This window comes from Bacteroidota bacterium, from assembly GCA_016720935.1.
GTDB lineage: Bacteria > Bacteroidota > Bacteroidia > AKYH767-A > 2013-40CM-41-45 > JADKJP01.
On record JADKJP010000004.1, the window covers coordinates 576,715 to 634,385 of the forward strand.

The 57,671-nt window shown below is 42.4% G+C and carries 43 protein-coding genes (1 of these 43 running past the window's edge); 25 read left to right on the top strand and 18 right to left on the bottom strand.

Annotation, left to right across the window (positions count from 1 at the left end):
* The 3 genes from IPP86_06380 to IPP86_06390 all read right to left on the bottom strand — a co-directional run.
* Positions 1–419, bottom strand: the beginning of a protein-coding gene (locus IPP86_06380; GenBank protein MBL0138144.1) for an MMPL family transporter. It extends 1,972 nt beyond the left edge of the window; the window shows 419 of its 2,391 coding nt (coding positions 1–419); it begins with the start codon at positions 417–419; its stop codon lies off the left edge, out of view.
* 177 nt (positions 420–596) lie between these two features.
* Complete coding sequence (locus IPP86_06385; GenBank protein MBL0138145.1) at positions 597–1,553, bottom strand: YitT family protein; 957 nt, start codon at positions 1,551–1,553, stop codon at positions 597–599.
* A gap of 602 nt (positions 1,554–2,155) precedes the next feature.
* Positions 2,156–2,512 carry a hypothetical protein gene (locus tag IPP86_06390; GenBank protein ID MBL0138146.1) on the bottom strand — a complete coding sequence of 119 codons (357 nt, stop codon included), beginning with the start codon at positions 2,510–2,512 and terminating at the stop codon, positions 2,156–2,158.
* A 309-nt stretch (positions 2,513–2,821) separates the two neighbouring features.
* Here IPP86_06390 and arsB point away from each other — a divergent pair, with 309 nt between their 5' ends.
* Entirely contained in the window at positions 2,822–3,886 is a 1,065-nt protein-coding gene (gene arsB / locus IPP86_06395) for an ACR3 family arsenite efflux transporter (GenBank protein ID MBL0138147.1), read from the top strand.
* A 105-nt stretch (positions 3,887–3,991) separates the two neighbouring features.
* On the opposite strand, the gene IPP86_06400 is transcribed toward arsB, so the two are convergent.
* Positions 3,992–4,429 (bottom strand): arsenate reductase ArsC, encoded by a 438-nt coding sequence (locus IPP86_06400; protein ID MBL0138148.1) that lies wholly within the window; start codon positions 4,427–4,429, stop codon positions 3,992–3,994.
* A gap of 190 nt (positions 4,430–4,619) precedes the next feature.
* On the opposite strand from IPP86_06400, the gene IPP86_06405 reads away from it, so the two are divergent.
* The 3 genes from IPP86_06405 to IPP86_06415 all read left to right on the top strand — a co-directional run bounded on the left by IPP86_06405 (position 4,620) and on the right by IPP86_06415 (position 8,901).
* Complete coding sequence (locus IPP86_06405; GenBank protein MBL0138149.1) at positions 4,620–5,153, top strand: inorganic diphosphatase; 534 nt, start codon at positions 4,620–4,622, stop codon at positions 5,151–5,153.
* A 63-nt stretch (positions 5,154–5,216) separates the two neighbouring features.
* Positions 5,217–7,439 (top strand): tetratricopeptide repeat protein, encoded by a 2,223-nt coding sequence (locus IPP86_06410; protein MBL0138150.1) that lies wholly within the window; start codon positions 5,217–5,219, stop codon positions 7,437–7,439.
* A gap of 148 nt (positions 7,440–7,587) precedes the next feature.
* A complete protein-coding gene (locus IPP86_06415) occupies positions 7,588–8,901 on the top strand; it encodes a cyclic nucleotide-binding domain-containing protein (protein ID MBL0138151.1) in 1,314 nt (437 codons plus the stop codon).
* A 68-nt stretch (positions 8,902–8,969) separates the two neighbouring features.
* Here IPP86_06415 and IPP86_06420 read toward each other — a convergent pair whose 3' ends face one another.
* Complete coding sequence (locus tag IPP86_06420; GenBank protein MBL0138152.1) at positions 8,970–9,350, bottom strand: SWIB/MDM2 domain-containing protein; 381 nt, start codon at positions 9,348–9,350, stop codon at positions 8,970–8,972.
* Between the two features lie 557 nt (positions 9,351–9,907).
* Between IPP86_06420 and IPP86_06425 the strand changes: the two genes are divergently transcribed.
* From IPP86_06425 to IPP86_06475, 11 genes are all read left to right on the top strand, one after another.
* Positions 9,908–11,041 carry a hypothetical protein gene (locus tag IPP86_06425; GenBank protein ID MBL0138153.1) on the top strand — a complete coding sequence of 378 codons (1,134 nt, stop codon included), beginning with the start codon at positions 9,908–9,910 and terminating at the stop codon, positions 11,039–11,041.
* Positions 11,042–11,120: 79 nt separating this feature from the next.
* Positions 11,121–11,357 (top strand): hypothetical protein, encoded by a 237-nt coding sequence (locus IPP86_06430; GenBank protein ID MBL0138154.1) that lies wholly within the window; start codon positions 11,121–11,123, stop codon positions 11,355–11,357.
* A 28-nt stretch (positions 11,358–11,385) separates the two neighbouring features.
* Entirely contained in the window at positions 11,386–12,549 is a 1,164-nt protein-coding gene (locus IPP86_06435; protein MBL0138155.1) for a hypothetical protein, read from the top strand.
* Positions 12,525–14,732 carry a hypothetical protein gene (locus tag IPP86_06440; protein MBL0138156.1) on the top strand — a complete coding sequence of 736 codons (2,208 nt, stop codon included), beginning with the start codon at positions 12,525–12,527 and terminating at the stop codon, positions 14,730–14,732. Before IPP86_06435 ends, IPP86_06440 begins: the two co-directional genes overlap by 25 nt.
* A 15-nt stretch (positions 14,733–14,747) precedes the next feature.
* The gene (locus tag IPP86_06445; protein ID MBL0138157.1) at positions 14,748–15,122 is read left to right on the top strand and encodes a response regulator; all 375 of its coding nucleotides are present in this window, start codon (positions 14,748–14,750) and stop codon (positions 15,120–15,122) included.
* Between the two features lie 34 nt (positions 15,123–15,156).
* Complete coding sequence (locus IPP86_06450; GenBank protein ID MBL0138158.1) at positions 15,157–16,788, top strand: response regulator; 1,632 nt, start codon at positions 15,157–15,159, stop codon at positions 16,786–16,788.
* Positions 16,789–17,066: 278 nt separating this feature from the next.
* Positions 17,067–17,408, top strand: coding sequence for an Hpt domain-containing protein (locus tag IPP86_06455; protein ID MBL0138159.1), 342 nt, complete (start codon positions 17,067–17,069; stop codon positions 17,406–17,408).
* Positions 17,409–17,552: 144 nt separating this feature from the next.
* On the top strand, positions 17,553–18,071 hold the full coding sequence (locus IPP86_06460) for a response regulator (protein MBL0138160.1): 519 nt from the start codon (positions 17,553–17,555) through the stop codon (positions 18,069–18,071).
* A 114-nt stretch (positions 18,072–18,185) separates the two neighbouring features.
* On the top strand, positions 18,186–19,340 hold the full coding sequence (locus IPP86_06465) for a methionine aminotransferase (protein ID MBL0138161.1): 1,155 nt from the start codon (positions 18,186–18,188) through the stop codon (positions 19,338–19,340).
* A gap of 280 nt (positions 19,341–19,620) precedes the next feature.
* On the top strand, positions 19,621–20,421 hold the full coding sequence (locus tag IPP86_06470) for an amidohydrolase (protein MBL0138162.1): 801 nt from the start codon (positions 19,621–19,623) through the stop codon (positions 20,419–20,421).
* 16 nt (positions 20,422–20,437) lie between these two features.
* Positions 20,438–22,171 carry an agmatine deiminase family protein gene (locus IPP86_06475; protein MBL0138163.1) on the top strand — a complete coding sequence of 578 codons (1,734 nt, stop codon included), beginning with the start codon at positions 20,438–20,440 and terminating at the stop codon, positions 22,169–22,171.
* A gap of 116 nt (positions 22,172–22,287) precedes the next feature.
* Here the strand turns inward: IPP86_06475 and IPP86_06480 are convergent, their stop codons facing one another.
* The 5 genes from IPP86_06480 to IPP86_06500 form a co-directional block, all read right to left on the bottom strand.
* Positions 22,288–22,749, bottom strand: coding sequence for a hemerythrin domain-containing protein (locus tag IPP86_06480; GenBank protein ID MBL0138164.1), 462 nt, complete (start codon positions 22,747–22,749; stop codon positions 22,288–22,290).
* 121 nt (positions 22,750–22,870) lie between these two features.
* Positions 22,871–24,022 carry a serine hydrolase gene (locus IPP86_06485; protein ID MBL0138165.1) on the bottom strand — a complete coding sequence of 384 codons (1,152 nt, stop codon included), beginning with the start codon at positions 24,020–24,022 and terminating at the stop codon, positions 22,871–22,873.
* Positions 24,023–24,139: 117 nt separating this feature from the next.
* The gene (locus IPP86_06490) at positions 24,140–25,753 is read right to left on the bottom strand and encodes an Ig-like domain-containing protein (GenBank protein MBL0138166.1); all 1,614 of its coding nucleotides are present in this window, start codon (positions 25,751–25,753) and stop codon (positions 24,140–24,142) included.
* Positions 25,750–26,244, bottom strand: coding sequence for a GAF domain-containing protein (locus IPP86_06495; protein ID MBL0138167.1), 495 nt, complete (start codon positions 26,242–26,244; stop codon positions 25,750–25,752). The genes IPP86_06490 and IPP86_06495 overlap by 4 nt, the downstream gene beginning before the upstream one ends.
* Before the next feature lie 91 nt (positions 26,245–26,335).
* A complete protein-coding gene (locus IPP86_06500; protein MBL0138168.1) occupies positions 26,336–27,046 on the bottom strand; it encodes a ComF family protein in 711 nt (236 codons plus the stop codon).
* Between the two features lie 158 nt (positions 27,047–27,204).
* On the opposite strand from IPP86_06500, the gene IPP86_06505 reads away from it, so the two are divergent.
* From IPP86_06505 to IPP86_06520, 4 genes are all read left to right on the top strand, one after another.
* Positions 27,205–29,703, top strand: coding sequence for a cation-translocating P-type ATPase (locus IPP86_06505; protein MBL0138169.1), 2,499 nt, complete (start codon positions 27,205–27,207; stop codon positions 29,701–29,703).
* A gap of 856 nt (positions 29,704–30,559) precedes the next feature.
* Positions 30,560–31,573, top strand: a complete 1,014-nt coding sequence (locus tag IPP86_06510; GenBank protein ID MBL0138170.1) for a tetratricopeptide repeat protein — start codon at positions 30,560–30,562, stop codon at positions 31,571–31,573.
* An 849-nt stretch (positions 31,574–32,422) separates the two neighbouring features.
* On the top strand, positions 32,423–33,454 hold the full coding sequence (locus tag IPP86_06515) for an acyltransferase (GenBank protein ID MBL0138171.1): 1,032 nt from the start codon (positions 32,423–32,425) through the stop codon (positions 33,452–33,454).
* 154 nt (positions 33,455–33,608) lie between these two features.
* Positions 33,609–35,636: a T9SS type A sorting domain-containing protein gene (locus IPP86_06520; GenBank protein ID MBL0138172.1), complete on the top strand. Its 2,028-nt coding sequence runs from the start codon at positions 33,609–33,611 to the stop codon at positions 35,634–35,636.
* A gap of 89 nt (positions 35,637–35,725) precedes the next feature.
* Here the strand turns inward: IPP86_06520 and IPP86_06525 are convergent, their stop codons facing one another.
* The 6 genes from IPP86_06525 to IPP86_06550 form a co-directional block, all read right to left on the bottom strand.
* Complete coding sequence (locus IPP86_06525) at positions 35,726–39,286, bottom strand: SBBP repeat-containing protein (protein MBL0138173.1); 3,561 nt, start codon at positions 39,284–39,286, stop codon at positions 35,726–35,728.
* Positions 39,287–39,678: 392 nt separating this feature from the next.
* Positions 39,679–40,248 (bottom strand): methyltransferase domain-containing protein, encoded by a 570-nt coding sequence (locus IPP86_06530; protein MBL0138174.1) that lies wholly within the window; start codon positions 40,246–40,248, stop codon positions 39,679–39,681.
* Positions 40,249–40,282: 34 nt separating this feature from the next.
* Positions 40,283–42,523, bottom strand: a complete 2,241-nt coding sequence (locus IPP86_06535; GenBank protein ID MBL0138175.1) for a T9SS type A sorting domain-containing protein — start codon at positions 42,521–42,523, stop codon at positions 40,283–40,285.
* Positions 42,524–42,635: 112 nt separating this feature from the next.
* Positions 42,636–44,987: a T9SS type A sorting domain-containing protein gene (locus IPP86_06540; protein MBL0138176.1), complete on the bottom strand. Its 2,352-nt coding sequence runs from the start codon at positions 44,985–44,987 to the stop codon at positions 42,636–42,638.
* A 157-nt stretch (positions 44,988–45,144) separates the two neighbouring features.
* Positions 45,145–47,490, bottom strand: a complete 2,346-nt coding sequence (locus IPP86_06545; protein ID MBL0138177.1) for a T9SS type A sorting domain-containing protein — start codon at positions 47,488–47,490, stop codon at positions 45,145–45,147.
* Between the two features lie 262 nt (positions 47,491–47,752).
* Positions 47,753–49,105 carry an NAD-dependent succinate-semialdehyde dehydrogenase gene (locus tag IPP86_06550; protein ID MBL0138178.1) on the bottom strand — a complete coding sequence of 451 codons (1,353 nt, stop codon included), beginning with the start codon at positions 49,103–49,105 and terminating at the stop codon, positions 47,753–47,755.
* 185 nt (positions 49,106–49,290) lie between these two features.
* Between IPP86_06550 and IPP86_06555 the strand changes: the two genes are divergently transcribed.
* The 6 genes from IPP86_06555 (at position 49,291) to IPP86_06580 (ending at position 53,697) form a co-directional block, all read left to right on the top strand.
* On the top strand, positions 49,291–50,586 hold the full coding sequence (locus tag IPP86_06555) for a hypothetical protein (GenBank protein MBL0138179.1): 1,296 nt from the start codon (positions 49,291–49,293) through the stop codon (positions 50,584–50,586).
* 107 nt (positions 50,587–50,693) lie between these two features.
* Entirely contained in the window at positions 50,694–50,927 is a 234-nt protein-coding gene (locus IPP86_06560; GenBank protein ID MBL0138180.1) for a hypothetical protein, read from the top strand.
* The gene (locus tag IPP86_06565) at positions 50,891–51,478 is read left to right on the top strand and encodes a SpoIIE family protein phosphatase (protein MBL0138181.1); all 588 of its coding nucleotides are present in this window, start codon (positions 50,891–50,893) and stop codon (positions 51,476–51,478) included. Before IPP86_06560 ends, IPP86_06565 begins: the two co-directional genes overlap by 37 nt.
* Positions 51,479–51,544: 66 nt before the next feature.
* Positions 51,545–52,198, top strand: a complete 654-nt coding sequence (locus IPP86_06570; protein ID MBL0138182.1) for a hypothetical protein — start codon at positions 51,545–51,547, stop codon at positions 52,196–52,198.
* Positions 52,107–53,099, top strand: a complete 993-nt coding sequence (locus tag IPP86_06575) for a hypothetical protein (GenBank protein MBL0138183.1) — start codon at positions 52,107–52,109, stop codon at positions 53,097–53,099. The genes IPP86_06570 and IPP86_06575 overlap by 92 nt, the downstream gene beginning before the upstream one ends.
* Positions 53,065–53,697, top strand: a complete 633-nt coding sequence (locus tag IPP86_06580; protein ID MBL0138184.1) for a SpoIIE family protein phosphatase — start codon at positions 53,065–53,067, stop codon at positions 53,695–53,697. Before IPP86_06575 ends, IPP86_06580 begins: the two co-directional genes overlap by 35 nt.
* A 73-nt stretch (positions 53,698–53,770) precedes the next feature.
* Here the strand turns inward: IPP86_06580 and IPP86_06585 are convergent, their stop codons facing one another.
* Both IPP86_06585 and IPP86_06590 read right to left on the bottom strand, forming a co-directional pair.
* Positions 53,771–54,253, bottom strand: coding sequence for a T9SS type A sorting domain-containing protein (locus IPP86_06585; protein ID MBL0138185.1), 483 nt, complete (start codon positions 54,251–54,253; stop codon positions 53,771–53,773).
* Positions 54,250–57,489: a M4 family metallopeptidase gene (locus IPP86_06590; protein MBL0138186.1), complete on the bottom strand. Its 3,240-nt coding sequence runs from the start codon at positions 57,487–57,489 to the stop codon at positions 54,250–54,252. Before IPP86_06590 ends, IPP86_06585 begins: the two co-directional genes overlap by 4 nt.
* Positions 57,490–57,671: the final 182 nt, after the last annotated feature.

Genomic DNA, 57,671 nt, shown 5'->3' on the forward strand with positions numbered 1-57,671 from the left:
CGGAGGCTGTCCACTTCATTTTGTGTTTCCGGACGGGTTTTGATCAGGGGAAGAAAATCGAGTTTGTGCAGACTATCATTTCTCTCCACCTTAAAAGCGCGTGCGATGGAAACAACTTCCTGGATTCCTTCAATCGCTTTGATTTTATTGGTGAGCTCAAACCAACCTGCAAAAGTTTTTTGTTCCCAGATTTTATCGCTTTTAAAACCGATGACCATTACGGTACCATCTTCTCCGAATTTCTCTTTGAATTTCAGGTATTGCGCATAGGTTGAATCTGTAACAGGAAGAATCTTTGCAGACTCATAGCTCAGCTGGACCTTGGTCGCTAAAAATCCCATCACCACCGTGAGGGTCAGCAAGGTGATCAGAGTGATTGTGCGATAACGAAGAATGATTCTTGCAGCTGCTTCGAACATAGGATAGGTCGGGTAAAAGTAGTATTTTCTGAATATTAAGAATGGTGCTTGCCCGATCGTTTATCAATAAGACAATGTTATTGTTCAATCCTTGAAATTTTCAAAATAGAATGTAATCACCTGATACAGGATAGTTTACAAAAGGCATTGAACGATTCACATAATCGCCTGAGGAAATCAGGCTTTGTTTAAGCGGTGCAAAGGATTTTTTCGGATCATACCGCCCTTTGTATCGTTGATGCTGTGCATCACCATAAAGGCCTGCGGATCGATGAGTTCTACGAGTCCTTTCAGCTTGTTGATTTCCAAACGGGTGATGACCGTGTAAATCACATCCATGTCGTGGTTTTTGTCGCCATGACTTCCATAACCTCTTTTCCCTTTTAATAATGTTACACCTCCGCCCATTTGATAAATGATGATGCGACGAATTTCTTCGGAACGATCAGACACAATTGTTACACCGGTATATTCTTCCAGACCGTGGATAACAAAGTCGATGGTTTTGGAAGCTGAGAGATAGGTGAGTGTAGAATACATTGCTCTTTCAAAATCGAGCAGGTAAGCTGCTGCGGAAAAGATGAGGATATTAAACAGCAGGATAATATCACCAACGGACATTCCCGCTTTACGGCTGATGGCAAGCGCGAGGACTTCGGTACCATCGAGTACACCTCCGCCACGGATAGCCAGACCGATTCCGGCTCCGAGGAAAAAACCACCGAAGACAGCGACGAGCAATTTATCATGAGTGATATCCGGGAATTCGATTAACCAAAGCGAGAAACCCAGGCCAAGTACAGCGAGTGTGGTTTTGAGCGCGAAGACAAATCCGATTTGCCGGTAACCGAGGATTACAAACGGGATATTGATCAGGACGATCAACAAAGGCAATGGAATTCCGGACAGAAAACTAATCAACATTGAAATTCCGGTAACTCCACCATCAATGAAATGATTGGGAAGAAGAAATCCTTTCAGGCCCAGACAGGCGGAAAGAATTCCGAGTGAGAGGAGGAACATAGAAGAAAATCTTCCCGGACCTCTGCGTGTTTTAGCATTTCCCTTTTTTTTGGGAAATGCAACATGTTTGAATTCATCAAGAGAATTCTGAATTAGTATGTATAATGACATAGTCAGGGGGTTTTAAATAATGAAACATTACCCTCCAGACATCTTTTAAGAATGCAAAGAGGGAGAAATACCAAATCTAATGTAGGTCTTTCAAAGCCAATTTTCAGTGAATACTAAAAACAGACAAATAAGGAAGGTCGGGTTGCACTCCCTTAACCCTAAACAAACCGGAGCACAACCCAACACATCACAAAATAGATTTGAGTAATACCAACAGAACAATCACTCCGGCTACAAATAGCACCGGGAATAATAGACCATGTTGTTGTTTGCTGTTGGTTTCGTTGTTGTTGGTTTCGTTGTTGTTGGTTTCCATGAGGAGTAAATAGTGAATAGTGAATAGTGAATAGTGAAGGGTGAGGTGTGTAGTGTGTAGTGTGTAGTGTGTAGTGTGTAGTGTGCAGTATGCAGTATGCAGTATGCAGTTTGCAGTTTGCAGTATTTAGAGTGATGTGTGTTGAATTATATAACCAAACACTCTTCACCATTCACTCTTCACTCTTCACTTCATTTTACCAGACCAATGGCAAAATGATCCAATACTAATTCAATGTCTGAACAGACATGAAGTGTATTGATGATAAAAAAATGGGATTAACGGCTCAGATCAGGAGCTGTCGGTGAATCAGAAAGAGTCCTTGTTTTGTTTGAACAGGAGTTCCAATGGAATAAAAAACGGATTCAGTAATAAATGAAACAGCTAAAGCCTGTGAAACGACGTCAAGAAGTCCGGATCGCAGTTTAGACACAGACGGAGAAGAAACGCTTACGCCAATTGATAAAGTTGCAGTTTCAACCGCAGGCTGACCAGCTGAAGCGATTTCCGAAGCCACCGGCATCAGCATCTCCGTACCGGAAACAGCACGCACATCCTTCCCCGACACCTTTCCTGCTGAAAACAGGCAAGTTGCGAGCAGGAAGACCAAAAAGGCTATTCTGCGAATGTTTTGCGATAACATGGGGTAAAGATAGGGCTTTTTTTGGTTCCGGGTTCCGGGTTCCGGGTTCCGGGTTCCGGGTTCCGGGTTTTGATTTATGATTTAAGATTTAAGATTTAAGATTTAAGATTTAAGATTTAAAAAAAAATAAAATTCGAAAAGTCAAAAAATGGCCAAGAAAAGATATGGGATTGGAATGAAAAAAATCAAACCTAATACCTGGTACCTGGTACCTAATACCTGGTATCAGGTATTAAGTACCAAGTACCAGGTTATTAAATGAAATAGAATTGAAAAACTTATCGTAATATTGCGATAAATAAAAATTACATGCTTTCGAACGAATGTGAACCTGTAAAGGAGAGGAAACATCTGGGGTTTCTGGATCGTTATCTGACATTTTGGATTTTTGCGGCGATGGCTTTGGGTGTGGCGATAGGATATTTTATCCCGTCTGCACCCGGATTTATTCAGTCCTTTCAGAGTGGGACAACCAATATTCCGATTGCAGCGGGATTGATATTAATGATGTATCCTCCGCTCGCTAAAGTTCGTTTTGAAGAATTGCATCTGGTATTTCAAAATAAAAAAATTCTCGGTTTATCGCTGCTGATGAATTGGATTGTTGGTCCGGTTTTGATGTTCGTTCTTGCTATTGTGTTTTTGCGTGATCATCCGGCTTACATGACCGGACTGATCATGATCGGACTTGCCCGTTGCATCGCGATGGTGATTGTCTGGAACGAGCTGGCAGAAGGCAACAGGGAATATGCCGCGGGTCTGGTGGCATTCAACAGCATCTTTCAGGTTTTGTTTTACAGTGTCTTTGCCTGGCTCTTTATCACAGTGCTTCCACCCTACTTTGGCATTCGCGGAATGGATGTGGATGTTCACATCTCACAGATTGCAGAGAGTGTATTTATCTATCTCGGCATACCATTTATCGCCGGATTTCTGACAAGGTATTTCCTAAGAAAAGCGAAAGGAGATGAATGGTACACGAAGAAATTTATTCCAAGGATCAGTCCGCTTACGCTCATCGCTCTTTTGTTTACAATTGTCGCGATGTTCAGTCTGAAAGGAGAAATGATTGTACAGATTCCATTGGATGTCGTACGCATCGCAATTCCGCTGGTGATCTATTTCCTGATTATGTTTCTGGTGACTTTTCTTGCCGGTAAATCACTCGGTGCGGATTACTCACAAACCACAGCCCTTTCTTTCACCGCTGCCGGAAACAATTTCGAACTGGCGATCGCAGTGTCGATTGGTGTTTTCGGAATCAACAGCGGACAAGCCTTCGCCGGCGTGATCGGCCCACTCGTAGAAGTCCCTGCTCTGATTGCTTTGGTGAATGTGGCGTTCTGGTTGAAAAGGAAATGGGGAATGAAGTAGGTTTTTGGTTTGAGGTTTTTTTGTGAAAATAAATTTTACCTGGTACTTGGTACCTTATACTTTATACTTAATACCTTATACCAAAAATCCATTAACGAGAAAAATTCAAAAAGTCCCGCCCGGATTAGAGATGAAATTAGAAACCGCCTCCCTTATCTGTTCCCGTATTTCGCGGGTAAAATTTAATTTGTCTTCGGGCGTTCCTTTGAATGCGGATGGATCGGGAAAAGACCAGTGCAGACGTTTTGTAACACCAGGAAAAATCGGACAACTCTCGGCTGCCTTGGGATCACAAACTGTAATGACAAAATTATAGGTCTTGCCTTGCTTCAGCATTTCCGCGGTAGTTTTTGCATAATGTGCCGACATATCAATTCCCTCCTCTTCCATCACCTGTATCGCCACCGGATTCAATTGTCCGGCTTCCAGTCCGGCACTCTCGACCTCATAACGATCTCCGGCAAATTTTCTCAAATACGCCTCCGCCATCTGACTTCGCGCACTATTGTGAATGCAAACAAACAAAACACGACTTTTATTCATGGATATTTATTTAATCGCAATAATACGATATATATTTTGAAAGCAGTTCCTGCGTATGTTAAAAAATTGTTACGTTTGAATTAGAGGGACGGGGGACGAGGGACGAGGGACGAGGGACGAGGGACGAGGGACGAATGACGGCATTTACAAGTAACCAACCACTAAGCACTAACCACTAAGCACTAAAAAAATGAATCCCTGGCACGACGTCTCCCCCGGTAAGGAAATTCCGGAAATTGTAAATGCAATCATTGAGATTCCGAAAGGATCGAGAGCGAAATATGAACTGGATAAAGAAAGCGGTTTGCTGAAACTCGACAGGGTATTGTATTCGGCTTTTTATTATCCGGCGAATTATGGATTCATTCCTCGTTCTTATGGCGATGATCATGATCCTCTCGATATTTTAGTCTTGTCACAAATCGATTTTGTTCCGCTTTGTCTGGTCAAGGCAAAAGTTATCGGTGTCATGCGCATGGTCGACAGCGGTGAGGGTGATGATAAAATCATTGCTGTCGCGGCGAACGATGTGAGTGTGAATTACATTGAGTCCGTTCGGGAACTGCCCGATCATTTTGTTCAGGAGCTTCGGCAATTCTTTGAAGAATATAAAAAGCTTGAAAAAAAGACTGTGGTTGTGGATGAATTTCAGGACAAAGACCTGGCACTTGAGATCATTCGTACCAGTCTGAAACATTATACAGATTCATTCCCTGCAAAATAAATAGCGTAGCAAAGCAGACTCTTTTTGCTCTCTGAGACAATGTTGCGTTCCCTTAAATTGGTTATGTTTGCCGTAACGAAAGATTTCATGTTCTCACGGGTAATTCCTTACTTGTTCCTGCTTGCTTTGTGTTTGCCAGTGCTTTCATCCGGACAGCTGCCAAAACAGAATGCCGGCGAAGATCCCTTCTCGTTTTTTACCGACACTGCCGGTTTGCCTGAAGGAATCTTGCAAAAACAAAAATTTCGTGCACTTCGTTTTCTCTCCTCCGATCGTTCTGATCTGGATTTATTAAAACAGGCTGAACGAAGAAACAACCGTAAGGCTGTCGCGTTTATTTCAGGACGCCTTGGCACACAACTGGCTGAAGCAGGCCAGACAGATTCAGCCATTCATTTTTTTATTCAAAGTCAGGCTACCTTTTCTCAGCTGAATATGCCACGAGGGGAAGCCGCGGCAAGTACCGCACTCGGTTTGCTGTATGAAAAACAAAAAAACTACAAGGAAGCTTCCAACCAGTTCCAAAGAGGGCTCAAAAGTTTTGAGACCAGTGGCAGCACCAAAGGTGTGATTGCTGAATATGGAAATCTTGCACGTATCAGTGAGGCACAGAAAGATCATACTGCAGCATTGGAATATTACAGGAAAGCTTATTCTACCGCTTCCGGGGATAACAACCTTGCAAAGCAGGCAGAACTTAATAATAAAATCGCTGAGGAGCTGTTGCATGCAGGAAAGGATACAGATGCACTTCCATATTTGCGTGATGCGCTTGCCTATTATCAAAAACAAAAAAACAGGAAAGAAGTTGCAGTCATCCTCCGTAACATGGGGATCGTGAGTTATAAAACAGGCAAATTTGATGAAGCGCTGGATTATTTTCAACGCAGCGCGAAGGAAGACAGGAAACTTCCTTCTTTAAGAATGATTCGTGATACATATCTGAAACTTTTCGCGACACACCGGGTTAAATCCGATTCTTCGAGGGCAAATTTTTATTCATCCCAATACAAAATTTTCAGAGACAGCATTGAACACCTCATCAACAGCCGGGTGCTGAGTCCGGATTCTTTTACCAATGAGCTGGAAGAAAAAGCGTATGTAAGGGATCTTGTGAACCGTGATCCGGATTTGTACAACGATCCTTCGAACGCGAAATCTCTGGAGTACAATCAAAAGCTCACGGAAGCCGAACTGGAACGACTGAAAACCGAAGAAGCCCTTGCCCGCATGAACCAGGAAAAGCTGGATGATGAAGTGGCGGATCATGAACGGGAAGATAAAATCCAGCAACTTGAAAAAGAGCAGGCTTTACAAAACGCCGCTTTGCTTCAAAAGGAAGCACGACAAAAGCAGTTGATTTATTTGTTCAGCATCTCTACAGTCCTGGTTTTATTTATTCTTGGCTTTCTATTGTACCGGTACCAGGAAAAGAAAAAATCGCATGAAGCACTGGACAAAGCCTATTCCGAACTCACCGATGCTCACCGAAAACTAAAGAACGCTCAGGATCAGCTGGTACATGCTGAGAAAATGGCCTCACTCGGACAAATGACAGCCGGTATTGCCCATGAAATTCAGAACCCGCTGAACTTCGTCAATAATTTTTCCGAATCCTCTATGGAGTTACTGCAAGAAATGGCGGAAGCCAAGACTACGGAAGAACGTGAAATGATCCTGGGAGATTTACAACTCAATCTGTCAAAAGTTGTCCAGCATGGCAAACGTGCGGATGGCATTGTCAAAAACATGCTGCAACACAGTCGGGCCGCTGCCGGAGAAAAGCAGGCCGGTGACCTCAATAAACTGGCTGAAGAATATCTCAATCTTGCTTTTCACGGGATGCGGGCAAAGGATCCCGGTTTCTCCTGTGCTCTGGAAACAGATCTGGATCAAAACCTGCCTCAGGTTCCGATGGTTTCACAGGATATCAGCCGGGCACTTCTCAATTTGTACAACAATGCATTTTATTCAGTGCACAAGAGGGCTACTGAATCCAAATTAAAAGGAATGGAGTATAAACCCCTGGTAATCCTTTCGACGCTGCATTTATCGAAATATATCAGTCTGACAGTTCGTGATAACGGAGTAGGTATTCCTCTATCGATCAGGGATAAAATCTTCGAACCCTTTTTCACAACAAAACCAACCGGTGAAGGTATCGGGCTGGGTTTATCACTCAGCTATGACCTGGTGAAAGCACACGGAGGAGAAATGAAATTTGAAAGCGAGGAAGGAAACGGCGCGGCTTTTACCATCGTATTGCCTGTAGAAAGACCGTCCTGATCAATACAGAGAATATTTATTCCGAAAACTTCGTCATTCATCTTCACAAAACGAACATTTTTTTAAAATTTCCACTCTCAATATTCCCCAAAAATATTCCGAATTTAAATGTGAATCGTATCTTTATCCATTCTAGGTACAGGAAAATATGAATCAACCGAATATTCCATTGGAAAAATGCTATCGGCTTCTCAAGCAAGTCGACATCTTCCAACATGTTCCTTCCGCTGTATTGGAGGATCTGGCGAAGAAAATGATCCTCGCATCCTATGCGCAGGATTCACTGATTATCCTGAAAGGAGAGCCCGGCAATTCCATGTACCTGGTGATTGAAGGAAAAGTAAAAATCCACGACGAAGAGCACAATGTCGCGGAAATGGGAGAAGGAATGCTTTTCGGAGAAATGAGTATTCTCGACTGGGAGCCTCGTTCGATGTCTGTCACCACCCTCCTGCCGACAACTGTAGGCATTATTCACCAGACAGATTTTTACCAGGTTGTCAAGGATCATCCTGATACCATGAAGGACATAGTGAAAGTCCTTTCCAGCAGATTACGCAATCAAAACGCAACGCTTATTGCCCAACTTCGCTCCCGTCACAAGGAACTGGAAAAACTGGTGGATGAAAAGACCCATGATTTGCAGGTGAAGAACAGGGAACTTACCGATTTATTGCAACAGCTGACCTCCACACAGGAACGACTCGTTACACAGGAAAAACTGGCTTCACTGGGACATCTCACCGCGGGTATCGCTCATGAAATCCAGAACCCTTTAAACTTTGTAAATAATTTCTCAGAACTCTGTCTTGAGCTTATTCGTGAATTGAGTGATGAAAAGAGCGAAGAGGAAAGAAAAGTATTGCTGAGCAACCTTGCCAATACGGTGAACAAGATTCACAAGCATGGTAAACGTGCAGATAGTATTGTCAGAAACATGATGCTTCACAGTCGTTCCGGCTCCTCGGAGAAAACGATCGCCGACCTCAATAAGCTGTCAGAAGAATATCTGCATCTTGCTTTTCACGGTGTACGCGCGAAAGATCCATTGTTTCAATGCCAGCTTGAATTTTCACCGGATCCTGATCTGCCGCCAACGGCCATTGTGCAACAGGACATCAGCAGGGTGATTCTGAATTTGCTGAGCAACGCTTTTTACGCGGTGAACAAAAGAAAAAAATCAGGAGAGGCGGGGTTTCAATCTGTAGTGAGACTGGCTACGCGTTACCGCAATGGTTCAGCCGAGATTCGTATCGAAGATAACGGTACCGGTATCCCTGCCAGTCTGCTCGAGAAAATATTCCAGCCATTCTTTACAACAAAGCCAACAGGCGAAGGAACAGGTCTGGGTTTATCACTAAGCTTTGATATTATTACCAAGGGACATGGCGGCACATTCCAGGTGGAGAGTGAAGAAGGAAAAGGCACCAGTTTTATTCTTACGCTTCCCGTTACAACCTGATTTCCCCGGGTAGAAGGCAAAAAAAAAGCGGAACCACCGGTCCCGCTTTTTTTATTTTCATCCTGGTATTAAGACAGGTGCTTGTTAACCAATTTGGTCATTTCAAACATTGATACCGTCTTTTTACCACCAAAGACTTTCTTCAGGTTGTCATCGGCGTTGATGTTACGGCGCTCTTTAGCATCCTGGAGTTTGTTCTTTTTAATGTAATCCCAAAGGCGTTTAGTCACTTCAGTACGAGGAAGTGGTTTGCTGCCAACGATTGGCTGCAATACTTCACTGATGTTCATCGGCTTCATGAATGCCGCATTTGGTTTACGCTTTACTTTTGCCTTCGGCTTAGCAGCTGCTTTTGCTTTAGGTTTTGTAGCGGTTTTTGCTTTTGACTTAGACTTTGTTTTTGATTTAGCCTTAGCCGGAGCTTTCTTTTTCGCTTTTTTAGTTGCCATGTTTAAAATGGTTTAGGGTTAATTCTATAGTGCAAATCAACAAAGTAATCTCGACCGAAAACTACTGTGTTCAGAGAAGTTTTCCACAATCGCTGTGAGTTCTCAGAGGGAAAACCGGCCCGAAGGCTTACTGGATGGGCGATTATAGGGCATCTGCAAAGCTTCCGATTCCCGAAAATAAAATTTCGTAACCTCCGGAAACAAGCCACCATGGCTTGTTTCCGACACTCGTCAGTTTTCTTAAGGGGAAAACCACTCACCGGAGCAAAAACATGCTCCTGATACCCGGATCGGTTGAAAAAAATAATTAACAATTTGTCCTGTGAATACCGCCTGATGTCCTCCCTTTTGCACCGCTTATACAATGGATATTCTCCCGGAAAGAATCCGAATCTACCTTTCGCTCAGGCCTGTTTAACTTATTGCCTTTTGCCAATGGACATTTCTGATGATTTCCCTCTGTAAAAAGCCCCTTATTTCTTGTCCGTTGACCAGAAGTTTGATAATATTGTAATCCTTACCTGAAACGGTTTTCCCCTATTATTCCGCCCCATTGCGTGAAACACCATCGTATTCATATATCTCTTGTCATCCTGTTCCTGCTGTTCAGCGGAGGAGCATTTTCACAGATCGACACTTCTCTTCAGAGTAAAGTGAAGGTTGGTTGTATCAATGGAGACTGTCAGAACGGCCAGGGTATTTATCGTACCAGCGCAGGAAACATCTATACAGGACCATTTGTCAATGGAAAATACCAGGGCAAGGGCAAGATGAATTACCGGGATGGTGATGTCTATGAAGGCGATTTTGCGAATGGAAAAATGCATGGCCATGGTGTTTACCAATACCAAAACGGCAACGTCTATGACGGTAATTTTGCCAATGGGAAAATGGAAGGTGAAGGTTCATTTACCTATGAGAGCGGGAACCGTTACCTCGGCGCTTTTATGAATAACCAGAAATTCGGCAATGGCATATTCTGGTTTAGTGACAGCAGCCGCTATGAAGGAGGTTTTGTCGGAGACAGGATGGATGGTATTGGAAAATGGTATTATCCCAATGGAGACCGTTATGAAGGATCCTTCAGCAGGGGAAAACAAAACGGGAAAGGCGCTTATTATTACCGGGATGGAAATAAATATGAAGGTGATTTTGTGAATGGGAATTTTCAGGGAACGGGTGTTCTGTCTCTGAACGACGGCAGTTATTACGAAGGAGAATTTAGTAAAGACAATCCAAATGGATTTGGAGTATTCTATTATGTGAACGGAGATGTGTATACCGGTCAGTTTGAAAATGGCGCCTACAATGGCTGTGGTACTTATTTCTATGCCAATGGAGACCGTTATGACGGAGATTACCAGAACAACCTTTCACATGGTACCGGTACATTTACTGAAGCGGATGGAACTGCATCCCAATATCACTATGACAGAGGCGAAATCATAGGTGAAGGTATTCAGGTAGCAAACGCAGCCTTTCCTGTCGCTCATTCCGGAATTTCAATGCCGGCTTCAGAACCGGCTTCCCAGAGCGGTACTCCTGTGAGCAAACCAACACCGGTGAATAACCCTCCGGTGAATAGCACTCCCGACAAATACAACTCCGGCGAATGCTGTCCCTGCAAACACAGAAAGTGCTCCTGTAACAACTGCATCTGTTCAACCGACACCTGTCGAAAAAGTCATTGATGTAAAACCAATTACGGAACAGGAAACAAAAGACATCTCCAAAGCCGGCAGCGCAACCAAAGACAACAATGCCGTAGCCATGGTGAGCAAACCAACTTCGGTAACGAACAACAGCGGAACGATTTGCCCTGCCTGTCATGGAAAAGGTAAAATCGCGCAGGCTGAAATCCGGAAGAATAAAATGGTTACAAAGGATATCAGCAATGGATTAGGACCGCGGAATTTCGTGACCTACTCAGTGAACGAAGTGGTGCGACCGGCAGGAAATATCAGCTGTGGACGTTGCGGCGGTTCCGGTAAATTGAATGAAGAATAATTCAAAATCCCACTGAGGGAATTGATATATGAAAAGAACTTTTTTATTTCTATTACTCCTCTGTGCTTTCGTGGGAGCGGCATCAGGGGCAAATCTGAGTCCTTCACTTCGTTTCGGAAGAATTTCTGTAGACAAAGGACTTTCTCAATCTACTGTTTTCTGCAGTTATCAGGACAGCCAGGGATTTTTATGGTTTGGAACAGATGATGGATTGAACAAATACGATGGGTATTCATTTGAAATCTACAAATTCGATCCCACCGACATCAAAACACTTTCGAACAACAGTGTGCACGTCATCTTTGAGGATAGCAAAAAAAATCTTTTTATCGGGACAGATAACGGTTTGAATCTGTACAATCCACAGAATGGTTCTTTTCGTCGTTTTCAGAATATTCCAAACGATCCGGCATCCATCAGCAGTAATATTATTTCATCTATTGCCGAAGACAAAGACGGGGTTGTATGGGTAGGAACAAATAATGGTCTGAATGCCTTGAACACAGCGAACTGGAGTTTCTCCGCTTTGTTCAGTAATAAAGCCAATGTGTCGACACTGAGTAGCAGTGTTATCTCATCTTTACTGGTAGACAAATCCGGAACTTTGTGGGTCGGAACCGCTTCGAACGGATTAAATGCATTTGATACAAAAACAAAAAAGAGCACCCGTTATCAAAACAATCCTTCCGACAAGAATTCATTGAGCGAAAATGAAATCACAACGCTGGCTTCCGATCGCAGCGGCAATCTCTGGATAGGAACGGTGAATGGCGGAGTGAATGTTTTCAATCCGGCTAGCGGACAATTTGCACATTACACAACTGACAATGGCTTGTCAAACAACAGCGTGTTCAGTATCCACGAGGATCAGGAAGGTGTTTTCTGGATTGGAACACTGGGCGGCGGTCTGGATGCTCTGGATCGTTCCAGTGGAAAAACCATCAATTACAAATACGATCCGCTCAATCTGGAATCCATCGCCAACAATAAAGTATGGAGTATTTTTGAAGACAATGCCTCCACTCTTTGGTTCACAACTTCCAATGGTATTTGCTTCTTCAACAGAACCATCGGTAAATTCGTTACACACCAGGTAAGTCATGGCAATGGCGGCGAAGACAACAACAGTATTTTGCAGTCGCTGAAGATCACGATGGAAATGTCTGGGTGGGAGTACTTGGCGGAGGTTTAAATGTATACAACAGGAATGAAGAGAGATTTGTGAATGAGCGTTTTCCTTCTCTCAGCAATCCGATTTTGCGTTTCAATAATATTTTCGCGATCCATGAAGATCATACGGGAATGTTATGGATCGGAACATCAGACGGACTTATTAAATATGACCGGAAAAGCGGAGCAGTTGTGCAGTACAAACACAACCCGATGGACAAATCCTCGCTGAGCAATAATTATATCCGCTGTATAAAGGAAGACAAATCCGGTACACTTTGGATAGGCACACACGGAGGAGGTCTGAATACTTTTGATCCCGTGCAACAGAAATTTAAAACCTACCGGAATATTCCGGCTGATCCTGCATCGCTCAGTGCGGATGTTGTGCTGAGTATTTGCGAAGACAATAAGGGTCAGGTGTGGATTGGTACTTATGGCGGAGGTTTAAATCGTTTCGACAAAAGCACAGGAAAATTTACAGCATATCATTATGATCCCAATGATCCAAAGACGATCAGCAGCAATTTTATTCACGCGATCTTTCAGGATGCTTCGGGGAAATTGTGGATCGGGACCTACGGCGGAGGTGTCAATCTGTTCGATCCCTCCTCAGAATCATTTACACATTTTACCGAAAACAATGGATTACCAAATAATGTCGTGAATGGCATTTTGTCTGATGCGCAGGGTAATCTCTGGATCAGTACCAATAATGGTGTATGCAAAATTTTACCCGGAAATGAATCCGGCGCCAATGTAACTTCCACCCGCAGCTACAACCTGCAGGACGGACTTCAAAACAAGTTCAATGAAAACGCTTGTTGTACCGGTAAAGGCGGATGGATGTTTTTCGGCGGCAGCAATGGATTAAACGCTTTTCATCCCGACAGCATCCATGATAATACAGCCATTCCGCCGGTGGTGATCACAAGGTTTTATCTTTTTGAAAAACCCGCGCGAATGGATACTCTTATTTCCAGCGAACATAAGCTGGAGCTGAATTACAAACAGAATTTCTTCTCTTTTGAATTCGCGGCGCTGAATTACATCCTTCCTGACAAAAACAGGTATTATATTAAAATGGAAGGTCTGGATAAAGACTGGATCTACCGCGACAACAAACGCAATGCGACATATACCAATATCGATCCGGGGCATTATACATTCCGTGTGAAAGCCTGCAACAACGATGGAGTATGGAACAATGAAGGAATCGCCATAGAAATTACCATCAAACCGCCATTCTACCGTACATGGTGGTTTACAGGTTTAAGTGCTTTGTTGATCACCCTGATCATTTTTGTTTACATCCGGATTCGTACGAACACACTGGTGAAACAGAATGTTCTGCTGGAAGACAAAGTCAACCAGAGAACTTCCGAATTGCAGGATAAAAATATCGAGCTTACCAAAACGATGGATCACCTCAAGTCGACGCAGACCCAACTGATTCAGTCGGAAAAAATGGCTTCTCTTGGTCAGCTTACTGCCGGGATCGCCCATGAAATTCAGAATCCGCTTAATTTTGTCAATAATTTCTCGGAACTTTCGGTGGAATTGCTGGACGAATTTGAAACCGCGCCAGCAACAGAGCAAAGGGAAATTGTTGGTGACCTTAAACAGAACATGGAAAAAATTGTTTTCCACGGTAAAAGGGCGGATAGTATTGTCAAAGGAATGTTGCAACACAGTCGGGCTTCTTCCGTTGAAAAGCAACCGACCGACATCAACAAGCTCGTGGAAGAGTTCTTCTCACTGGCTTATCACGGGATGCGCGCCAATGATCCGGGATTCAATTGTGGAATGGACAAACAGCTTGACACAAAAATTCCGCAGATCAAAATCATTCCGCAGGATATCAGTCGTGTTATTCTGAATATCTTCAACAACGCCTTTTATGCTGTTGACGAGCGCAAGAAATCCGGGGAAAAGAATTATCAGCCGACCGTGTCTATTAAAACAGAATTGAAAGGAGATAAAATCTTTATTACGATCCGCGATAATGGAAAAGGAATTGCAAAAGAAATTCGTGATAAAATTTTCAATCCGTTCTTTACTACCAAACCAACAGGACAAGGAACCGGTTTGGGCCTATCGATCAGTTATGATATTGTTGTGAAGGGGCACGGAGGTGAGATAAAAGTTGATTCCGTTCCCGGTGAATATTCTGAGTTTACCGTTTTATTACCCGTTAATTCCTGAAAATAAAGCGCCATGATAAAAATGTTAGTCGTCGATGACGAACAGGATGTGGAGATGTTATTCTCCCAGCGTTTCCGAAAAGAAGTAAAAAGCGGTGAAGTGAGGATTCACTTCGCGTTCAGTGGAGAAGACGCTTTGCAATACCTCAGAACCCTCGATCCATTTGATCTGGTGCTGGTATTGAGTGATATCAATATGCCGGGAATGACCGGGTTGGAGTTGTTGCGTATAATCCGGACAGAATTTCCGACATTGCGGGTGATGATGGTGACCGCTTACGGTGACCAGAGCAATTTCGACAATGCCGTCGCTATCGGAGCGAACGACTTTGTGACCAAACCTGTTGATTTTACCTTACTGAAAGAAAAAATTTACAAGCTCGCACCCTGATGCGGCATTTTATAGAATAAAATTTGATTAAGCGATGAATAGTGTGGAAGGCCCTGCAAAAATTCTGGTCGTTGATGATGAACCGGATCTGGAATTGCTGATTCGTCAGCGTTTCCGTCACAAGATCCGTGGCAATGAACTGGCTTTTGAGTTTGCGGGCAATGGTGTAGAAGCCTTGAAAAAACTCGCGGCGAACGCGGATGCTTACGATATGGTCCTCACCGACATCAACATGCCGGAGATGGACGGACTGACGCTGCTTGTAAAAATCAAGGAACAATTCGCGCATCACAAGGCAGTGGTAGTAAGTGCATACGGGGATATGGAAAATATCCGTACGGCCATGAACCGTGGAGCTTTTGATTTCATCACAAAGCCAATTGATTTCACAGATCTGGAAACTACGATCAACAAAACCATTTCAGAAATCCGACTGATCCGCCAGGGACAAGTAGCCCGGGAAAAACTTGCGCAAACAATTCTCGAAAAAGAAATCGCCGAACTGGATCGTCAAAAAGCGGAACAGAGCGAAAAGTTCAAACAACAGTTTCTTGCGAATATGAGTCATGAAATCCGCACACCGATGAACTCGGTGATCGGACTGACCAACCTGCTGGTGAAGACCCAGCTGGATGAGCAGCAAAAGAAATATCTGAATGTGATCAAGAAGTCTTCTGAAAATCTTCTGGTCATTATCAATGATATTCTTGATTTATCAAAGATTGAAGCAGGGAAAATGGTATTTGAAAAAACACCTTTTCTCATTGCCGAATCGTTGGAGACTGTTTACCATACTCTTCTTTTCAAAGCAGACGAAAAGCGCCTTGAATTCCTGCTTCAGATAGATCCGGGTGTTCCAGCTGCTCTCTTGGGTGATCCGGTGAGGTTGAATCAAATTCTTATTAATCTGGCAGGTAACGCGATTAAATTTACCGAAAAAGGTTCCGTGACTATTGCGGTAAAAGAACTGAGCAGAAGCGGATCAGAAAGCATCCTTGAATTCGCGATCCGTGATACCGGAATTGGCATCGCGGAAGAAGGTCTGAATAAAATCTTCGAAAGCTTTTCACAGGCCAGCAATGACACCACCAGAAAATTCGGCGGAACAGGACTTGGTCTTACAATTTCAAAACAGCTGATCGAATTACAAGGAGGAAGCATCTATGTAAGCAGTGAACTTGGAAAAGGAACCACCTTTAGCTTCAAGATACCTTATCACATTGCATCACCGGAAGAAATGGCTGCCGGAAAACAGGATGTCTTCCAGGTAAACCCTGAGGAGCTTCGTGGTATTCGCATCCTGTTGGTTGAAGACAATCCTTTCAACCAGATTGTCGCGGTGGATACACTGAATGACCTCATTCCTGAACCATTCATAGAGGTTGCCGACAATGGCAAGATTGCTCTTGAAAAACTTCAGGCCGCCGATTATGATATTGTATTAATGGACGTTCAGATGCCGGAAATGGATGGCTTTGAGGCCACCAGAAGAATCCGTCAGGACCTTCCCTCCCCAAAACACATGACCAAAATTATGGCCATGACCGCGAATGTTACCAAAGATGAAGTCGACAATTGTTTTTCCAGTGGAATGGATGAATACATTGCGAAGCCGTTCGACCCTCAGGATTTGTTGGGGAAGTTGTGGAGACTGAAGAATGGATGATTGGTTACGGGTTCCGGGTTCCGGGTTCCGGGTTCCGAGTTCCGAGTTCGAAGTGTGAGTGTGGGTGTGGGTGTGGGTGTGGGTGTGGGTGTGAAGTTCGAGGTTGGTTTTGAATTTGTTTATTGTTCGATATCAGTCAAGATTACAAAATACCACCATGCACTAAGCACTAAGCACCAACAACCAACAACCACTAACCACTAACCACTAACCACCAAGCACTAACCACCAAGCACCAAGCACTAACAACTAAAAACTAACAACTAACAACTAAAGATATGGATCGTCAAAGTGACCTTACTTTCCTCCGCACCTTTACGGGAGGGAATCCTGACAAGATCAAGAAATATGTCGGGATGTTTTTGCAATTATGTCCAACCCAGCTGGAAACGATGAGTGGGCAGTTGAGCGAACAGAACTATTCCGGGCTGCGGGGAACGGCTCATGCTTTGAAACCTCAGATTACCTATATGGGAATCAAACGCGGGGAAGATCTGATCAAGAGCATTGAGCACAATGCCGGGAACAATGTGGATGTTGAGAAACTGCCGGATATGCTGAATGAATTCCGCACGATTTGTCAGCAAGCCATGGAAGAATTAAAACAAGACATTGCCTGATTAATTCAGGCTGGATGTGAAAAAATGCCAAAATGCGGGGATCATAATTCCGGCGGTTTTTCACATCTGCCTGTTATCCATACATTTGCATACTAATTTGTTAAAAGAAAAATATTCCTACTTTTGGGCAACCAATCGCCGCCTATGCAGCATATAAAGACCATTTTCATCGTTGATGATGACCCTACCCAGGCGATGATGCTTCAGGACTACCTGAGCAAATATTCGACCTTTTCGGTACATATTTTTAATTCCGGGGAAGAGAGCCTGAAGCACTTTTCGCTGGATCCTCAGATTGTATTCCTTGACTACAATTTCGATAAAGCAGGAAAAGACGCCATGAATGGTGTTGAGATTTTGAAAGAAATCAAAGCCGCTCATCCGAAAGTTGAAGTGGTGATGTTTAGCGGTCAGGATAAAATTGAAGTTGCCGTTAACACCATGAAATATGGAGCTTTCGATTACATCGTGAAAAGCGAAAGCGCCTTCCACCGTTCTGAGAATGTGATTTTTAATCTGATCAAACGGATGAAATTACAAGGCGAAGCAAGCATGTATAAAAAGCTCACGATCGCTTTTGGTATCGCTTTATTGGCCATGGTTATCCTGGTAATCTGGCTTTACAAATCCGGATTGATCAGTAACAATCCCGGCTGGATGTAAACTCCGGTACATTAATTTTAGAAAAAATTAATACTCCAAAACCCGCCACCATGGCGGGTTTTTTATTATCTTACACCTTGTAACGGATTATTTTTTTTCAAGCGATTATCCTGTATGCCTTCATATCCGAATCCCATCAAATCAAAATTACCCAAAGCGGGAACGACAATTTTCACGGTGATGTCGGCACTTGCGAATGAGCAAAAGGCCATCAACCTTTCACAGGGTTTTCCAAATTTTGAAGCTTCGGAAGAACTGATTTCACTCGTGAATCAGTACATGAAAAAAGGCTTCAACCAATATGCTCCGATGCAGGGGATTTTACCGCTGCGTGAACGCATCGCTGAAAAATCGGAAGCATTGTATGGAGCGAAATACAATCCCGATACCGAGATTACCATTACTAGTGGTGGCACACAGGCCATTTACACTGCGATTACAGCCATGATTCGCGAAGGTGATGAAGTGGTTGTACTTGAACCGGCTTATGACAGCTATGTGCCCGCAATTGAACTTGCAGGTGGTGTTCCGGTGTATGTGGCTTTGAAATTCCCTGACTATACGATCGACTGGAATGCCGTAAAAAAAGTGATCAGCCAACGTACGAAAATGATCCTGATCAATACTCCGCACAATCCGGCTGGAACTGTGTGGACACAGAAGGACATGAAAGAACTGGAAAAAATCACTTCTCAATCTGAAATTACGGTAGTGAGCGATGAAGTGTACGAACATATTTTGTTTGACGGACTTCAGCACGAAAGTGTAATGCGTTATCCGAAACTGGCGGAACGGAGTTTTGTGGTGTTTTCTTTCGGTAAGACTTATCATACTACAGGATGGAAAATGGGTTATTGTCTCGCTCCGGAAAAATTAATGATGGAGTTCAGGAGAGTGCATCAGTTTGTGGTATTCAGCAGTAACACTCCGATCCAATACGCGCTGGCGGATTTCATGGAGAATAAAAACTATCTGGAACTGCCAAAATTCTACCAGGAGAAACGTGATTACTTTTTAAAATTGCTCAGTGGTTCAAAATTCAAATTCAAACCTGCCACCGGATCGTATTTTCAATTGCTCGACTACAGCGATATCACACGTGAAAAAGATACCGATTTCGCGGTTCGTCTGACCAAACAATACAAAGTCGCTTCAATTCCGATTTCTTCTTTTTATCACGAACCCATCGACAACAAACTCCTCCGCTTTTGTTTTGCTAAAACCAATGAGACTTTGGAAATGGCCGCGGAGAGGTTGAGGAAGGTTTAAAACTAATATTTCAGTTACCGGAAAACTCCCATTTGTCACAATTGGGAGTAATTTTTTGAAACAGCTTATTTGGAATTGGAGAGAATGATCAACTCAAAAAATTCAAAATATTTCATTCTGAATCTAAATTGTCAAGAATTGATTGTGTACTTTCTACCTGGTTTGATTCTCTGATATAATATTCATGCTCTTTTTAGTACCTTGTGTACAAGTTCCATTTTAACACTCACGATTCCTGATTTTTCTTAATAAAAACACCGGGAATTTTTATTTTTGAAAGATGCCAAATACATTTTCTCCTGTTCTGCGTGTGTCGCTGATTCAGTCAAACTTGCACTGGGAATCAGCGGAGAAAAATATTGAGATGTTCACGCAAAAGATACAGGACATCGAAGAAAACACCGATCTGATCGTGTTGCCGGAAATGTTCAGTACGGGTTTCACGATGAATGCAGCGGCTAACGCGGAAGCGATGGATGGTGTGACTGTTCAGTGGATGCGCAAAATGGCTTTTCAGAAACAGGCTGTGATTGTAGGGAGCATTATCGTTGAAGAAGACAAAAAATATTACAACCGCCTCATCTGGATGCGACCGGATGGTTCTTTCAATCATTACGACAAACGACATTTATTCCGTCTCGCAGGAGAAGAAAATACTTACACACAAGGAAAACACCAGTGGATAATGGTCTGGAAAGGGTGGAAAATTTATCCGCTAATCTGCTACGATCTCCGGTTTCCTGTTTGGTCACGCAGAAAAAAAGATTTTGATTACGATCTCCTCCTCTACGTCGCCAACTGGCCGGAACGCAGAGTACAAGCCTGGAAAACACTTCTCCCCGCCCGCGCGATCGAAAATCAAAGCTATGTTGTCGGGCTCAATCGTGTCGGTGCGGATGGAAACGAAATGTTGCATTCCGGAGATTCCATGGCCATCGATTTCAAAGGAAATGTGATGAGCAATTTTGAACCCGGAAAAGAAAAAACAGAAACCATCAGCCTTGATATTCAGCCATTGATTGATTTCCGCCAACAATTCGCATTCGCTGAAGACGCGGATGATTTTGAAATAAAACCTTAAGCGCTTACATCAGAAAATGAAAAAAATATTCGCCATCCTCTTGTTGGGAATTCTTCCCGCCTTTGTATTTCCTCAATCGTCTGCTCACAAAATCAGCGATTCCGAAAAAATACAAATGCCGGATTATCTCCGTCAGATTTCTCAATACAGAACAGATGGCATCACCACTGCTCCCACCGGACCGGTACGCGCTTCCGCCGAATGGGAAGAAATTGACGCCTTGATCATCGCCTGGGTTTCTTATCCTGTGATCCTGAAAGAAATTGTACGCTATGCTGTGGATGAAACGGAAGTGTATATCGTTTGTACCGATTCGGCGACGGTGAAAAATAATCTGACACTAAACGGCATTCCGCTGACACATGTGCATTATGTCCTTGCTCCTTTCAATACCATCTGGTGCAGGGATTATGGTCCATGGAATATTTATTCGAACGATGTGGACTCGCTGGCGCTGATCGACTGGATCTACAATCGTCCAAGACCAAAAGACGATACCGTTCCTTCCGCTATTGAACGCTATACAGGACTTCCGATGTATCAGACCACTGTCGCGCCGACAGATCTGATTCATACGGGTGGAAATTTCATGGCGGACGGTTTAGGAACAGGATTTTCTTCCAACCTGATTGTCGATGAAAATCCCGGACATACGATCCCGGAGATTGATACGATCATGAAACAATTCATGGGCATCAACAGGTATATAAAAATGAATACCCTTCCTTATGACGATATTCATCACATCGATATGCACATGAAGTTGCTCGATGAGGAAACATTGCTTGTCGGCGAATATCCTACAGGCATCGCTGACGGACCAATGATTGAATCCAATCTGCAAACTGTTTTGAACACTTACAATTCTCCCTTTGGCACACCGTACAAAGTCATCCGTATTCCCATGCCTCCTGACGCGAATGGATTGTATCCTAACCAGGCCGGCGATTACAGAACTTACGCCAATGCTGTCTTTGTAAACAAAACTGTCATCCTTCCGATTTATGATGAGCAATACGATACTACTGCTCTCAGAATCTGGAGAGAAGCCATGCCGGGTTATCGCGTGGTGGGAATCGATTGCAATGCTATCATTCCAAGTCTTGGCGCGATCCATTGCATTACGAAAGAAGTTGCCGCTGCGGATCCTTTGCTCATCGTCCATCAGTCGCTCAGAGATACCTACTCGACTATATCTTCATACACAGTAAACGCGAGGATACAACATCGTTCCGGAATCGCGAACGCGAATATTTATTACCGTACAGATACACTTCAGCCTTATCAAAGCACCGCGATGACGTTAACCAGCGCTGCCGACAATACCTGGAGCGGTTCCATTCCAGCGCAAGTGGCGGGAAGTACGGTTTATTATTATATCGAAGCGAATGCAGTTTCCGGAAAACACCAGGTACGTCCATTGCCTGCACCTGCGGGCTATTGGAAATTCAATGTTTTGTTGAACACAGGCATTACAACTGTTCAGAAAGGCAATACTGTTTATCTCGGTGCAGCATATCCTAATCCTTCACAGGGAGTTTTTGTAGTACCCGTAAAAACAGACCGGATGACGAACTGCAGCATCACGCTGAAAAATATTTTATCACAGGATGTGCTTTCGATCTTTAATGGAAATGTTCAGGGCGAAAGAAGTTTTCTCGTCAATACCACGTCCCTCAACTCAGGGATTTATTTGATTGAGTTAAAGACGCCGGAGGGTGTATTTCAGGAGAAGGTTGTGATGAGGTGATTTTTTTTCGCGCAAAGGGCGCAAAGGTTTAGGCGCAAAGGGCGCAGAGAAGGTGGTTCTCGGATGCTCGGTGCAGTAAGAACATATTTGCTATTCCCCTATTGAGAATTATGCAATCACTTACTTTCCTTCTCCAGACTCGTTCCGATTTCTAAAAGTTCTTCCTCGGAAAAATTTGCCTGGACGAGTTGAAAGAGCCGGCGTTCTTCTTTGCGGATGTGATCGTCGAGGAGGTTGCCGATTTTGTCGATGTCATCGTAAAGCGTGGGACCGGGCTTGGCTTCCTGGATCAGAAAACGAAGTGTATTGTGTTCACCGATGAGCTCATCAATCAACAAATCAATTTCTTCGAGACGGCCCGTGATGTAAGGGAAAAGGATGTTCTCTTCTTTGTCAAAATGTGGTTTCAGTTCTTCTTCGAAACGCTGCTGCAACAATTGCAATTTCCCTTCCGTCGTGCCTGGCATGCCGCGATACTGTGGTGTTTCTTTTTTCAAAATCATAGCCAGAAGCAATCCTGTCTGATGATCGTGTGAAAGAGGAATCAATGCCGGGTGACGTTTGATGGGAGCGTTCATTGTTACGGGAGTTTAAGTACTGTGTACTTTTATTTCTGGTACTTTGTACTTAATACCTGGTATTAGGTATAAGGTATAAAGTATAAGGTATAAAGATTGGAGTGATTATTTTCTTTTACATTCAGAATTGTTTCGCGACCTGGCGGAGAATATTGATCCATTCTTCTTTTGCCCTGCTTACACCGAGTCGAACGATGACAAGGTTCTTTTTGGGGTATACATAAATGTATTGTCCGAGATGACCAACAGCGGAGAAATCGCCGTCTTCTTTTGAAGCAAGCCACCATTGACGGTTGTAATACCAATCGGTTCCGGGCTCTGTGTTTATGGCCAGACTTTTCTGCACCCAATCAGCAGGAACAATTTGTTGTCCGTTCCAGTTTCCTTTGTTCAGATACAAACGTCCAAACTTCGCGAAGTCCCGGGCTTTCGCATTGATACAACAAAACGCTTTTTCCAGTCCATTGTCTTTTTTATCAATGCTCCAGCTGCCATCGTATTCCATTCCCAGAGGCTGCCAGATTTTTTCATCGAGATATTCCGTCATGTGTTTGCCTGTCGCGCGTTCGATGATCAGTCCAAGCAATTCGGAATTTACACTTTTGTAATCGAAACCCGACATGGGTTCCTTTTCGATCTTGAGGCGGGCGATACTTTTACGCAAAGTACGGCCATAATAAAATGATGCCGCTCCGCTGAACGGTGTATTGTAGCCCTCGCCGAATTTTACACCCGAAGCCATTTGCAACAAATGATGAATAGTAACTTTGTCCCATCCCTTTTTTCCTTTGAGCTCCGTGATATAGTTGACAACAGGATCATCCTCGCTTTTTATTTTTCCTTCCGCGATCGCGATACCAATCAATGCGGAAACATAAGATTTCGCCATCGAAAATGAAGCTACCGGAGATCCCGCTTCGTAATCACGGTAATACCTTTCATACAAAAGACTGTCGTTACGGATCACCAGGAAAGCTACTGTCGGTGATTTCTCGAGAAATGTTTTCATGTCCATTTTCTCATGGGCATAATTCTCGATGGTGATTCGTTTCTCTGCATTTTCATTTTGAACCGCTTCAATGAAATGAAAAGGAGCTGCTGACTTATGAAGCGGACGACTCGGGAAGATCTTGTAATCAGTAATGTCTGAAAAATTATACCAGACAAACCGACCAACTTTACAGCCGGAAAATACTGTCATTAAAAGAAAAAAAAGGAAAATGATTCTGGTAAACCTGTTATTGATAAAAGAAAGAAGTTTTTGAAGAATCATATTTTGTCTGTTGTTCTTTTCCATGGTATTCAAAATTATGGAGAATCCTGTTAGCACAGGGATTTTTTTACAAAAAAAACAGAAGAAAAATCCGGTCAATGGATCCGGAATTTGGACCTATTTACTCAGGTTCCACTTCACATCCACGTCCCAGTTGGCCCGAACGGTAATCAGGTCGGGGTAATATCTAACCTCTTCCGGCTGCACCTTTTTAAGATAATTGCCCGGATCCCATTTGCCATTTTTATTTCCGTCGCTGATTAATTTTAAACGATAGCTTCCCGGCAACAAATTCTGGAACTGAACCAGAGAATCCTTCGAAAGTAATGCTTCTCGGAAGAGCTGATCCTTTTCATCGACCAGTTGTAAGATGCTTGACGAGCCATCACTCACACCACTAAACTGTATGGCGACGGTTCCGTAATCGGTCAGTTCCCGGGTACGAAAATCAAGCAGGAGCGAATCGTTTTTCAGGCCGAAAATGTCTTCAATTGTTCCGGGAGGAATAAACAAATGATAGGATTTTGCTTCCTTCCAAACCGTATGGAAATCCAGTTGGCGATGGATACTGTCGGCAAAACTCATGGACAAAGGACTTACCTGTTGGCTGTCGGTTTGAAAAACTATTTTGGAAAAATCCACCTGTTTTACCGGATGATTGAATTGTATGCGGAACGGTAAATGCAAATCCTGCGGCTGGATCATGCTCACCGAAATATCCGAAGAGAAGACAAAAGGATTTTTGATATTCTGTTTTCCTTCGAAGCGAAACAATCGAATCGAAAGTGTATCTGTTTTGTTATTCAAATTGGTTGAAAGCTGCAGTGAATCCGCGGCAAGATTTTTATACCAGATACTGAGTGAGTCCTTATTCTTTGAATAGCTGAGCGCATAGATTCCCAATTTGGCGGTGTCCGTGATCCAGTTCATGGATAAGGTGTCCAGAGCTCCACTGGCAACAATCACTGCCTTACCTGCATACTCAGAATACGATCTCAGAATCTGAAATTTCGGTTGTTCAGTGAAAAGTCGAAGATCGGGAGATCTTGTTCCTGCTTCAACCATCGAATCACTGAAGGCAATGCTCTCGCCTGCCGCTTTGTACTGGTAGTCGTTGCCGGCAGTTTTAAGAGCAAAAATTTTGTAGGATCCGGGAGAAATATTTTTGATACTAAAATCACCGGCATCATTTGTTTTTCCAAAATAGAAAGGGCGTTCTTTATAGGGAATGGAATCATCGGCCCCGGAATAGAGCATCACCAGAATTCCCTTTTCAGTTTTGCCGTCAAAAGAATTTACAACTTTTCCATTCACCTGAAGAGAATCAATAATCTCTCCGGTAGAGACGACATACTGAAAATTTTCCAGAACATTTCCTTCGTTATTATCGAGAATTGCGTTTCCGAAATTGAACGTATAGGTAGAATGTTCACGCAAAGTATCATCAAAGTGGACGAACAATGTTTTCTTTCTCACCTTGGTTTCAGGCTGATTGGCAAGAGGTGGAGAAACGATCAATTGTGTCTGAATATCTTTCAGCTGGATAAATTCATCAAAACGAATTGAAAAATCATGACCGTTGAATCCCGTCGAATAATTTTCAGGGATCATTTTTTCGATCACAGGAGGTTTAACATCCTTATCACCACCACCCGGAGCAACCTGAATGGCACAGGAAAAAAGGCAAAGCAAAACACTGAGAACTAAAAATGAACGAAATGCTTTGCTCATAAGATCTTTGAAATAAGCTTCGCGACTTCCTCCAATGCCAGCGCATCATCCTGATCAAAGGTAGAAAGTTCGGTGCTGTCGATGTCCAGTACACCCGCGACTTTTTGATTTACAAAAACAGGCACAACAATTTCGGAACGCGAAAGGCTGCTGCAGGCAATATGACCAGGAAACTGATCGACATCGGGAACAACAAACGTTTTTCTTTCCTTCCAGGCAGCGCCGCAGACACCTTTTCCAAATCCGATACGAGTACAGGCAACGGGACCCTGAAAAGGGCCAAGTACCAGAACCTCTTGATCGTTCTCCTGTTTTACAAAATAGAATCCGATCCAAAAAAAACCAAAAGCTTCTTTGAGAGCAGCGACAATATTGGCAAGATTCGCAATAGTGTCATTTTCCCCTTCCACCAGTGCATGTAACTGGGGAAGCAGAGCTGCATAGACCTCAGTCTTAGGCAATCCGGTAGGAATACTAATGTTCTCTGACATAGAATTTCAGCTTCCGCGAAGATAGGGCTTATTGGGGAATTTTTCAGGTCAATTTCTGCCGGGTTCAGGCTTTATTTATCTAAAGGGCACCTCATGCACAAGCCATAGCGCCGATGCTCACTCGTGTTCCCGGAATATCCAGCAAGGCCTCCGCGCAGGAAACCAATGTCGATCCGGTTGTCACCACATCATCGACCAGGAGCACATGTTTCCCGGCAACCGCTGCGACATCATGGACAGCAAAAACACGGTTCACATTTTCATAGCGTTCGAAGCGGTGTTTGCGGGTCTGGGTTTCGGTGGCTTCGGTTTTTTTCAGAACATGCGGACCGAATTTTATTCCCATCGCTGTGGCAATGCCTTCGGCGAAAAAATCGCTCTGGTTGTATCCGCGCTGTCGGAGTTTTTTCGGATGCAAAGGAACGGGAACAACAATATCAGCTGAAGAATAAGGTGGTGTATTCAACAAATCATAACCGAATAATTCACCGGTAAAAAGTCCAACATCTTTTCTCCCCTTGTACTTCAATTGATGGATCAATTGCTGCACTCTTTCACCTTTGGAAAAATAATAATAGCCGCAAGCCGCTTCAATATTGACTTTCCCCCAGAAATGTTTCACCACCGGATTATCCGCCTGCAAATGAAATCTTGTTCTGGGCAAATGAAAACGACAATGAGTGCAAATACAGCGCTGGTTCATCATCAGGGCTTTTCCGCAAGCAGCGCAAAGTTCAGGGAAGATCAGCCAAAGCAAATCATCGATTTTTTCATGAAGGAAAGAGACGGGATTAAAAAACATTTTTTTGGGAATATTAGAAAAACAGATCCATTCCCAAAACCAATATATGCGGGTTCTTTCCTGATGAAAAGAAAACCGAAAAAAGGTGTCTATTCTAAGAATAAAGAATGATCAGGATCATGCAGTTTATCTGTATGCTTAGTACTTTTGAATCCTCTATGCATATCCAGGAAAAGACAGGCTTGAGTCCGGAGGAAGTATTGAAATCCCGCGAACAATTCGGGAAGAATACGCTTTATTCCAAAAAGAAGAATCCGCTTGGGATTTTTTATGATGTATTCAAGGAGCCGATGATGCTTCTGTTGATCGTCGCGGCTTTCATATATTTTTTCACCGGAGAGAACGAAGAAGGATTTTTAATGCTTGCGTCCATTGGTATTGTAGCGGGTATTTCCATTTACCAGGAAATACGCAGTGAAAACGCTACGAATGCTCTCAAGCAAATGACACAACCATTGATCATTGTGATCCGTGACGGAGAAAAGATCTCTATTCCTTCGGAAGAACTGGTCGTCAATGATCTGATGATTGTTTCAGAAGGAGAACATATTTCCGCTGATGCTACGATTATCAGCTCGAATGATTGTTCCGTCAACGAAGCGATGCTCACCGGTGAATCATTGCCTGTTGTGAAGAATGAAGAGGACGCTTTACTCTACGCAGGAACCATTGTCGTAAGCGGACTCGCGCATGCGAAAGTAACTGCTGTTGGTTCGTCTACTCGTCTTGGCAAGCTCGGACAATCCATGGAGGAAATTGAAAAAGAAAAAACTCCATTGCAAAAACAGATCTCGTTGTTTGTACGGCGCATGGCAGTGATTGGAGGAATCGCCTTTCTGCTCGTATGGGCATACAACTATATTGATTCCGGAGATCTTGTACACGGATTACTGCACGGACTCACACTGGCTATGGCCGCATTGCCCGAGGAAATCCCTGTCGCGCTTTCAACCTTCATGGCATTGGGCGCATACAGAATGATTCGGAACAAAGTACTCACCAAACATCCGCAAACGGTAGAATCACTGGGATCCGCCACAGTCATTTGTGTAGACAAAACCGGAACACTCACTGAAAACAAAATGGCATTGGTAGAAATCTATCAGCCATTGAAAGATAGCTTTTATTCACTGGAAACAAAATCACCGGATGAAGAATCACACCTCGTTATAGAATACGCGCTCTTTGCGTCGGAACCGGTCCCTTTCGATCCGATGGAGAAAGCGATCCACGAAGCATTTGCCGCTCAGCAACCCGCCATCAAACCCGCGGAATTTCAGATGGTGCATGAATATCCTTTGTCGGGCATTCACCCGATGATGACACATGTGTACAAAAACAACAGTGGTCGAAATGTCATCGCCTGCAAAGGTGCTCCGGAAGGCATCATTAAAAAGTCAACACTATCCGCGGCTGATCAGACCAAAGTACTTTCAAAAGTAGAAGTCATGGCTTCCCATGGTTACAGGGTCCTGGCCGTCGCGAAAGCGACAGATGAAAACAGGGAATGGCCGGCGGATCAGGAGCAATTTACCTGGGTATTTCTCGGACTGATCGCCTTTAGTGACCCACCAAAGAAAAACAGCAGACAGGTAATCAAGAATTTTCACGACGCCGGAATAGAAGTAAAAATGATCACCGGTGATTTTCCTGCAACAGCAAAAAGTATTTCCGAGCAAGTTGGATTTCACAATTCCGATCAGGTCATTACAGGTTCTGAAATCATGAGTATGTCGGACGAAGAGCTTGACACGACTGTAAAAAAAGTAAACATTTTCTCCCGCATGCTTCCCGACGCGAAATTGAGAGTCATCCTTGCTCTGAAAAAAGCAGGCGAAGTTGTCGCGATGACGGGTGACGGTGTGAATGACGGTCCGGCTTTGAAAGCCGCGCACATCGGTGTTGCCATGGGAAAGAAAGGAAGTGAAATTGCGCGGCAGGCCGCTTCGCTCATCCTTATTGATGATGACCTCGGCAATATGGTCACTGCGATTTCATTGGGAAGAAAAATCTATGCAAATCTTAAAAAGGCGATTCAGTATATTATCTCAATACACATTCCATTAATTTCCGTTGTGACACTTCCATTGATCCTGGGATGGAAATACGCGAACATCTTCTCTCCTATTCATGTAATTTTTCTCGAACTGGTGATGGGCCCAACCTGCAGCATCGCATTCGAAAACGAACCGATGGAAAAAGACGCGATGAAACAAAAGCCAAGAAAGATGAGCACAACATTTTTCACCTGGAAAGAATTATACCTGAGTATTATCCAGGGTCTCGTGATAACTCTTGGCTTAATGACAATCATGTATTTTTCGATTGACAAAGGATATACCGAACCAATGACACGAACGCTGGTTTTCAGCGCGCTCATTTTCTCAAATATATTCCTGACTCTTACCGGCAGATCCAAAACGGATTCATTGTTAACCGGATTGAAAACAAAAAACAATTTGATTCCGCTTATGATTGGCCTTACTCTTGTAATTCTGGCGCTCTCATTGTATTTGGCTCCTGTCAGAAATTTATTCCAGTTTGTTCCTGTAGAAACGTCTGATCTTGGCTGGTGTGTTGCAGTTGCATTTGTTTCGATTATTTGGGTGGAAGTGGTGAAAAGGGTGAGGAACAAGGGTTCTTTGGGGCAACATTAATAGTCACTTGGTTTTTTTCGTCCCATCGGGACAAAGGGCGCAGAGTCTCACGCTGGGCCAAGTCTTTAACGAAGGCCTGCGAGCTTGGCCCTTGAGTTGGCGATAGTCTGGACAATTTTATTATACAAGAAACCTATTTTGTCTCAATTGACCTAAAAGATCTCTTCGAGATGACGATCGCATGATATAAGAGTATGTCGTCCAGTTCCCGCCAAACATATTTGGTAAAATGAAACAACGTCCTTTCGGCGGGAACCGGACGACATTCACACGAACTAGCTACTGTCATCTCGAAGAGAACTTTTAGGTAATTTGGTAATATTCTTTCTCCTAGACAGAGTCTTTAACGAAGGCTTGTTTGCTCGCGGACTTGGCCCTTGAGTTGGAGAGACACAGGACAACCCTATTATTCAAGAAACCAATTTTATCTCAATTGACCTAAAAGATCTCTTCGAGATGACGATCGCATGGTATATGATTGTGTCGTCCAGTTCCCGCCAAACATATTTGGTAAAATGAAACAACGTCCTTTCGGCGGGAACCGGACGACATTCACACGAACTAGCTACTGTCATCTCGAAGAGAACTTTTAGGTAATTTGGTAATGTTCTTTCTCCAAGACAGAGTCTTTGACGAAGGCATGTGTTCTCGCGGGCTTGGCCCTTGAGTTGGCGATTAGCTGTTAACTTCAAATAATCAAGTATCATTTTCGATATTTCTTTGGAAAAAGATTTAATAAATTCTATCTTTCTAGGGCTTCTATAATTTTTAAAGACATATTTCAATTAAGCAAAGGTTTTCGCTAAAGACCTTGCATATATGAGAAAGAAGAAAAAACTATTAAATTTTTTGATCTATGAAGAAGATTTTTTTGATCTTAATTCTATACTTACTCTCAAATATTTCCTATTCAAAAATTCCGGATTCCTATATAGATAATACCGAGTCAGTTAATTACGACAAAGACACCAACTGTATTTATAAAAATTTCGTTAAGAAAGGTAACAATTGTTTTAAAGATGGATTGTATACAAAAGCAATTGAATACTATGAATCTGCAGATGCGGAGCTTAATGATGGAAAATTAAAACAATACACGTTATATAATTTAGGGATTTCATATTTCGCTATAGGCAAATATAAAGAATCACAAACTACTTTAGAGCGATGCAAATCACTCAACTTTTCTAAGCTATTAAATTATGAGGCAGAAATTATGCTAGTGAAATTTGGTTTTGATACTCTTTATAACCAATGGATTGTGATCAGTAAAAAGAACATAAACTTTCACTTTCAAGACACAATAGGTTTTGATGTAAATGAATGGATCAGAAACAGAGAATTTGCTTTTGATACAATTAACTCCTTCTTTCACGCTAAATTACCTAAAAAGATTGATTATTTTATTTGGACAGATACAAAAGCTGCTGAAAGTATTTTAGAACTGGAAGGTTCATTTACACTTCCAACTTTCTCATTAACTCACGGCAGACTGAATGACGAATGGGGTCATGAATTGACTCATTCAATATATTACTACACAGGAAAAATAAAATGTGTCAACCAACTCATTGTTGAGGGCGTTGCAGTCTACTTCCAACTATCTACTCGTGATTATTTTTCTGATTTTAAAAAACTCACAGGAAATGATTATTCTATTGCAGACATTTGGAAATCACCTCAAAATTATAATTGGAGAATTACTTATCCATTGGGTGCAAATATTGTAAAGATGTTGATAAACTGGAAAGGTCGAAATAAATTTATGAGTCTCTTAAAAAATCAAACTTACGAGAACGCTGTTAAGATTTATGGAAATAAACTTGTTGAAAAAATAAATCAATTAAAATCAGAGATGGACAATTTGTAATTTTGAACAGCCTTAAAATACAACCCTCTTCATTCTAACCCAGGCGAAGCACGGACAATCTTATTATACAAGAAACCTATTTTGTCTCAATTGACCTAAAAGATCTCTTCGAGATGACGATCGCTTGGTATAAGAGTATGTCGTCCAGTCCCCGCCAAACATATTTGGTAAAATGAAACAACGTTCCTTCGGCGGGAAATGGACGACATTTACACGAACTAGCTACTGTCATCTCGAAGAGAACTTTTAGGTCATTTGGTAATATTCTTTCTCCTAGACAGAGTCTTTAACGAAGGCTTGTTTGCTCGCGGACTTGGCCCTTGAGTTGGAGAGACACAGGACAACCCTATTATACAAGAAACCAATTTTGTCTCAATTGACCTAAAAGATCTCTTCGAGATGACGATCGCAAAATATAAGTTTATGTCGTCCAGTTCCCGCCAAACATATTTGGTAAAATGAAACAACGTCCTTTAGGCGGGAACTGGACGACATTCACACCAACTTGCTACTATCATCTCGATGAGAACTTTTAGGTAATTTGGTAATACTCTTTCTGGTATCCAGGAAATCCTCCCTTTTGCATAAACAAAAAAAGTATTTGACAGCAAAGAGCAGAGTACAGTAAGATAGAACTGGAATGGATGAAACTACTATTCAAATAAACCTTTGCGCCTTTTGCGTCTTTGCGAGAAATTTTATAATCCACTGAAGAGAACTACTATTTAATAGATTTAGTCATTTCCATCACCATCACTATAACCAGCTTATAAATTCATTTCAAACAAAGCTTTGAATAGATTCCTTTTTTTACATTTGAAACGGAATAAAATTTCCCGGGAATCTGTTATGGCTGAAAAGGATTTACGGATCAACAATTTTGATTTACTGAGAATCCTTGCCGCGATACAAGTGGTGATCAGCCATGGATTTCATCATCTTCATCTGGATAAAACGGGAACTTTGTTTTTGTTTATCGAAAAATTTCCCGGCGTCCCGATATTCTTTACCATCAGCGGATTTCTGATCTCCGCATCCTTCGAAAAAAATCCGGATCTCCGAATCTATTTTACAAACCGTGCTTTGCGCATTTTCCCCGGACTTTGGGTTTGTGTCTTATTCTCCATACTCACTGCATCCATCGTTGGTGGAGTCAACTTCCTCAATCCTGTCACCCTTCCATGGCTGCTCGGACAGTTTAGCATAGTTCAGTTCTTTAATCCTGATTTTCTCAGAGGCTATGGAACGGGAGTGCTAAACGGAAGTTTGTGGACCATTACCGTGGAACTGCAATTTTATCTGCTGCTCCCGATCATGTATTTACTCATCCGGAGAAATCCAAAAGGAAACAATATAATTCTGTTGTTGATGATTTTGTTTTTCATCCTCGCTATTGTCCACTCTTTGCTCCCATTTACAGAAAGACAAAACAAATTTCTTGCTGTAACATTCCTGCCACATTTCTATATGTTCCTTGCAGGTATGCTGCTACAAAGATGGAAAGCATACAAGTCAACCTACATTTACGGGAAAGCGGGAATCTGGCTGCTGATTTTTATTTTGTACTCTTACCTCCTGCCGGATTTTGTTTCAAAACCTTTTTTTGGAAAACTAATCCTCGCGATACTAACGATCTCTCTGGCTTACACAATCCCGTGGCTGTCAAAGAAAATTCTTCATGGAAATGATTTGTCCTACGGAACGTATATATATCATATGCCGGTCATCAATATGTTTGTTGAAAAAGGATATACAGGAAATTCTGCTGTGTTTCTGTATGCACTCATCATCACACTGATCCTGGCAGGGATCTCCTGGCGATTTGTGGAGGAGAAATTTATACGGATGAAGAGGAAAAGCCTTAGGATTGCTGATTTTTGATTGAGGATTGAGGATTAAGGATTGCTGATTTTTGATTGAGGATTGAAGATTGACTGGTCGAATGCTTAGCTGGTATAAGGTATAAGGTATAAAGTATCAGGTGGTGCATTGGGGAATAAAAATCATTAATTTCATAGCTAAATTAAAATACAGGATGAGAATTATTAAAACACGGTTTTGGGTAGCAATGATTTTAGGGTTGTGCGCTTTTGCGTGTGGTGATGTGATGGCACAGCAAACCAATTTTTCGAAACGCGCTTCATTACTTTCCGGTTTGGATTTGAATTCAAAACTTAGAAACTCATTTTTGGAGACTAAATCTGAAAATGAAATGCAATCAGAACCAGCTCTCGATGTACAGGAGTCTGTTGGAATGAAAAAAGTTTTGGACAGTGATCACACAAAAAGTAATCTGCAGCAAATTCATCACCTGAACGGATTGAGCCGGATGATGAATGACACATTGATTGTTGGGTACTTACCAGGGGATACTGTGCGTGTTTCAGGTGTGTGGGCTAATAACGGTCCGATTATCGTTTTACAGGATGGAGTTTTGATTTTTGATCATGCAAATGCTACAATTTTGGGAGATCTGTATGTGATCGGTCATGGACAAGTTTGGGCCGACTCTTCAATATTGTTTTTTCCACAGCAATATTTTTATCAACGCAGCATTCTCGTGGTGGACACAGCTGTATTGAACATTCAAAATTCTACTTTGGATTTTGGCGGAATGTCGCACAACCTGGTAGCATATGGAAATGCGGAAATTACTTTCAACAACATCCATCATGCCGATTGGACGACAGCGGGAATTTATGACCACGTGAATTTCTTTTGCGACGGAAATAATCTCGGTGGAGAATACATTTGCACCGGAAATTCCAACATCAATTTCAGAAACACAAATACATTATTGGTCTGGCATCATTTGCCGGATACAGCAGTTATTCAACATCAGTTTCCTTCCGGAACAAATGTTGCCACTTATATTTTCAATAATCAGGTGAGCGGAATTCAGGGTGTTGGCTATTCCGTTCAGCTCGACACCTGTACGGATGTAATGTGGGCCATCATGCCGGAGAATGGCTCGGATGTAAGTATTTCGAATTCGACCATCCGTGCAATTGGATTATGGTTCAATCGTGGGGATTCAGTAAGCATCTCCGGACTGGTGAACAATTCGAACTACAGCAATTTCACTGCTCCGCTTGCAGACAGAAACCTGCAGCTTCAGAATTCACAATTACAAACATGGAGTGTTTATCTTTTTGATTCTTCTGAAGCGAGCATCAGTGGTTGCATACTGGGTGAAGTCGGCGCGATGGGAAGATCTCAAATTACATCGAACGGATTTTATTGTGATGGTTCCGGAGGTTATTTCTGGGCGAGCGAAAACGGAGTTGTCTTCGCATCAAATGTTTCTGTGGGCACGAGCGTCCGTAGCGAGAAAAACGGAATCATGGTTTTTGGCTACGGCTCAGTCAACAGTGGCGGCGCGGTTTCCATCGGGCAATCATTGCTGGTCGTTGTGCAAAGCAGTTTGCCCGCGGATCCTGTTGCCAATGACGGATCAACAACCTGGTATATGCAGGTGGATGCTCCCACAGCGACCTATGCGGATAGTGTTGTACATATTCCCGGCTCTGTCTGGATTGATCAGGGTCCGCAAGGTTCTTTTATGAATTTTACGAAGTATGGAGTTTACTATCAGATCCCAAATGCACCATTCTGGACACCGATTGATACCGGTATTTACAATGAAGTGAGACATGCAACGCTTGCAAATTGGAACACACATGGTCTTGCTGCCGGTTCCTATTACATTCGCCTCTTGTCCTTCAATGATCTTGGAGATAGCATTGAAGCTATCCGTCAGGTTACTTTATTGCCATTGATCCTCGGTATTGATGAATCAATTACAGATGAAACAATCTCCATCTTCCCGAATCCTTCGCGCGGACAATTTCAAATTAATTTGAATCTGGAAAAACCGGAGACGTTTTCATTCCGACTAAGCGATTTGTCGGGACGGTTAACAGGAGAAGATTTACAAATGGAGTTGCATCCGGGACTGCAAAACATTTCAATAAATACATCGGATTTATCTCCTGGATTTTATTTTTTGCAGATAAGAACACAAAAGCAAACAATCGTAAAACGTGTTCAAATTCTAAATTAGTTTTTTTTGTAAAAAAATCATGGTCATTACCAAAAACAAAAACCCCGGATCTGAAATAAGATCCGGGGTTTTGTATACAAAAGATATTTTTAGTGTTCTGTCTTTATTACTTTGATCGTTTTCCGTTGATCCATATAGATCACATCCACGAAATAAGTTCCAGCGGCAAGTCTTGCTCCAGCCTCTGTGTAACCGTTGACATTTTCCTGTTCTTCGAGTAATCTTCCGCTCATATCATAGATATGAATGGTCACCACTTTCTCCGTCAGGATGCGGAATGTACCGCGGAACGGATTCGGATACACAAAGACGCCCAGGTTTTCTTTTGCAGGTTGTGAAATGGCACTGCAAGGATCGAAAGTAATGCGGATTGTATCGCTGGACTGACAACCGAAGGCATTGCCAACAGTTACGTAAATTAATTTTGTTCCAACTCCTGATCCTGAGCTGTCGATATTCACGGATGTGCTTGTTTCACCGGTAGACCAAAAGATAGAACTGTATCCTGATCCGATGCTGAGTACAATTGTTGCATTCGCGCACACTACAGAATCAGCACCCAATTGCACAGAAGGCGCAGGGTAAACCGTCATTGGTCGTGACGCGCTTCCGACACAACCGTTTTGTGTAACACTGTAATTGATTGTATAAGTTCCCAATCCTATTTGCGGATTAAAGGTTCCGTTGCTCACACCGGTGCCACTATAAGTACCACCGGAAGGACTTCCTCCGCTGAGTACAACAGGAGTGCCATTGATACAAGATCCGGTAAATGCGGAGAGTGTTACTGTTGGCGGAGCTGTCACAGTAATTTGTGTCTGAGCGGAATTGGTACAACCGTTAGCATCCGTATAGACGTATGTAATCGTAGTAAAGCCCGCTCCGGCAACTGAAGGATTAAATGTAGAGCCCGTCACACCATTTCCACTGTAACTTCCTCCGTTTGGTAAACCACCGCTCAGGTTGAAAGGAGTAGTATTTAAGCAAGTCGGTGAGAATGTACTGATCGTCACATTCGGTAAAGTATTTACGAAAATTGTAGAAATAGCAGAAGCCGAACATCCGTTCGCTGCAGTATAAGTATAGACAACAGTATCATTTCCAGCGCCGGCTAATACCGGGAAGAAATTTCCGTTGTTAATTCCATTTCCGGAATATGTACCACCGGAAGGAGATCCTCCGCTCAAGGCGAAGAAGGCTGAATTCGCACAAACCGGAGAGAAGGAACCAAGCGTTACTGATGGTGCTGCAAGTACAACAATATTTCTAGTTGCAGAATTAGAACATCCGCTTGCATCGGAATACGTATAAGTAATAGTATGTGTTCCCGCACCTGCCGTAGCAGGATTGAAGATTCCAGAACTCACTCCGTTTCCAGAATACGTTCCACCGGCAGGCGAACCGCCACTTAAAGTAATCGGAGCCACGCTGGAACACACATCCGCGAAAGAAGATAATGTTACCGTTGGAAGAGTATAAACTGAAATCACCGAAGTATCGGATGCGGTACATCCTCCGTTTGAATATTGATACGTAAGAATATGTTGTCCGACGCCTGCTGTTGAAGGTGTGAATACACCACCACTCACTCCGATACCGGAATAAGTGCCTCCCGCAGGAGATCCTTGTGTCAAAGTGATTGCATTCGCGTTCAGACAAACTGAAGACAAATTTCCGAAACTAACAACCGGAACAGTATTCACCGTGACTGTCACCAATGCCTGAGCTGTACAAGCTCCGGAATTTGTTCCTGTCACCGTATAGGTTGTTGTGCTTGCAGGATTCGCTGTAACGACAGCATCGGTTGTTGCGCTTAATCCGGTTGCGGGTGTCCATTGATAAGTGGAAGCGCCGCTTGCCGTCAACTGAGTTGAAGAGCCGGCACATAAAGTTGATGAACCGGCAACAGCAGTCATTGTGAAGCCGTTTGACACCGCATTCACCGTTGGATTGCCAACACTCAGATAATTCGCGGCATAACCCAGACCGTTGTATTCTACAATCTGAAAATAATATCGAACACCGAGTGTCAGTCCGGTTACGGTTACAGAATTTCCTGTACCGTTATAGACTACATAATTGTCAGAACCAAGATTTGCACCACTACCAAACTGACTGTTGGCTATATAATACATTCCATCGACAGGGAATGCATTCACTGCTGATGCGGCTTTTGCAACAACAATTCTTCCATAACCATTTCCCGGAAGAAAATTCAATTGAAGGTCACCACAGTTGGAACTAGTAATCTGTACTGAAGAAGTATTGACATTCGGTTGTGTTGCAATTGCAGGAGATGTTTTTGCAACATAAAAATCTGCTAGTGGATAACCCTGCAAAGTTGCAGGACCGAAATAGGCTGTATCGTTAAAAAATCCTGATGTATACACATTACTTAATGTATCGCAGGTGACAGCCAAACCCGCATCACGCTGAACTCCGCCTCCGGGTTTAGCCCAGTTTACATTACCTGCTGTATCATACACTGCAATAAACACATCTCTGTTCCCTCGGGCACCAACATAAACAGTTCCAAAATATCCGTGATCGTCAATTTGTCCGGTAACATAGACCTGATTTTTTCGCGCATCGTAAGTACATGCATAGGCCATATCTTCATAAGGCCCTCCGCTACGTTTTGCCCAAAGAACATTTCCGTTCGGATCATATTTTACAAGAAAATTATCCGTACTTCCTTCTGAGATTAATTCATTAGATCCAAAATATGTAGTGTCTTTGAAATAACCAGCTACATAAGCATTTCCCAATTCATCTGTTGTGATTGCATTGCCTCGTGTTGTATCACAGCAACCACCGGCTGTACGCACCCACTGAAAATTTCCGCTGGTATCGTACTTCGCGATGAACATACTGTTCTTACCCTGCACACTCACATTTGTACCGCTAAAGTTTGCTGCTTGTGTAATTGTTCCGGTGATAAAAACATTGCCTTGTTGATCAAAAGCAACACCACGACCACGATCTTCTTTTGTTCCGCCTGCTTTCTTCACCCAAAGAATATTTCCATTCGGGTCAGCTTTCGCGAGGTAAATATCGTTGCTATTACTACTACTGGTCATATTCAGTGATCCGAAATTTGCATTTCCGGAAAAGTAACCGGTGAGGTAACTAAAACCATTCGGATCTGTTGTGATTGCCTTTCCTTTATCATCACCTGTTCCTCCCATCCTTTTCGCCCAGAGAAAACTTCCTCCGCTTGAATACTTCACAAAAAATATATCATTCGCTCCCTGTACCGTCAATGAATCGCCTGCCTGGAATCCGGCAGTGGTTTCAAACTCTCCGGTATGATAGCTGTTGTGCTGCGCATCTACTCCTACTCCCCAACTAACATCTCCACCATTTCCACCGGCATGTTTTACCCATTTCAAATTTCCATCGGTATCGTATTTACCGACAAGAATATCGTGTTTGCCGTTTGAATTGAGAGTTACATTTTCGAACACAGCCGAGTATTCGATTTGTCCAGAAACATACACGTTTCCGGAATCATCGGCTACAATAGCATTGCCATATTCGAAACCCTGGGAGCTTCCCTGTTTCGCCCATAAAAATGATTGAGCGTTCGCGCTGAACTGTATTGAAAAATTACGCCACATACCAGCAATACGCGGTCGATAATAAAACATCTGTTTTTCATAGGATCCATTGTTCGCTCTAAAAACGGATACAAGCGGTTCCTGGTTAGTACAAAATCAGGTCGGATCTGACGGTTTTATTACAGAATTGGTAAATAAATCAGAAACTCATGGTTTTGTGGTGAAAAAGTGGGGACGGGGGACGAGGGACGGGGGACGAGGGACGAGGGACGAACATCCGCACAATAAGCTAATAACTCAATAACCTAATAACTCAATAACCTAATAACTCAATAACTCAATAACTTAATAACAAAGGTACGAGGGAAAGAGATTTGAAAAGCTTGTATTATTTTGGAGTGATTAGATGGAGATTCACTTTCGTTTTCAACTGATGTCTTAGCACATTCATGAATGTTGAATTCACTTTAAATCCTTTTTTTTTAGCTGAGAAAAAAAGATTGAGCGAAAGCACGGTTAGGTTCGGCGAGGAGAAGTGTTCCGCCGGGTTTTACAAGGACTCCGAAGGCATTGATCAAATCTGAAAATGCTTTTGTTTCATAGGCAACATCTGCGGCCAGAACGAGATCGGAAGCGAAAGAAGGATCGGGATTTCTCCAATCGAGAATTTGAAAGGATGCAGGTTGAGGATTATTCAATTTCCAATTGTGTTCTGCAAAAACGAGTGGCTCCGGCATGTAGTCGGTGAGCGTGACTTTTGCTCCCAATTTTCCCGCGACAATTCCGGGCAAACCTAGTCCACATCCGATTTCCAGCACGTGTTGTCCGGGCTGAATGATGCTTGAGGAAATAAGATAATTTGAAAGCGCGATAGCGGATGGCCACAAATCCGCCCAATACGGAATCCGTTCATCCTGTACATCCGGATGATCTTCTCCCTTACGGATTAATTCATTGAAGAGAAAATCAACATCTGAAATTATATCCAGCTGAAATGAAAGTCCGGTGAGGAGAAGCTCTTCTCGTTGTGTGGGATAGTTGGAAGGAAGCAAACTAGAATTTTTCGCGCTAAGGACGCAAAGAGAATTAGTGGATGACTATAAATTTGGAAGCAGGGAATCGGGAGTTTTTCTCAGGGCAAATGAAGTAAATTCCGGAGGCATAACTGCTCACATCAATCTTTGTTTCTTTTCCTGAAAATGTATGACTTGACAAAGTCCGGCCATACATATCTTTTATCGTATAGGCTGTCGCAAGATGTCTTAACTGATCTTTCCATTGCACGACAACTTCATTGGTTGCGGGAACAGGATAAATGTCAAATGGATTCGTAGCAGTAATTTCTTTTACTCCTGCCGTTGGATCGGTTTGCAAAAATATTTGTGCGCCACCTCCATACAAGCCATATACCAGATCCAGGAATCCGTCTTCATTGAGATCGCCTCCACTCACTGTCATGTGGAAACTGTATTTGTTTCCCTGGATTTGCGAAAGCAGCGTGTCATCGAGAGTAAATGTTCCGTTCAGGTTTCCGTCAATATTTGAATAGGAAAATACTTTGCCCTGCATGCAGGAAACAATCATGCGATAAGAACCATTGTCGTCGAATACATATGGAACAGAATACCCGTCCGGGAAACCGCTTGTTTGAACAACAATTCCACCCAATGTATCATTGGTAGGCGTATTACTGAAGAATGCGGAATTAACGGTCCCGATATTTTCAAAGTAATTTACAAATCCGTTCTTCTCCCCTATTATCAGGTCCGGTTTACCGTCACGGGTGATGTCCACCAATTGAGGCGCCGCAGTATTTCCGACATCTATTCCCATGTATGCCGCGGCTGTATAAACAAATGATGCAGCTACTCCTGGTCCGGCGGTATTGTTGAAGTAATACAATTTTCCATCCTCCGAACCAATGATCAAATCCGCATCAAGGTCTCCATCGAGGTCACCGAAAGTCGGGATAAGTGGTCCCTGCAGATTAAAAGGTATGGCTCCGGCATAATTTCTTGTTACAAATTCAAATGAAGGCGAAGAAGGTGTACCCGTATTTCTGTAATACGCCAAACCGGATTCAACATTTCCGCTTCCAACTGATAATGATTTATAACCAATGATCAAATCAAGCAAACCATCCGCATTGGCATCAAAAAACACGGGAGCAGACCCTTCACCCAAATCAATCATTTCACTTTGTAAAAATGCATTTTGCTGGAAAGAAAAAACGGGCACAGCATTGGTACCGTTATTTTTATAATACAGGACTCCGTTTTTATTTTCAAACTCCCGGTTACTCACGAGCAGGTCTTTTACGCCATCATGATCCGCATCAACATACGCATGAGAAGTGAATGTCGTCATATTCGCCGGTGTGTTGTAGGAAGGAAATAAAGTATCCTGCGAAACCATTTGCGCGGCAACATTGGTACCACCGTTAATGATGAGCAAACTATTTACAGCCTGTGAATCTCCAATCAAAAGATCCTTGTCATTATCACCATCAATATCGATTGTGAACCCTTGCGCATATGTATCATCTCTTCGAGCAACACTTGGTTCCAGCAATTCAGGCGGAACAGGTTGATTAGTTGTACAGCTTGAACTGAATGTACCAACCGCAACATTACTATAATTTCCACCTCGCAATGCAAAATGCCCCCAAGCATAAGTCTCCAGAACAAATTTGTTGATGGAATCACAAACACCATATTGCTCCATACTCATGTTCTTGTAATAGGCAAAAGAACCAACGCAAAAGAATTGTTGTCCGAGGATATCCATATCTCCATCATTATCGATATCATTAAAATCCGGGATCAAAAAACCACTCGCAAGAATATTTGAGAATGAACCGCCACCATAATCCGCTTTGATCTGATTTTCCACAAGAGTAAAAATTAATTGTCCGGATTGTGAATCATTGCGGTATTGCATGATGCCATTGTTATTCAGAGGAACAGTAAACAAATCCGCTTTCCCATCGCAATTGTAATCGTACAAAAGTGCCCAACCACGCATCTCCGGAAACTGAGCAGCGTATTCCGGAGCATAGCGATAAGAATTAATTCCGCCACCACCTGTATTGACAAACGTCATCGGACGGTTGTTTGACATATCAAAAGCAAAAAGATCCATCAATCCATCGGAGTTCAAATCGATTTCTGAAAACTTTGGGAAATTAATTCCCCCGGCCCATGGATACAACAACTGATGTCCGGCATCAACAACAGGAATGGAATCAGCGAAATGAAAATTTAATGGTTGTTGTGCTCTTCCACTGATGCACATAAGTATTCCGAAGAACAAAGCAAGCTTTTTCATGATGGCAATTTGATGTAAAGTTATCATTTGACTTCGCAGGGAGAAAATAAAAAACCGGAAATCATGAACAAGGTTTCCCCCATCCCGATTCCCGGCTTTTTCGATTGTCCGCCTAGCGGATCGCTATCTTTCCCTTGTGGGTTTCTCCGGTTTTGGAATTGATTATTTGAAAGAAATAAAGACCCGAACTCAGGTTTTCCCCTGAAATCTGATATTTATCAAGATTTGTCTCAGCCTTTAATACTTCTTTTCCGGAATTATCAAATAATGAAATTTTCATTTTTTCCCTTTGATCATTTTTGAAAATGAATGTTCCCTGTTTATCCATAGGATTTGGATAAAAATAAACGTCGCGATCAACCATCACAGGCTTATCCAGTCCAACCGGAATCTGGTTCACCAAAGTATTCCAGGTGATGTTCGTCTCTATCGCCGGATTTTGATCAAAGTAAATGAAAGCCTGATTTTCAACACGTGTCGGATCAGGTAATCCTGTTTTCGGATGTATACGGTAGCGAACAAAGCCATGACTTCCCTGCTCATTCACATTACTATCCGGCAATAAAATATTGTTGTAGAGGAAAGTTATGGCGCGGTTGCTGTCGATTTGTGTTTCAACGCTATGGCTGCTCGCAATCAGTTCAAACGTGCTCATGTCAAGTGATGCATCAAGTGTATCACGAATGATTACTGTGAAAGCCGTATCATTACCGGAATTCTGGAATCGAATCATGTAATCCAGTGAATCGTTCATCATCGTGTAATGCATGATATCGTCAACACCTTCAGGAGTGACTGTTTTGTCATTGGGATCATAGGAACAAAGTATGAGTCTTTGATAAGGAGAACCGTCGACAGAAAATTGCACATTGCCAAATCCATCTTCGACATCTATGTGCGACTGAAACCAAACCATATTTCCCGGACCGGGATTCATCATGGTGATATTAATTGTCTGTGATTGCAAGGGTTGCAAATTCGAGAAAGTCCAGAAGATGGTGTCTCCACTAATTGCACTTTGCACAGGATTCGCAGATATAAAAGTCACATTGGGGCTGCCAACGAGATAGAGGCTTCCTTGCGCGACCACATTGCTTGTATTACTAATGACGATATTGGAAGTTCCGCTTTGATAGCAGCGAAGTGATGCAGCATTGAACTGGACGGTACATGTATAATCCGGCAGAGAAGATCGCAAACCAAAATCAAACCCTCCCATGTTTCCGGTGTTGGTGAATGTATAAGCTGGCTGACTGGTAATCACAAAATTGCTGAATGCCTGTGTCCATGCAATGGTATGTGTTCCGAGAGTGGAGCCCATCGAATAATCTCCAAGGTAGTTTGAAAATGAATATGAGCCCTCAGGATTAAGGATTACTTTCTGGTTTGCAATAGGATTTTCACCGATATCGAATTGTCCGTTATTATTTGCATCATAATAAATATGACCGGTGAGATAAGATGGTGGTACTGTCACCTCCAGTGCATTGTATAGATAATATGCGCCTCCTCCTACATAAAGATACAAATCATAAATACCTACAGGCATGGTCTGGCTGATTTGAGTCAGAACCTGCACCAGATTCGAATCAAGAACGATAAATGATGATGCTGCGATGGAATAACCATAAGAAGAATTTTGCTGCAACCAATATCCGACAGTGATATTTCCATAAGGATATGGCCCGCTAGTAAATAATCCAAGTGTCGTGATTATTGAATTTAAAACCTCTCCCTGATAAGCGATAGCAGGGGATAGTCCGATGATCCCGTCGACACCACCAAAATCCAGTCCTGAGACGTTCGCGTTGTTAATCGCAAATGTGAATGACGCCGAATCAGATGATCGAACATAATCATGTGTATTACCTCCGGTCCATGTAATGGTATAACTTCCATTCATTAATGGATAGGAATAATTTCCACCTGTATCGGTATAAACAACCTGATTGCCCGGTTGCAACAACAGAGCCTGATTCACCAGCCCGGAATCAATCACATCGAAAACTCCATTTCCATTTTTATCGAAGAAAACCTTTCCGCTTGCATATCCATCCGGAGGAACTACCGTAAAACTGGATGGTAAAGTATAGGTCTGCAAATTAGATCCGTAGAATTGAACATCTGTTGTCGTAACAACCAGATCATAAACACCCGTGAGAGCATTTCCAGGAATGCTAAATACCAGGTTTAGAGTATTAGGGTTTATAACTGTACAAGGATTTGGGATTGAAAACATGTTGTACCTGTCACAAACCGGAATCCTGTTTACACCCTGCTCCAGGTAAACTTCGTATATATTTCCATTTGCTGATATTGAAGTCAAGAAAAGATTACTGGAAGTCACAGTTGTAGTAAGATATGTTTGACCCTTGTAACCTGTGGCCGGATTGATTCCGGTTAATTGCGCGAATCCAAAATGAGAGAAAAAGATTAAGATAAAGAATGAATAGAAATTCTTCATAATTGGTGTTTGTTGATTCCGGATATCCGATCAATGACGTAAAAAAAATCGAAGGCTCAACTCTATCTGCAACATATTCTATCTCTGAGATTTCAAATAAACCGGAAATCTTGTCAGAACATATTCTGACAGATTTCCGGTGTTTCCGATTCCCCGCCTAGCGGATCGTTATCTTACCTGCATGCGATTCTCCGGTTACAGAATTCAAAAGACGGAAGAAATAAAGACCACTTGCAAGATTTCCTTTGTTGAGGGTGTACTCCTCATTTGTTGTCGTTGTATTCAACACTGTTTTTCCGGAGATATCAGTCAATGTAATGATCATTCTTTCTGATTTATCATTCCTAAAAATAAATCGTCCGGTTCTATCCATTGGATTCGGATAGAAAACAACAGCATTGTCAATATTGATTTTATCATCCAGTCCGACCGGAATCTGGTTCACCAACGTATTCCACGTGATGTTCGTCTCTATCGCCGGATTTTGATCAAAGTAAATGAAAGCCTGATTTTCAACACGTGTCGGATCAGGTAAGCCTGCCATCGGATGAATACGGTAACGAATATATCCATGGCTTCCGGGTTCATCCACATTACTATCCGGCAACAGAATATTATTGAAAAGGAATGTTACCGCGCGATTGCTGTCGATTTGTGTTTCAACGCTATGGCTGCTCGCAATCATTTCAAATGTAGTCAGATCAAGAGACACGTCCATTGTATCGCGAATGAGAACGGTAAATGCGGTATCGTTTCCGGAATTCTGGAATCGGATGAGGTAATCCAGAGAATCACCCATCAAAGTATAATGCATCACATCATCAACTCCTTCAGGTGTTACCGCTTTGTCATTCGGATCAAAGGAACAACGTACAATTGCACTGAATCTTGGACTGCTTTCAGAATATTGTATTGCAGAAGTACCATCTGTTACATCAATATGTGTATCATACCAGATTGAACTGCCAACACCAGGATTCTGCATGGTCACAGCAATCGAGCGACTTTCCATAGGTTGCAGATTACTGAATGTCCAGAAAGTAGTATCACCGTTCCAGGATGTCCTTGGTGGATTTACATAACCGAAAACAATATTCGGACTGTGAATCATATAAATAGTTCCCTGTGCAACAGCATTGCTTTGATTCACATAAGTGATGTAAGATGTAACGTATTGATTGCATCGCATAAATGCCGGACTGAAATAAATATGCGTGGTGTAATCCGGAAGCGCTGACCTCAGACCGAAATCCAGTCCTGTCATATTACCGGTATTGGTAAATGTATAGCTTGGCTGACTGGAAAGTACATAGGATCCAAGATACGGTGTCCATGCAACTGTATGAGAACCCAAATCTGATCCCAGAACATAATCCCCGTAGTAATCGGAAATTGCAAGGGTATTATTTGGTGTTAATAAAACCTTCTGCCCTGAAACAGGAGGCTCACCTGTATCAAACTGACCATTGTTATTTGAATCATAATAGATATGTCCGGTCAATAATGATGGTGCGGGGGTGACTATAAGAGCATTCGGTAAATACCAATAACTTGAGTTAACGTACATGATCAATTCATAAGTTCCCACCGGCAAGCTCAAAGGAACGGTGTATAATAATTGAGCTCGGTTCGTATCCAGAACAGTGAATGATTGTGTCGGAACAGAATAGGTATAATTGGTGGATTGATTTCGAATATAGGAATAACCAATATTCCCATACGGGTTTGCTCCGGTCAGGAACAAGTCTCTCGAAACAACAATTGCATTGAGCAGTTCTCCCTGATAAGCTGTTCCAGGAGATAAACTTACTAAACCGTCAATTCCACCAAAATCGTATCCGGAGATATTGGCACTATTCATAGTGACAGTATATGAAGCGGAATCTGAACTTAACAAATAGCTGGTACCGCTTAAATTATTCCAGGTAACAGTATAGGTTCCATTCATCGCAGCCAAACTATAATTTCCGTTTGCATCTGTAGTTACAGAACTTCCACCCGGGCTCATGGTAACATATTCGCCCGGTATTCCAGGTTCTCCCGCATCATGTACTCCATTAAAATTAGTGTCATAATAAACCAAACCGGAAATGTATCCATCCGGCGGTGTTACCGTGAATGCTGCAGGTAAAGTATAGGTTTGAAGATTTGATCCCCAGAAAACGAGATCGGTTGTCACCAATTCCAAATCATAAGTACCGGTATCAGTTGTTCCCGGAATATTGAAAACGCAATCAGCATTGTTTGCATCAATCACTGTGCATGCGTTGGTCCAGAAATTGGACATGTCCAGAATTGAAATCACACTTGTTCCATTTGTAAGCCGGATACTGTAAATGTTTCCACTAGGAGAAATGGATTGTTGAAACAAACCGTTAGAAGTAATAGTGGTTGTCAGATTTTGTTGGGTAACAAATCCTGAATTGGGAGACATCCCTGTTAACTGTGCTTTAGCAAAAATGCTGACGAGCAGAAAAAATACGAAGGTGTAGAGTCTTTTCATATTGAAGCGATTTAGAAAGAAAACAGCTGAAAGGTAGAAAAAGCATGGAATCACGGCATGAGTATATTGTTCAATGCCCCTGAAAAATTGGCGAACGAGGCTTGAATTATGAAAAATATCAAAAAACAGAATGAAAACAAGGTTCTCCCCCTACTAAAAATTGGCGAAATTATACCCAATCACTACACCTCTTTATACTTTATACTTAATACTTTATACTTAATACCTTATACCATATACCCACTTTCACAAAGCAATTCCTCTACCGAACAAAAACCGTCTTAACATTCACAAACTCCATCATCCCCACTGTTGACAGCTCCCTCCCGAAACCACTTCGTTTCACTCCGCCAAAAGGAAGTGCAGGATCAGAGCGCACAAAATCGTTTACAAAAACATTTCCTGTTTCCAATTGAGGAATAATTTCCTTTGCTTTCCTAATATCACTAGTCCACAGTGAGGCTCCGAGTCCATACATGGAATCATTCGCGACACGAATCGCTTCCATTTCATCTTTAACCATAACAATTGACCATACCGGGCCGAAAACTTCTTCCTGATATGCTCTGGTATTTTTTCCAACACCTGTGAGCACTATAGGCTGTACAAAATTTTCATGACCTTGCGGACCTTTCATTCCATAATGTGCTGTTGCTCCTTCCTTAATCGAATCTTCAATCTGGCTTTTCACTTTATCCGCAAGATCTTTTCTTGCCATCGGACCAATATCAGTTGTTGAATCCATAGGATCGCCTACTTTCAATTGTTGAACTGCGGCGATTAACCTTGCGCTAAAATCATTAGCGACTTTCTCTGTGACAATAAATCGCTTTGCCGCATTGCATGCTTGTCCGCCATTGATACTCCTGGAACGAATCGCCGCATTCAAAGCAAGTTCAATATTCGCGTCGTCCAAAACGATAAACGGATCATTGCCCCCGAGTTCCATGACTGTTTTTTTCAAATGCTTCCCTGAAATTGCCGCCAGATAAGATCCTGTCGTATCACTTCCCGTGAAACTCAGTCCGGCAATCCGTGGATCAGCGATAAGTTCAGCTGCGCTTTCATTCGAAAGAAAATGATTGCTGAAAAGTCCGGCTGGAAATCCTGCAGACAAAAAAAGTGATTCAATTTTCTCGGCGCACTGCGGCACATTTGGAGCATGTTTCAACAAAATTCCATTACCTGCAAACAAAGCTGGCACGGCACAACGAAATACCTGCCAGAACGGAAAATTCCAGGGCATGATCAGAAAAATCAAACCCAGCGGTTCAAAAGAGATGTATGATTCTGATGCTTCTGTCTTTACAGATTCCTGCTTTAAAAATGCTTCAGCGTTTTCCCGATAATAATTTATTGCCGAAATGGACTTCTTTATTTCAAGTACTGATTCACTCAACGGTTTCCCCATTTCAGTAGTAATCAGTCTGGCAAGATCCATCTTTTGATCTGACATACTCGCTCCTAATCGCTCGAAGCAGGCTGAACGTTCAGAAATTGATTTATTTTTCCAAATCCGAAATGCATTCCACGCAGTATCAGTACCGGTAAATGATTCGAAAGAATAATTCTTTAATTCTTGTCCGGTGAATGGATTGCGGCTTTGATAGTTCATGAATGCGCTAAAATTACATCCATCCCAAGAATTTGCCAAACTAAAAACACAAAATAATAGCTATCCATAGGGATAAAACATTAGTAATATTCCTTACGATGATGTATTTTCCGTACCAGAATCAAGCTATGCTGCCCATCAAAGCATTACCCCCGCCAAACAAATTAAATTCACAGGTATTCAATATGCGTTCTATTTTCTTAAAAGCAATACCTCTTTTAATTTTTATTTTTTTTCTGAATAATTTTTCATCTGCAGCTGCTGCTTTAGACTCTCTTACCTGGAAAAAATTAGAGAAAGAACAAAGTATCGAAAAGTGGTTGTACATAAAAAAAGGCGACTCTCTGCAATGGGCATTACCTTCGTATGATGAATCACACTGGGACAATCTTTTCACTGATTCCGCAAAAACCGCTGCCGATTCCGTTTACGAAGACTATTTCGGCGCAGTTTGGTTACGAACACATATATGGGTGGACTCCAGTCTCACGAATAAACTACTTGCTCTGAACACAAGTTTGTTAGGTGCCTGTGAAGTTTACCTCGACGGAAAACTAATTCAGTCCATTGGCACATTGGGTATTAATGGAAAAGAAGAAAAATCCGGCTTTACGGTAAAGCCAAACCCATATCCGTTTTATTTTGACCGCCCGGGAGAACATCTGCTTGCATACAGGATCACAAATTTTTCAGAAAAACAACCGGCATATTATGTCAATTTCAGTTCGCAGGTAGATGTTGTTACAATCAATTCAGAAATATCAAGATTATCAGATGAACTCCATGACCTGACTGATTTTTCAAACGAATCTAAAATTCTGGTATTCTCAGGAATATTTATAACGCTTACACTCTTTCATTTTGTCCTGTTTCTATACTACAGAAAAAATAAAACGAATCTCTTTTACAGTCTCTTTACCTTATTTCTTACCATCATATTCTTTGGTGCATACCAAATCATGAGTGGAACTGATTTGCAAACTACACAGGAAATTATGGTTCTTGAAATGGCAGCAATATACCTGGCCCCTTTGTTTTTCCTCGCGCTACTCTACCAGGTATTTTACAAACGCTTATTGGCAATTTTCTGGATTCTTGCCGGCATGCTCGTTTCCGCCGGATACCTGATTTTTATGACTGATTTTAAAAAACTGGGCGGCTTCTTTGCTGTAGGATTCATATTCACCGGAATGATTGAAACCATTCGTGTCTACTTACGTGCCTGGTTAAAGAAAAAAGACGGAGCAGGAATTTTTCTTTTGGGAATATTATTACCTCCTGTTGGCACGCTCATACTCTGGATCATTAGTGGCCTGATTGGAAAACTAGGATATAGCAATTGGGAAGAAAATTTATCAGCTCTCCTTGGTCAATTCTTTGGCTACTCATTATTGCTCAGTGTTTCAATCTCAATGACTATTTATCTTGCCAGGGATTTTGCAAGGATGAATAAAAACTTCAGCAGCAACTTCGTGAAATAAAACAGCTTTTTGAAAAAACAATTGTACAGGAATCCGAACGCAAACGAATTCTGGAAAATCAGAATATTGAACTGGAGCAAAAAGTCACGGAACGCACCACGGAAGTAATGCATCAGAAAGCGGAAATCGAAATTAAAAACAGGGACATCCTCGACAACCTGAATTACGCCCGACGTATCCAGTCCGCCATCCTTCCGGACATCAAATTGATTTACGAGACACTGAAAGACTCATTTATCTTTTACAGACCAAAAGATATTGTAAGTGGTGATTTCTATACGTTCTCACAAAAGAAAACCGCGTCATCATTTCTTCCGCCGACTGTACAGGTCATGGAGTAACCGGTGCTTTTATGAGTATGATCGGCAGTTCGCATCTGAATCAGATAATAAATGAAAGAGGAATTCTTCGTCCGTCCGAAATTCTGAACCATCTCAATACAGGTATTACAGAAGCATTGAAGCAAACGGACAAAGAAGTGAACGATGGAATGGACATTGCGCTATGCAGTCTTGATTTGCAAAATCTGAGGTTGGAATATGCGGGCGCTAACCGGCCGCTTTGGTTGTTCAGGAATAGTGAATGGATAGAAATTAAACCCGACAAATTACCGATTAGCGGATTTCGTGTCAATCGTGAAGCAGTGTTCACCAATCATGAAATTGAGCTCCGGCAAGGCGACACAATTTATTTGTTTACGGATGGATTCGCGGATCAATTCGGTGGTCCTGATGGAAAAAAGATTCTCTCCAAACGTTTCCGCGAAATCCTGCTGTCGATGCAAACCATTTCGATGCAGGATCAAAAAAAGAAACTGGAATCATTTTTTGATGAATGGAAGAAAAACACGGAACAGGTGGATGATGTTCTGGTGATCGGAATTCGGATATAGCGCCTCATTTCAGATAAAATTATTTTTTAGCAATAGAAACAATACAATCAGACCTTCCGGATAAGTATGAAATTTTACAAAATTATTCTGCTTACGTTTCTTTTTTTATACAGTGGGCAAATTTGCTTTGCCGGCACAAGCGTTGATACTTTAAAATCCGCCACCTACAAAAAATCAAGAAACCATTTTGTTTACAGGGGGTGGAAGTACATGGCCGGTGATGATATTTCACGTGCTCAGCCCGGCTACAACGACTCTTTATGGCAAGTGATGCCATTGAGTCCATTGTCATTCATGGAAACCGGTTTGCCTCTTAACGATTTCAAAGGAATAGCATGGTTTCGATTTCACGTGTATATCGATAGTTCACTCTCCAAAGACACTTTATCAATATACATGGAATCTTACGGTGGAACCGAAGTGTATCTTGACGGAGTAAGGGTTGCAGATTATGGAAAAGTCGGAACCGATGCCTCAACCGAAGTTTGCGGATATTCCTTCGAACCCAAACTCGTGATTCTTCCGGTTTTAAAACCGGGTAATCATGTTTTTGCGCTTCGTTATTCCAATTTTAAGGGTGCGAGTAAACATTTGCTTAAAAAATTACACCGCCCGATTTTTATTTGTGTTGACCAAATACAATCGGGAACGAGAATACACCGACCTCTATTGGGATCAGACACCCAATATTCTGTTTACAGGAATATTTATTGCCTTTAGCGCTTTACATTTACTGTTGTTCTTCTATTACAAACGAGAACGCGCGAATTTCTATTATGGACTATTCGCTTTTGGCTTTGCTTCCATTTTCTTTATCAATTATATTGAAGGTTCCGGGACCAACATCCGGATGACAAATATTCTCGAAGCGGTTTCAACGGGCATCATCATTCCATTTTGCTCGCTGACCATGATCAGGCTTCTCTCTCAGATTTTCAATAAAAAATCCGCCCTCGCATTTTACAGCATCCTTGTTCTCACGTTGCTATACAACCCGTTGAATTGGTTTGATTTGTTTATCAACAAAGAACTCTTTGTCATTATCCTGATTATTTCGCTCGCTGAAATACTTCGCCTCATTATCCTTGCAATGGTAGAAAAAAAGGAAGGCTCGAGAATTTTCGGACTGGGACTCCTGTTTTTCCCCACCTGCCTGATAATTACAATCGTGGTAATTGGCATTTTACAGAACCTGAACAATCACTCCTGGCAAACAAAGTTCATGGATTCATTGTTGAGTTTTATGGTCTATGGTTCCATCCTGGGTATTTCATTTGCAATGACAGTTTATCTCGCACGTGATTTTTCAAAAATCAATAAAAAACTTGGCGCACAGTTAAAAGAGATAAAAGCATTGTTCAACAAAACTGTAGAACAGGAAACCGAGAAAAAGAAAATCCTGGAAGAGCAAAAATCCGAACTTGAGGAGCAGGTGAAAATCCGTACTTCAGAACTGGAACAAAAAAACCGTGACATCCTTGATAATCTTCATTACGCCCGGAGAATACAATCCGCTATCCTTCCTGAGACTTCACAAATTTACCAGGCACTGAAAGATTCATTTGTGCTTTATCTCCCAAAAGATATTGTCAGCGGAGATTTTTACTTTTTCCCAGCGTGAAGGAAAGGTAATTTTTTCCGCCGCGGATTGTACCGGACACGGAGTAACCGGCGCATTCATGAGCATGATTGGAAGTTCACAACTGAACCAGATCATCAACGAACGAGGAATTACTCAGCCTGCAAAAATCCTGAATCAATTGAATACGGGAATCGTTGAAGCTTTGAAACAAAATCCGGATGAAATCAACGACGGAATGGACATTGCCCTCTGTACAATTGATTTGGCAGAAAATAAATTGCAGTTCGCCGGGGCAAACCGTCCGCTCTGGATTATCCGCGACGGCGAATGGAAAGAAATCAAGGCCGACAAAATGGCCATTGGCGGTTTTCGACTCAAAGCTGAAATGACTTTCTCCAATCACGAAATTCATTTACACAAAGGTGATCTCATCTACTTTTTCTCTGATGGATATGCGGATCAGTTTGGCGGAGAAGATGGACGTAAAATGTTATCCAAACGTTTTCGCGATAAACTGATTTCCATGCAAAACCTGAGCATGCGTGAACAGGAAAAAGAACTGTTGACCTATTTCAACAACTGGAAAGGCCACTATGACCAGGTTGATGATGTTCTGGTTATAGGCATCAGAATTTAATTTTGAATTATTAGAAAATAAAAAAAGCCATCGCCCAAAAAGACGATGGCTTTTTTTATTTCAGATGATGAAATTATTGTTTGATGATCCTTGTCTGGAAAGATTGTTCCGTGTTTTTCAAAACCAGAGTGTAGCTTCCCGGAGCAATTCCGGATACATTGATTGAGTAATCACTGTTTTGCATTACGTTCTCAAATGATTTTTCTTCCACAACCTGACCAAGCATATCCGTAAGCAGAATGGTCCAGTTCTTTCCCGCTGAAGATTTGTTAAACCTGATTTTCATCAAATCCTGAACAGGGTTCGGATAAATTTCAACCTGGTGATCGATCGAAATGTCGGCGATGCCAACAGAAGTTATCGTAATCGATTGACAAATTGTATCAGTACAACCATTGCTTCCGGTTGCTGTGAGACAAACAGTATATGTTCCCAGATTTGAATAGGTGTGCGTTGGATTCTGTGATGTTGAACTGGTCAGATCACCGAAGGTCCAAAAATAAGTTTGACCATTCGTGGATGTATTTGTGAAATCAACAACATTCGCATTGATCACTTCCGTGTAGGCTGCCTGTGGTAAAGGAAGAACATCCGCCTGAACAGGAACTCGGGCACTCTGACAAGGATACTCCTGAAGTTCCCAGTCATAGAAGTAATAATAATAACCAGGAGTACCAGCATTTGTTCCGGTAATTGAAACAATTCCGGAAAGTGTATAAGGAACACGGCTCCGCCATTATTGCGGTACAAGCCTGTACTTCCGGCACAACCCAATTCAAGATTTGTTCCAACAGGAATATCAAAATTCAGATTCACACGACTTTCACCATCCGGAATATTGACCGTGATGGACTGAATAGTAGTATTGTTCTGAATTAATGTGATGGTACGATTGCCGGCTCCTGTCGCGTAGACTTTTACAGATTTTAAAATCACAGGTGTGTAACAATCAAATACCAGATCATGATAATTTGTATTTGTAAACGGACCACCACCGGAGAATGTATTGTCAACCGGTCCCGCATGTTGTGCTGCAGGATAAATATCATCCTCCACATAATATGTTGTCGGGAATGCAAGTGGAGGAGTATTAAATGTTGAACCGGTTCCGAGAGCGGCACCTCCGCTGGAAGCAGCATACCAGGTCAGAACACCACTGCCGGTAGCGGTCAATGCCGCTGAACTTCCGAGACATGCTGATCCGTCTGTAGCGACAGGAGCGACAGGCAAACTGATGGTGATGTAATTGTTCATCGTGAGTGTATCGCTGCCATTGGCATTTGTCACAATCAGGACAACAGTATAAACACCGGATGCTGAATAAGTATGAGATGGACTTTGAAGGGTAGATGTACCGCCATCACCAAAATCCCATGACCATGTTGTAGGACCATTGGTACTACGATCACTGAACACAATATTTCCTGAACAGGATGTGGTATTGTTAGCATTGAAATTCGCAACAGGAGGAACATTTGACAAAGAACACTGCCAGCTCAGCGCAAAGCCCGGACGTGTAAGTCCACCATCTGTTGTTTGACGAATCGTAATGGAACCGGTAGTGGAAGCAATTGTTCCTCCGTTGGGCAGAGCGGTTCCATCATAAGTTCCAATCAAAGTGGAAGCGGTTGTTGGTCCATCGTAGACATAGAGGTAATCAAAACCGGATTCAAAATCAAATGAACTAAATGTAAGTGTAACGATAGATGCGCCAACCGGAGCGATAGTGATTGTCGCGTCAGTATTGTCGGCATAATCACCTGATGGACCACCGCTATCGTAGAGTTGTCCGGCACAAGCTGTTTGCATTGTTCCCGAACCGGTAGAAGGAAGAGAAACAATACAAGGATTGAGACTGTCAATGTTTACAAACTGCGTTTTCAAAACTGTATCAATTCCGCAAGAACCACCATCAGCAATCAGGCTTACATTGTATGTTCCGTAGGAAGAATACATATGTGTAGGATTTACAAGGCTGCTTGTTCCGCCATCACCGAAATCCCAGGTAAAGGTTCCGGCGTTAGAACTTTGGTTGGAGAATGTAACAGAAGCCGGAGCGGAACAAAAAACAGTAACCGGCGCAAGGAAGTCACTGGTCACTCCGGGTGTAAATGCATTCCCCACTCCTACCGCATGCCATGCATTCGCGGTTTGTACAACTTCATTTGTACAGGGACCATACAAATCAATCGCGGCCTGAATGGAATAAGAGCGAGCGTCAGCATACTGAGAAGTTGGAACAAGATAAACTGTATTCATGCGGAAACAGATCGCTGCGGCGGCATCAATTCCTAAACCGCTTACTGTGTATGCATCACCATTGTCATTGGTACCGGTACCACCTTCTGTAAGAAGATAGAACCAGTGGTTCATTACACCGCTGTTGGAGTGAACACCACCGTTATCCGCGGCTCCTGTAGCCCAGTTATTTCCCTGGTAAGTATCCGGATCGCCATAAGCGTTTGGATTGGACATTGAACGGAAAGGAGAAGAAGAAATTTCATCGCCAATTAACCAGTTGATGGATGCAGCGGGTTTTCCATAGTGGCGAATAGAATTTCCCATACAATCGCTGAACGATTCATTCATCGCACCTGATTCATAAGAATAATTGAGTCCGGATGTAAATTCTGTCAGTCCATGAGAAATTTCATGTCCTGTTACATCAAGCGCTGTAAAGGGAGTATAATTTCCTCCATCGCCATCGCCATAAGTCATTTCAGTTCCATCCCAAAAAGCGTTGGCGAAATTTACATCGTAATGCACATAACTTAAAAGACGGAAACCATTTCCATCAATACTATTACGGCTGAATTTTACATTATAAAAATCATACGTTTTCTCAGCACCCCAATGCGCGTCACTGGCATATTCATCCATTTGCGCGTTTACGTTATTCCAGTAATTATCTGTATCCAGAAAATCGGTGTTGGTGTAATTGGTAGTTTGCTGGAGGTTATAGGTTTCAATTCCATTTCCACGACCCGTTTCACGTAACCTGTAGGTTGTTGCATTTACACTATCAGCAGTCATTTCACGAATTCCGCTGTAAACTGTCACCGCGGTAGCGATTTTATCTGTGTAGTGAATACGGTCTTTTGTATAAATCACTGCACCATTGGCAGCATTCACGAAAATGTATTCACGACGCAAAGGTTTTTCAGCGTACACATCAAAACGATACGCGAGTATATAATTCGCATCTTTAGGTTCTCCGTTCACAGGAGCCAATACAAGTTCTCCCTTCGGATACCATGTTGCAGAGGGGTCACCGGTTTGCTTTTTCAGCAAAGCTTCCATTTGCGGCAGCTGCCAGCGATAAACATCAGCATGCACATAATCCAAAGCTGCATTGAGTGCTTCAGTTGCGGCAATGCCAGGTGTGGATGCCGACTGAACACGATTGAACACAGTTCCATTCACAGAAACCATGCGATCATTTTTTACATGCACCAGGAACATCGTACCTTCCAGTTCGAGGCCTTTGTAGGTTTGTCTGTAACGGTAGTGCGTCATCCCGAGAAGATCTTTCTCAGCATTCAGTAACTTAAACCCGTAATCTGAAGACAACTTGAGCGCGTTGTGAGCCCAGTTTTCAAAAGATGAAAAAGGCAATTGCGCCTCGGCCCGAAACTGGATAAATTCCGGAATTTCATTTTTGGTGCCGATAATAATTTTCTCAGCGCCTTTAATTTTTTGCTGTGCTTCATGGCCTGTAATTTCACGGGCGGAAAGATTGGTCGTGACCAAGGTCAGGACAAGCAACGTCAAGTACTTGTTGATGAATTTCATTTGGTAGAATTACTTTGTGGAAATTGATTAGACAGAAGTGCAAGGTAAATAATAGCGGATTTCTATTGATGTGCCTGAGGTGAATTCATGAAATTTATAGATCAAATGCTACATTTTCATGACAAAGGCATCCATTTTTCCTGAAAAAGGTCTTTTTATTCAAAAAAATAACGAAAATCTGT

Bases quoted from the DNA above. Each gene is read 5' to 3' on its own strand.
- IPP86_06385 (MBL0138145.1), bottom strand. From the start codon at position 1,553: ATGTCATTATACATACTAATTCAGAATTCTCTTGATGAATTCAAACAT.
- IPP86_06390 (MBL0138146.1), bottom strand. From the start codon at position 2,512: ATGTTATCGCAAAACATTCGCAGAATAGCCTTTTTGGTCTTCCTGCTC.
- arsB (MBL0138147.1), top strand. From the start codon at position 2,822: ATGCTTTCGAACGAATGTGAACCTGTAAAGGAGAGGAAACATCTGGGG.
- IPP86_06400 (MBL0138148.1), bottom strand. From the start codon at position 4,429: ATGAATAAAAGTCGTGTTTTGTTTGTTTGCATTCACAATAGTGCGCGA.
- IPP86_06405 (MBL0138149.1), top strand. From the start codon at position 4,620: ATGAATCCCTGGCACGACGTCTCCCCCGGTAAGGAAATTCCGGAAATT.
- IPP86_06410 (MBL0138150.1), top strand. From the start codon at position 5,217: ATGTTTGCCGTAACGAAAGATTTCATGTTCTCACGGGTAATTCCTTAC.
- IPP86_06415 (MBL0138151.1), top strand. From the start codon at position 7,588: ATGAATCAACCGAATATTCCATTGGAAAAATGCTATCGGCTTCTCAAG.
- IPP86_06420 (MBL0138152.1), bottom strand. From the start codon at position 9,350: ATGGCAACTAAAAAAGCGAAAAAGAAAGCTCCGGCTAAGGCTAAATCA.
- IPP86_06430 (MBL0138154.1), top strand. From the start codon at position 11,121: ATGGTGAGCAAACCAACTTCGGTAACGAACAACAGCGGAACGATTTGC.
- IPP86_06435 (MBL0138155.1), top strand. From the start codon at position 11,386: ATGAAAAGAACTTTTTTATTTCTATTACTCCTCTGTGCTTTCGTGGGA.
- IPP86_06450 (MBL0138158.1), top strand. From the start codon at position 15,157: ATGAATAGTGTGGAAGGCCCTGCAAAAATTCTGGTCGTTGATGATGAA.
- IPP86_06455 (MBL0138159.1), top strand. From the start codon at position 17,067: ATGGATCGTCAAAGTGACCTTACTTTCCTCCGCACCTTTACGGGAGGG.
- IPP86_06460 (MBL0138160.1), top strand. From the start codon at position 17,553: ATGCAGCATATAAAGACCATTTTCATCGTTGATGATGACCCTACCCAG.
- IPP86_06465 (MBL0138161.1), top strand. From the start codon at position 18,186: ATGCCTTCATATCCGAATCCCATCAAATCAAAATTACCCAAAGCGGGA.
- IPP86_06470 (MBL0138162.1), top strand. From the start codon at position 19,621: ATGCCAAATACATTTTCTCCTGTTCTGCGTGTGTCGCTGATTCAGTCA.
- IPP86_06475 (MBL0138163.1), top strand. From the start codon at position 20,438: ATGAAAAAAATATTCGCCATCCTCTTGTTGGGAATTCTTCCCGCCTTT.
- IPP86_06480 (MBL0138164.1), bottom strand. From the start codon at position 22,749: ATGAACGCTCCCATCAAACGTCACCCGGCATTGATTCCTCTTTCACAC.
- IPP86_06485 (MBL0138165.1), bottom strand. From the start codon at position 24,022: ATGATTCTTCAAAAACTTCTTTCTTTTATCAATAACAGGTTTACCAGA.
- IPP86_06490 (MBL0138166.1), bottom strand. From the start codon at position 25,753: ATGAGCAAAGCATTTCGTTCATTTTTAGTTCTCAGTGTTTTGCTTTGC.
- IPP86_06495 (MBL0138167.1), bottom strand. From the start codon at position 26,244: ATGTCAGAGAACATTAGTATTCCTACCGGATTGCCTAAGACTGAGGTC.
- IPP86_06500 (MBL0138168.1), bottom strand. From the start codon at position 27,046: ATGTTTTTTAATCCCGTCTCTTTCCTTCATGAAAAAATCGATGATTTG.
- IPP86_06505 (MBL0138169.1), top strand. From the start codon at position 27,205: ATGCATATCCAGGAAAAGACAGGCTTGAGTCCGGAGGAAGTATTGAAA.
- IPP86_06510 (MBL0138170.1), top strand. From the start codon at position 30,560: ATGAAGAAGATTTTTTTGATCTTAATTCTATACTTACTCTCAAATATT.
- IPP86_06515 (MBL0138171.1), top strand. From the start codon at position 32,423: ATGGCTGAAAAGGATTTACGGATCAACAATTTTGATTTACTGAGAATC.
- IPP86_06520 (MBL0138172.1), top strand. From the start codon at position 33,609: ATGAGAATTATTAAAACACGGTTTTGGGTAGCAATGATTTTAGGGTTG.
- IPP86_06525 (MBL0138173.1), bottom strand. From the start codon at position 39,286: ATGTTTTATTATCGACCGCGTATTGCTGGTATGTGGCGTAATTTTTCA.
- IPP86_06535 (MBL0138175.1), bottom strand. From the start codon at position 42,523: ATGAAAAAGCTTGCTTTGTTCTTCGGAATACTTATGTGCATCAGTGGA.
- IPP86_06540 (MBL0138176.1), bottom strand. From the start codon at position 44,987: ATGAAGAATTTCTATTCATTCTTTATCTTAATCTTTTTCTCTCATTTT.
- IPP86_06545 (MBL0138177.1), bottom strand. From the start codon at position 47,490: ATGAAAAGACTCTACACCTTCGTATTTTTTCTGCTCGTCAGCATTTTT.
- IPP86_06550 (MBL0138178.1), bottom strand. From the start codon at position 49,105: ATGAACTATCAAAGCCGCAATCCATTCACCGGACAAGAATTAAAGAAT.
- IPP86_06555 (MBL0138179.1), top strand. From the start codon at position 49,291: ATGCGTTCTATTTTCTTAAAAGCAATACCTCTTTTAATTTTTATTTTT.
- IPP86_06560 (MBL0138180.1), top strand. From the start codon at position 50,694: ATGCATCAGAAAGCGGAAATCGAAATTAAAAACAGGGACATCCTCGAC.
- IPP86_06570 (MBL0138182.1), top strand. From the start codon at position 51,545: ATGAAATTTTACAAAATTATTCTGCTTACGTTTCTTTTTTTATACAGT.
- IPP86_06590 (MBL0138186.1), bottom strand. From the start codon at position 57,489: ATGAAATTCATCAACAAGTACTTGACGTTGCTTGTCCTGACCTTGGTC.